We start from the raw sequence: 57,398 nt of genomic DNA on the forward strand, positions 1-57,398 counted from the left end.
GATTCGCCATCGATCCGGCGCTCGATTCGTCGCCCGCGTCGCACCCGGCGCTCGTCCGGCCGGCGCCGCGCGCGCCGCATCGCGCCCGCGCCCGCGTTGCCGCAGCGCGGTGAATTGCCGCAGGCGCGTCACCCCGCCGCGCCCGCCGTTATCACACAAAAGTGCTTCAAATTTGATACCAATCAACGATTTAAGTCGACAAACCGCTTGCAGACGCTGGACATCTGCGACGAGTTGGCGCATTTCGCACCGCAACACCGAGCGCGATACTCCGTTCCGACTCTAGGGCCGCGGCCTTGCACGCGCGGCACAGGGGCCGCCGGCAGCCCCGCCGGCGGGTGTCGTCAGCTTCGGTCTACTCGCATGGAAACCGCTTTTTCGGCCCTCGATCTGGCCCGCGTGCAGTTCGCATTCACAGTCTCCTTCCACATCGTCTTCCCCGCGCTGAGCATCGGGCTCGCAAGCTTCATCGCCGTGCTCGAATACCGATGGCTCAAGACCGGCAAGGCGTACTACAAGAACCTTTGCCTGTTCTGGTCGAAGATCTTCGCGGTCGCGTTCGGCATGGGCGTCGTGTCCGGCGTCGTGATGGCGTATCAGTTCGGCACGAACTGGTCTGGCTTCTCGAGCTTCGCCGGCTCCGTCACCGGCCCGCTGCTGATGTACGAGGTGATGACCGCGTTCTTCCTCGAAGCGGGCTTCCTCGGCATCATGCTGTTCGGCTGGAACCGCGTGAGCCCGCGCGCGCACTTCGGCGCGACGTTGATGGTCGCGATCGGCACGCTGATCTCGACATTCTGGATTCTCGCGTCGAACAGCTGGATGCAGACGCCGCAGGGCTTCGAGATCGTCGACGGCCAGGTCGTGCCGACCGACTGGTTCGCGATCATCTTCAACCCTTCGTTCCCGTATCGGCTCGCGCACATGGCGATCGCCGCGTTCGTCGTCGCCGCGCTCGTGGTGGCCGCGACGGCCGCGTGGCACCTGCTGAAAGGCCGCCGCGACAAGGCCGTGAAGAAGATGTTCTCGATGTCGCTGTGGCTGCTGCTCGTGCTCGCGCCGCTGCAGGCGGTGATCGGCGACCAGCACGGCATCAACACGCTGCGCCACCAGCCCGCGAAGCTCGCGGCGATCGAGGGCTTGTGGGAAACCGAGCAAGGCGGCACCGCGCTGAACCTGTTCGGCATCCCCGACATGAAGGCGGAGACCACGCACTACGCGGTGTCGATTCCGCATCTCGGCAGCCTGATCCTCACGCACAGCTGGGACGGCGAAATTCGCGGCCTGAAGTCGTTCCCGCCGGAAGACCGTCCGAATTCGACCGTCGTGTTCTGGAGCTTCCGGATCATGGTCGGCCTCGGCTTCGCGATGATCGGCCTCGCCGCGCTCGCGTGGCTGCTGCGCCGGCGCGGGCGCCTCTATGAAGCGAAGTGGTTCCACAAGTTCGCGCTCGCGATGGGCCCGACCGGCTTCATCTCGCTGCTCGCAGGCTGGGTGACGACCGAGGTGGGCCGCCAGCCGTGGGTCGTCTACGGCGTGATGCGCACGTCGCACGCCGTGTCGCCGCTGTCGACGCAGCAGGTGAGCGTATCGCTGATGACGTTCGTGGTCGTCTACTTCCTCGTGTTCGGCACGGGCGTCTATTACATGCTGAAGCTGATGAGAAAGGGCCCCGCGCTACCGGGCGACACGCACGACGACGCGCACGACGCACGGCCCGATCGCACCGCCCGCCGCCCGCTGTCGGCCGCGAACCAGTTGATCGACGCCGCGTGAAGCCGGCGCGCCACCAAGCCAAGCGAGGTTAGCAAATGGATGTCACCGTAATCTGGGCCGCGATCATCGCACTCGGCCTGTTCATGTACGTCGTGCTCGACGGCTTCGACCTGGGCATCGGCATCGTGTTTCCGTTCTTTCCCGCCGAACGCGAGCGGGACCTGATGATGAACACCGTCGCGCCCGTGTGGGACGGCAACGAGACGTGGCTCGTGCTCGGCGGCGCGGGGCTCTTCGCGGTGTTCCCGATCGTCTATTCGACCGTGCTCTCGGCGCTGTATCTGCCGCTCGTGTTCATGCTCGTGTGCCTGATCTTCCGTGGCGTGTCGTTCGAGATCCGCGCGAAGGCGCGCCGCACGAAGCACCTGTGGGATCTCGCGTTCATCGGCGGATCGACGGGCGCGACGTTCTTCCAGGGCGTGGCGCTCGGCGCGTTCCTGCAAGGCATCCCCGTCGACGGCGGCCGCTTCGCGGGCGACGCGTTCGGCTGGCTCACGCCGTTCAGTCTGCTCACCGGCCTCGGCCTCGTCGCGACTTACGCGCTGCTCGGCTGCTGCTGGCTCGTCGCGAAGACGGAAGGCGATCTGCAACGGCGACTGCATCGCGTCGTGTGGCCGCTCACCATCGTGCTGCTCGGCTTCATCGCGGTGGTGAGCCTGTGGACGCCGCTGCAGGACACGAACATCGCGCAGCGCTGGTTCGCGTCGGGGCTGTTCTGGCGGCTGCTGCCGGTGCCGTTCCTCGTTGCCGCGTGCGCGGTGCTGATGCGCCGCGCGGTGCGCGAGCGCCACGACACGACGCCGTTCGCGCTCGCGCTCGCGCTCGTGTTCCTCGGCTACGTCGGGCTGCTCGTGAGCCTGTGGCCGTATGCGATTCCGCAAAGCGTGACGCTGTGGGAAGCCGCCGCGCCGCGTTCGAGCCAGACGTTCACGCTGATCGGCGCGGCCGTCATCATTCCGATCATCCTCGCGTACACGACGATGGGTTATTGGGTATTCCGTGGAAAGGTGCGTCATGAAGACCAGCATTACTACCACCACTGAGCCGCGCGCCGTCGCGCACGGCGCGCGGCTGCCGGGCTGGATGTGGTTCGGACTGCTGTGGATGGGCGGCGTCGCGGGCGCGGTGACGCTCGGTTACGCGTTCAAGCTGTTCATGTACGCGACGCTGTTCGCGGTGAAGTAGTCGCGGTGAGGTAGACGCGGGACGCCGCCGCGCGAAGCGGCGTCGGATGACGGGCGACATGTGACATCCAAGATGCGACGCCTGACGTACGGCCCGATCGCCGTGCGTCGACTGGCGGCGCGGCGGCGCGGAATGCCGCAGGCGCAGCCGTCTCGCAGTCATCCGGCGCGAAGTGACGTCGCAGTGAAATCGCCGCCGCAGGCTGCTGGCCGCGCCCTCAGGAACGCCGGCCGAGCGCCTCTTCGATCTTCCGGTCGGTCTTGTACTGGCTGAGCGCGTACACGGACCAGATCGCCGCAGGCAGCCAGCCGATCAGCGTGATTTGGAGGATCAGGCAGATGATGCCCGCGAACGGGCGGCCGATCGTGAAGAACTGCAGCCAGGGCAGCAGCAAGGCGAGCAGAAGACGCATCGTGTTTTCCTCTTGGTCGGATTGCCGACGATTGAAATGGATCGGCGCGTAGATGGCGGTGCGGCGCCGACATTCAAGTCCTGCGCCGCCGGCCCGCGCGCCCGGCCTTCGGTCGCTTTCGCGGCCGGCCGGCGCTCGGAGCCGTCACGCGATCGTTATAGCAGATCGGGAATTAAACGGGGCTTAAAGCAACGCGATGCGGACCGGCGCAAGGATGTGGGGGACGAGCGTGCGCGGCCGGCCACGAACGCGCCGATCACGAGCGCCGCAGGCGCGCGCTTCGGCCATCGGTTCCGGGCAGCCGCAAGCCGATCATTCGACATGCGATAAAGATGCGCGCGTCGTCTTCATCACGCGCTCGCCGTGAACGTTCACGCCGCGTCTTGCGCGAGGGTCGGATAATCGGTAAGGCCGTGCGCGCCGCCGCCGAACAGCGTGCTGCGATCGTGCGGCGCGAGCGGCGCGCCGGCGCGCAGGCGTTCGGGCAAGTCCGGGTTCGCGACGAACGGGCGGCCGAACGCGATCAGATCCGCCCAGCCGGCCGCGATCGCCTCGCGCGCGCGTTGCGCCGTGTACTTGCCCGCATAGATCAGCACGCCCGGGAACGCCTCGCGCAGCTTCCGCTTGAACTCGACCGGCATCAGCGGCGCATCGTCCCAGTCGGCTTCCGCGATGTGCAGGTAGCCGACGCCGAGCTCGCCGAGCAGCTTCGCGGCCGCGAGGTACGTCGTTTGCGGATCGTCGTCGACGCAGCCGTTCAGCGTCGTCAGCGGCGCGAGGCGAACGCCAACCCGCGACGCATCGCCCGCGCCTTCGATCAACGCCTGCGCGACTTCGCGCAGGAAGCGCAGCCGGTTGCCGAGCGAGCCGCCGTATTCGTCGGTGCGCGTGTTCGCCTGCGAATCGATGAACTGGTTCACGAGGTAGCCGTTCGCGCCGTGCAGCTCGACGCCGTCGAAGCCCGCGTCGATCGCATGGCGCGCGGCGGCGCGATACTGGCCGACGATCTCGCGGATCTCGTCGACGCCGAGCGCGCGCGGCTCGGACGCCTGCACGAAGCCCGGCGTGCTGCCGTCGTCGCCCGCGATGAACACGTTCACGCCCTTCGCCTGGATCGGCGACGACGACACCGGCTGCCGGCCGCCCAGCAGGCTCACGTGGCTCAGCCGGCCGACGTGCCAGAGCTGCGCGAACATCCGCCCGCCGGCGGCGTGCACGGCGCGCGTGACCTTGCGCCAGCCGGCGACCTGCGCGGGCGTGTGAATGCCGGGGGTCCACGCATAGCCCTTGCCGAGCGGCGCGATGTACGTGCCTTCGCTGACGATGAGGCCCGCGCTCGCGCGCTGCGCGTAATACGCGGCCATCAGGTCGTTGGCTTCGTCGCCGGGCCGGCTCGCGCGCGAGCGCGTCATCGGCGGCATCACGATGCGGTTCGGCAGCATCAGCACGCCGAGCCGCAGCGGTTCGAACAGAGGGTCCTGAGTCATGGCGAATGTCCTGTCGGTGGGTGCCGCGGCCGGCGGGCCGCGGTCGGAAAGAGAAAGGGCGCCGCGCGTTCAGTCCCATTGCGGCGCGAGGCCGTCCGGGCTGACTTCGCGGCCGTTGCGCTCGAGCGCGGCGACACGCGCGACGTCGTCGTCGGTCAGGCGCAGCGTCTGCGCGAGCAGGTTGCTCGCGAGGTTCTCGCGCTTCGTCGACGACGGAATCACCGAGTAGCCGAGCCGCAGCGCCCACGCGAGCGCGACCTGCGCGGGCGTCGCGCGATGGCGCTGCGCGATCGCGCCGATCACCGGATCGCCGAGCACCTTGCCGTACGCGAGCGTCATGTACGACGTCACGTGAATGCCTTCGCCTTGCAGGAACGCGGCGAGCTTGCGGTTCTGCAGATACGGGCTCAGCTCGATCTGGTTCGTCGCGATCGCGTCCTTGCCGAGCGCCGCGATCGCCCGCTTCGTCAGTTCGATGTTGAAGTTCGACACGCCGATCCGGCGTGTGAGGCCCGACGCCTTCGCGTCGGCGAGCGCGCCCAGGCATTCCTCGAGCGGCACGCCGTTGCCGGGCGCGGGCCAGTGGATCAGCGTCAGGTCGACATAATCGGTGCGCAGCTTCGCGAGGCTTTCCTCGAGGCTCGGCACGAGCCGGTCCCGCGCGTAGTGATCGACCCAGATCTTCGTCGTCACGAACAGCTCGTCGCGGCGCACGCCGGATGCGGCGAGCGCCTCGCCGACTTGCGCTTCGTTGCCGTAGATCTGCGCGGTGTCGATCGCGCGGTAGCCGAGTTCGAGGCCGTGGCGAACCGAATCGACGACAACCTGGCCTTGCAGGCGGAACGTGCCGAGGCCGAAGGGGGGAATCCCGCTCATGGTGTGCTCCTTGAATCGAATGACATTCAGTGCGCGAGCCCGACCGGCTCGGCGGTGCGCGCGGGCAGGCCGTCGCGCCGGTCGAGCGCGCCGCTCAGCGCGGTCAGCGCGAACGCGCCGAGCGTCACGACCGCAGCGATCCACGGCGTATGGCCGAGGCCGGCGTGCGCGACGATCAGCCCGCCGAGCGACGAGCCGCCCGCGACGCCGAGATTGAACGCGGCAATGTTCAAGCCCGACGCGACGTCGGCCGCGTGCGGCGCGAAATGCCGCGCCTGCTTGACGACATAGACCTGCAGGCCCGGCACGTTGCCGAACGCGACCGCGCCCCATGCAAGCATCGTCAGCACCGCGAGCGCGGTGTGACGGATGGTGAACGTCAGCGCGAGCAGCACGAGCGCGAGCAACAGGAAGATCCGCTTGAGCGCGCCGACGGGGCCGACGCGGTCCGCGAGCTTGCCGCCCCACACGTTGCCGAACGCGACCGACACGCCGTAGCCGACGAGCACGAGACTCACCTGCGGCGGCGTGAAGCCGGCGAGCCGCTCGAGCAGCGGCGCCATGTACGTGAACGCGATCAGCGAGCCGCCGTAGCCGATCGCCGTCATCGCGAAAACGAGCAGCAGGCGCGGCTGAGCGAGCACGCGCAGTTGCCGGGCGAGCGGTGCGGGCGGCGTTTGCGCGAGGCCGCGCGGCACGAACGCGACGGCGCCCACGAACGCGACGAGCCCGAACAGCGCCACGATCAGGAACGTCGCGCGCCAGCCGAAGTGCTGGCCGACGAAGGTGCCGAGCGGAATGCCGGCGACGAACGCGACGGTCATTCCGCTGAACATCGTCGCGATCGCGCTCGCGGCCTTGTCCTTCGGCACGAGCGTCGTCGCGATGATCGAGCCGACCGAGAAGAACACGCCGTGCGCGAGGCCCGTGAGCATGCGCGCGACGATCAGCGATTCGTAGCCGGGCGCCCGCCATGCGACGAGGTTGCCGGCCGTGAAGAGCGCCATCAGCGCGGCGAGCAGCGTCTTGCGCGGCATGCGGCCCGTGAGCGCGGTGATGAGCGGCGCGCCGATCGCGACGCTCAGCGCATACAGGCTCACGAGCAGGCCCGCCGACGGCAGGCTCACGCCGAGATCGGACGCGATCGTCGGGATCAGCCCGACGATCACGAATTCGGTCGTGCCGATGGCGAAGGCGCTGATCGTCAGCGCGAGTAGAGCGAGTGGCATGATGGGCATCCATGAATCCGGTAACGATGCCGCGCAGTGTGCCCGCTTTACTTTTGCGTAAAAAGTAGCCTATAAACGAAATTATTTTGATTTCAAATCAACAATGAAGGTCACGCTGGACGAACTTCAGGCCTTTGCCGCCGTGGTCGACACGGGCTCGATCACCGCGGCCGCGCAACAGCTCGGCCTCACCGTGTCGGCGACGAGCCGCACGCTCGCGCGGCTCGAGGAAAAGCTCAAGACCACGCTGCTGCGCCGGACCACGCGCCGTCTCGAGCTGACCGAGGAAGGCCGGGCGTTCCTCGCCAGCGCGCGGGCGATCATCGATTCGGTCGAAAGCGCGGAAGAGCAGATGCTCGCGCGGCGCGAAAAGCCGTCCGGGCGGCTGCGGGTCGACGCCGCATCACCGTTCATGCTGCACGTGATCGTGCCGCTCGTGCGCGGCTATCGCGAGCGCTTCCCGCGCGTGGAGCTGGAGCTGAACAGCAACGAGGGCGTCATCGATCTGCTCGAGCGGCGCACCGACGTCGCGATCCGGATCGGCCGCCTGAAGGATTCGACGCTGCACAGCCGGCTCATCGGCAACAGCCGGCTGCGCATCCTCGCGAGCCCCGCGTATCTCGACGCGCACGGCCAGCCGCGCAAAGCCGGCGACCTCGGCAAGCACGCGCTGCTCGGCTTCAATCAGCCGGAATCGCTGAACGTGTGGCCGATCCTCGGCGCGGACGGCGAGCCTTGCCGGATCGAGCCGGCCGTGTGGTCGTCGAGCGGCGAGACGCTCAGACAGCTCGCGCTCGACGGCGCGGGCATCGTCTGCCTGTCGGATTTCATGACCGCGCAGGATCGCGAATCGGGCCGCCTCGTGCAGATCCTCGCGCGCCACACGCAGGACGTGCGGCAGCCGATTCATGCGGTCTATTACCGGAACACGGCGATTTCGTCGCGAATCGCGTCGTTCGTCGATTATCTGGTCGACGCGCTCGGCAGCGGGAATCCCGCGCAAAAGGCGGCGGCATGGGCGCGCCCGTGACGCCCGCGCGCCGCCCAACGGCGTGCGCGGCCGGGCGCGCCGCGCATCACGCCGCGAGCCGAGCCTCGACGTCCGCGATCAGGCGGTCGAGCCACGCGCGCAACGCGCGGTTCGACATCGCGAGCGGCAGCGAATACGCGATGATCCGGTAGACGTCGCCGCGCCGCACCTTCGACGCGCGCGCCGGATCGAGCCACGCGTCGTTCGACGCGAGCAGCGCGAGCGTCTGCAGGCCGATCGCGATCGGCCAGAAGCAGGCAAGCCGCAGGCGCGGCGCGCGGCGCGGAATCGCGAACGTGTAGTCGATGCCCGCGCGGAAATGCTCGAGCGTCGTGCGCACGAGCGCATGCATCAGCGGCCGCGCGCGCGGCGAAGCGTCCGGCCGCAACAGGTCTTCCGCGCACAGCCCGTATTCGCTCAGCATCGCCTGCGGCAGATAGCAGCGGCCGATCCGCAGATCCTTGCCGCAGTCGCGCAGCACGTTGGTCATCTGCAGCGCCTTGCCGAAACGGATGCCGCGCTCGGCCATCGTGTCCTCGCGCTCGCTCAGCAGGCCGGGCAGATGCGCGCACGTCATCCTCGTCCAGAACTCGCCGACGCAGCCGGCGACGAGGTACGTGTAGCGATCGAGCTGCGGCCATTCGCGCAGCGCGACGATGCGGCCCGACGATTCGTCCGGGAACGTGCGCAAATCGAATTCCATCCCTTCGGTGAGCGTCGTGACGACGCCGCGCACCGCGGCGCGATCGAACGCGCTCAATTGCGACAGCACCGCGAGCGCGGGGCCGAGCGATTCGAGCAGCGTTTTCTCGTCCGACTGCGTCTGCTGCCCCGCGACCTCGCCCGCGATCCGCGCGAGCGCTTGCGGATCGGGCACGCCGTTGATCTGCGCGCGCAGCGACAGCAGCAGTTCGAGCCGCTGCGCGGGCGGAATCAGCGACGTGTCGGCGATCGTGTCGGCCGCGCGAGCGAGCAGGTACGCGAGGCCGATCGGATCGCGCATGCCTTCCGGCAGCACGCGCAGCGTCAGATAGAAGGAGCGCGAGACCCCCTTCAGCAAAGGGCCCAGCAGAAAGGCCCGGGTGGAGTTGCCCATGGATCGGATCAGGTCGGTCATACGAATGGCTGCCGCATTGTATCGGCAAATGCGCGCGGGCCGCCGGCGCTTCGCGCACGGCCGGCCGCGGGGGCCGCGGTCGCGCGCGCGACACGGCGAGCGGCGGCCGATATCCGCGCCGCGCGGCAATGCGTACAATCGCATCCTTTCCTGCAAGAGGTGACCGCGATGGCGATGAAGAAAACCGATCTCGAGAAGAACAAGGCGTTGAAGCTGACGCACGCGATGAAGCAGACGACGTCCGCGCGCTTCGGCAAGGGCGCCGAAGACGTCGCGACCGATCGCCGCGAGCGGCGCAAGCTCGAGCAGGCGCAGGGCCTCGTGCCGTTCGCGTGCAAGCTCAACATCGAGCTCGTCGCGCGCCTGAACGAACGGGCGGCCGCGCATCCGGACGGAATGACCGGCTTGTTGACCGAACTGTTGCAGCGCGGCCTCGACGAAACCGCGAAGTAAGCGGCGCGCGCGTCTCACGGCGCGCACGGCGACCTCGCGCAGGGCCGCCGCCGCATTGTTCGGCCGATGCATGAAGATGCGGTTTCGCGCCCCCTCTTGCCGCACCTTCGAATACGCGAGCGCCGTGATGAATCCTCTCGTCCCGCGCGTCGCCCGGCCGACCAACGACATCGATACGCTCGTGCGCTTCTATACGCGCAGGCGCTCGGCTTCGACGTCGTCGCACGCTTCGAGCATCACGAAGGTTCCGACGGCACGATCGTCGGCCGCGTCGGCTATCCGCGGCCAATCGAATTCACGCATCGGCACGGCGTGACGGTCGCGCGCGCGGCGCGGCCCGCCATGGTCCCTCCCGCGTTCAAAGCCCGCGCCGCAATCGGCCCGCGTAGTCGCGCACGGCCACGTCCGGCGATTCGCCGGCATTGACCGTCGCGATCAGCTCATCGACGAACCACGGCAGCACCAGCTTCGTCCCGTCATCGGACAAACCGACTCGAACGCGCGGCACGCCGGCGTCGGGCCGCGCCGCTTCGATCGCGCCGCGAGGCGCGTTCCGCCCATCGGCCGCGCCGGCGGCCTGCGCGTGCGAGAACTGCGTGATGACGAAAAGCGCCAGTCCGGCGCTCGCGAGGCGAAGCGGTGTCATGGTGATTTCCGTGTCGGTCGATGGCGGGCAAACATCGGGATGGGCGCGAGGGCCGGAAAGAAGGGGAAGGCCCGAACGCCGGAACGATTCTAGGAAGAACGCGGAGACGGAAGTGTGCAGAGTTGTCGGCAATTGCATGAAAGAGTGCATGCGGAGGGACACCGCCCCCTCGGTCCGGCGACGCGACATGCCCTTCCCCCGCCTCATCGGCCATTGCATCGTGACAGCCACGCCTCCCGCATCGAAAAACACGCCCGGCGCGTCTCGATTAGCGGATCGCACAGACATGCTCAAGCCATGCAACCTGCGATTGGCAAAACTCGAGATAGGCGCGAACGATCGCCGAAGGATGCCGATGCGATGGATACAGCAAGTTGACGTGCTGCTCGGGCAGCGGGTAAGCGCAAAGCAAAGCGGTCAACCTCCCCTGCCGAATCGGCTCTGCGGCCAGAAACGGCGGAAGCTCGGTGACGACCTCGCCGGCGATCGCGCGGCTGCGCAAGTGCATGTAATCGTTGGTGGAAAGGGCTGCGTCAGGTTCGAACGTTCGATCGCCAAGGCGCCATCCTCGGCTGAAATTGGCCGCCGAACTCCATATCGCGCAGGGGAAGCGGTGCAAATCGTCAGGCACCTCGGGAATGCCCAGCGCATCGACCAGACTCGGACTGGCGACCAGGACATGGCGATACGCAAGCAACGCGCGTGCGACCATCGCCTCATGCGCGATCGCGCCCACGCGCAGCGCGACGTCGATCCCGTCTTCGATCAGATCCACTCGACGCTCGGTGGCATATGCGTGCACGCGAATGTCCGGATAGCGCTTCTGGAACGCGGACAATAGCTCCCACCACGCCTCGAACGCGGGCGGCAACGACAGGCGCAGCCGCCCCTTCAGCCGAGCTTGATCGCTCACCACCGCCTGCTCGCCCTCCGCGAGTATCTCGACGCCTCGGCTCGCGTGCTCGTAGAGCCGGGTCCCCGCCTCGGTCAGCCGGGTGCCGCGCGCCGTGCGCTCCAGCAACTGAACCCGCAGTTGCTTCTCGAGCGCGCGAATGCGACGGCTGACCGTCGGCAACGGCATCTCCAGTCGCGCCGCGGCACCAGAAAGGCTGCCCGTCTGCACGACGCCGACAAAAATCCGGACATCATTGAGATCCAATTTACCCTACCAATAATGAAATCCTTGTTTCAATTTTAACCGGTTCCATTTCATCTTTCGACAACCCAGAATGAATCCCGCACGATGGTTACGGGTCGTGAGGGCAAGCCTTCATCTCGCCTTTTCCGCACGTCGGCTCATGCATGCAAACGCGGTTTCCAACGGGCTCCGTGACGAGGTGCCTGGCATGGTCATCGAATGGCACTCGCATCCAGCACGAATGTCGTCGCGAACGCCGCCATGGCCGGAGGGGGCGTTCTTCTTGCGGCTGCCCGCGCCGGCCGTTTCATCGTGATCGCAACGCGAGAGGTTCGCTTGACGGCCGCCTGGCGCCGGCATCCGTCTCATCGCCGCCCCTCTAAAGAGAAAGGAGTCTGCAAGTGTCGAACATTTCCGAAGTCATCACCTCGCGCGTCTCGGCGAATCGCTACGACGCCGGCCGCCGGTTGTCGGACGAACAGATCCGCGATCTGATCGGCCTCGCCACGCGCGCGCCGTCCGCATTCAATCTGCAGAACTGGAAGTTCGTGGCCGTTCGCAGCGAGCAAGGCAAAGCGCGCCTGCTGCCGCTGGCATTCGGGCAACAGAAGGTCGCGGACGCCGCAGTCACGTTTATCGTATGCGGCACGCTCGATCCGCACCTGACGCTGGCCGATGCGCTCAGACCGACGCTGAACGCCGGGATCATCGACGAAGGCACATACAACGGCTGGGTCGGCGCCGCGCAGAACATGTACAGGGACAACCAGACGTTTCAGCGTGACGAAGCGATTCGCTCGGGTTCACTGGCGGCGATGACGCTCATGCTGGCCGCGCAGGGCTACGGACTGGCCTCCGGTCCGATGATCGGCTTCAACCCGCAGGGCGTCGCAGAGGCATTCGACCTCGCGCCGACCGACGTGCCCGTCATGCTCGTCGCAGTCGGCCATCCCGCGCCCGGCAATTGGCCGCAGAAGCCGCGCAAGCCGGTGTCCGATGTCCTCACGTTCGCCTGAACGGTGCTCCCGGACGGCGAGCGGCATACGCGGTTCGCGCGACGGCGACGTGCCGCGACACGCGTGCTCGAACGAGCCGCTCCCCCGCTCCCGGCCGGAATCCCATTGATGCGCGCCTCCCCAGCGACGAGTCGGGCAGGTTCGCCGGCGCGCGACGAATATCGCGAGATTCGTCGGCGCCAGGCGGCTTGCTCAGAATCCGATTGGCCCGCGCAATTCGCCCATTGCTGCGCACGCGCTGTCGATGCCGCACGACCGAGATTGAATCTATGTTTGCATGGAATTTTCTGGGTAAGCGCTGTTTCGCCGTATCCGCCGTCCATTCGATCGTCGAGCCGAGCCCTGCAACACCCGATCGGATCACCGACTCCACGGCGGCATTCGCGAGGGACATGCGAACGTCCTATCGCGCGATGATTCCGTCGGCCGGGGCTCCGGATGCGGTCAAGCAGGTGCTCGCGATCAGCGTGGGCGCCCGGCATCCGGACCGGGACATTCCGGTACGGGTGTACAAGCCCGAAGGCTCGCGAGACGAGGAAAGGCTGCCGACCGTTCTGTTCGTGCATGGGGGCGGTTTCGTGTCCGGCGACCTCGACACGCACGACGTGCTCGCGCGTGCGATCGCCAACCGCGCCCAGGCGCTCGTGCTTTCGATCGACTATCGACTCGCGCCCGAATTCCCGTTCCCGGCCGGCCTCGACGACATTTACGCCGTCCTGCAATGGGCCGCCGGCCACCTCGACACCTTGGGCGGGGACGCAACGCGTATCGCGATCAGCGGCGACAGCGCCGGCGCCACGCTCTCGGCGGCAACCGCCATGCTTGCCCGCGATAGGGGCGGCCCTCCGCTGATAGCGCAATGGCTGATGTATCCATCGGTGAGCAACGACATGGACACGCCCTCATGGGACGAACTGGGCGATACCCACTTTCCCACGCGGGAAGTGATGCGCAACGTGCGGCACAGCTATGTGCCGATGGAAACGAGCCCCCATGCACCGCTGCTCGCCCCGATCCACGGAAATCACGCCGACTTGCCGCCCGCCCTGATTCAGGTTGGCCAGCTCGATCCGCTGCGCGACGAGAACATCTCCTACGCAAGCATCCTGAACAAGGCCGGCGTGGAGGCGTCCGTCACCGTTTACGAAGGGCAGTCGCACGGCTTCATCCAGTTCTTCAAGGACAAGTCGAATCACCCCCGCGGCGAAACCGCCCTGGACGACGGGGTGCGGTTTCTCCGGGAGCGCTTTGCCTCCGGAGCGACGCAACCGCCGCGCCGGTGACACGCCCGTGCCGGAAAGGGCGGCGCGGTCGGCGAATGTCCGTTGCATGGGGAGCCGGCTCCATCGGCCGAGCACCTGCGCGCCGTTGCCGGCCGAAGCGGCCCGGCGGGCGCGCGCGGGCAAGGCGGCCGTCGGCATCGGGCCTCCGTCCGGGAAATACGCCTCGGCGAAGCCCGTCATGCATTGCCTGACGCAGGCAGATTGTCCGTCTCGCTCCCGCCTTCGAAGATGAACAAATTCTCCGACATGAGCACGTTGGTGGCCGTCGTCGAATCGGGCAGCTTCTCCGAGGCTGCCCGCCGCCTCGGCACGACCAAATCGATCGTCAGCCACCGTGTCCAACAGCTCGAGAAACGGCTCGGCTGCGCGTTGCTGACACGCGGACGCCCGCTGCAATTGACCGAGCCCGGACGCAACTTCTTCGAGCGATCCCGAATCCTGCTTCAGGAACTCGAGCGCATGGAGGATGAGGTGCAGGAAGCTGGCGCGAGCCTGCACGGCACGTTGAGGCTGACGGTGCCGGCAACGTTCGTCACGCACCGGCTTGCGCCGCTGCTGGCGCGTTTCGCCGCAAAATATCAGGCGCTTTGCGTGGAAGTCGAGGCGGAGGACCGGCTGTCCAATCTGCAGGACGGCCATTTCGACATTGCGATCCGCATCGGCAGGCTGGCCGATTCGAATCTCGTCGCGCGCCCCCTCTGCGCCAATCACCATCTGATTTGCGCGAGCCCCGCGTATCTCGCGCGGCGCGGCGTGCCGGCGCATCCCGCAGAGCTGTTGCATCACGACGGACTGATCTATCTGAACCGTGAGCCCAATGGAATGTGGAATCTGCCGCTCGACGGCGCCCAGCAGTCGTTCCGGGTGCGCACCCAGATGCGATCCGATTCGGGGCATCAATTGCTCGCGGGCGCGCTGGCCGGCTTGGGCCTCGCGATTCTCCCCACTTTCCTCGCCGCGGATGCACTTCTCGCCGGCGATCTCGTGCCGGTGCTGACCGATCACATCCCGCCGGGCGGCCAGATTTCCGCGTTATACAGAAAGACGATCCGCACATCGCCAAGAATTCAGGCGCTCATCGAGTTTCTCGTCGACGAAATCGGCCAGCCGGCCAGTTGGGACGCACCGCTCATCGAGCGCGGCATCCTGCCCCGCGGCCCACACGCATAGCGACGATCCGCGCCCCGCGCGCGCTCCGCACCGTACCTATCGCCGACCATGCACGGCGCCCGCCATGGCCAAGCACGGCGTTCGAAAAAACCGAACGCCGGTTTCGCCTGCCGCCGGCTATGCCGGCGCGCATCGCGTTCGTAATCTGGTCACCACTTCATTTCCAAGGCCTACATCCATGCACGACCGCACCTTGCAAGACCCCGCGCGCCGCACGATGCTCACACGATCGGCTGCGCTCGCCGCCGGCTCGTTGCTCGGCGCAGAAACGTCGGCAGCGCCAATCCGCGCCGATACCTCGCCCGGCGCGTCGCCTCGTCGGCAAATCGAACATGGCAAACGCACGATCGACGTTCTGATCGTCGGCGGCGGATCGGCCGGCGCGGTGATGGCGGCACGCCTGACCGAAAAGGCGAGCCGCAACGTGCTGCTGCTCGAAGCCGGCCACAACTACGCCGCATGGGACTATCCGCACGTGATCGCGAGCAGCGACATCGTGGGCGGCGATGCCCGCCACGAGTGGGGCTATCGGACGAAACCCGGCTACATCGATCACCCGATCGGCGCGCTGCGCGGCAAAGTGCTGGGCGGCAGCTCCGCGATCAACGGCGCGGTCGCGATCCGCGCCCGCGCTCAGGATCTCAAGAACTGGAATCTGCCCGGCTGGTCGTTCGCCGAAATGCTGCCCGCGTTCAAGCGCCTCGAGAGCCGCGACAGCGGCAGCGCCGCGCTGCACGGCCACGCGGGCCCGCTGCCGGTGCGCCAATTGACCCGCGAGGACATCACGCCGATGCAACGCGCATTCGTCGACGCGACTGTCGCGAACGGCTATCGCATCATCGACGATTTCGACGGCCCGGACGCGAACGGCGTCGGCCCGTATTCGATGAACGTCGTCAATGGCGTGCGTGTCAACACAGGCATCGCCTATCTGACCAACGACGTGCGTGCGCGGGAGAACCTGCAGATCCGTGGAGGTTCGCTCGTCGATCGCGTCCTCTTCGACAACGATCGCGCAATCGGCGTCCGGCTCGCCAGCGGCGAGGAAATTCACGCGGGCGAAGTGATCCTGAGCGCGGGCAGCTACGGCAGCGCCGCGATCCTGCTGCGATCGGGCATCGGGCCGGGCGCGGATCTGCGCGCGCTTTCGATCCCCGAAGTCGCGAACCTGCCCGTCGGGAAACGCCTGAAAGACCACCCTTTCTACTACAACGCCTACGCCGCCCGCCCGGACAAGATCGGCGATCAATCACCCGTGATCGGCGCATTCCTCTGGACACACAGCGCGACCGCGCAAAACGGGGATCTCGACCTGCATGTCACGGCCACGCATCTGTTCCCGCACGATCAAAGCCCGACCGGCGTCGGATTCGTGCTTGCGGTCGCGCTGACGCGACCGCTGTCGGTCGGCAGCCTGAAACTCGCGAGCCGCAAACCCGACGACGCCCCGATCATCGATCTGAATTTCCTCGCCGAAGCGCAGGACCGCGCGCGCCTGCTCGACGGCATCAAGCTGGCGCGGCGTATCGGCCGCACCACGCCGCTGTCGGAGCTCATTCACGCCGAGCTGAATCCCGGTCCGGGCGCCGAGACCGACGAGCAGATCCTCGCGTCCGTCAGATCGACCGTCGACACGTATCACCACCCTACGTCGACCGCGCCGATGGGAACGCCGGGCAACCCGGACGCGGTCGTCGACCTCGACGGGCGCGTGCACGGCGTGCGCAACCTGCGCGTCGTCGATGCATCGATCTTCCCGGATGCGGTTTCCGTCGCCACCAACATCACGACCATCGCGACGGCCGAGCACATCGCGCATCGATTCGTTTGATTCCGATCCGGAGATACTCATGACTTCCGCCTCTCACGCTTTACACTGGATCGACGGCGAATGGGTCGATTCGCCCGCTCGTCGCGATTCGTTCGATCCGGCGACCGGCGCCGTGATCGGCCGCTATGCCGACGGCGGCGAAACCGAAGCGCGCGCGGCCGTCGCGGCGGCGTCCCGCGCGTTCGCACGCACGCGCTGGAAGCACGACGCCGCATTGCGCGCCAAGGCTCTCGACGAACTCGCACTCGCATTCGAACGGCACACCGAAGCGCTCATCGACCAGCTCTCGCTCGAAAACGGCAAGATCAAGCCGGAAGCCCGGTTCGAGGTCGAGATGGCGCCCTCGAAGCTGCGCTATTACGCGGCCCTCGCGCGCGCCGAGCGCGCCCACGGCGGAACGCCGCGGCCGGACGTCGTATCGCTCGTGCTGCGGGAGCCGATGGGCGTGGCCGGCATCATCGTGCCGTGGAATTCCCCCGTCGTCCTGATGGTGCGCGCGCTCGCGCCGGCGCTTGCGGCCGGCGCGAGCGCGGTCGTCAAGATGCCGGGCCAGACCGCGCAAACGAACGCCCTCGTCGCCAAGGTGCTGTCGGAAGCGCCGTCGCTGCCGCGCGGCAGCGTCAACGTGTTCAGCGAATCCGGCGCCGACGGCGCGAAATACCTCGTCGCTTCTCCGGACGTGCCCGTCATCAGCTTCACCGGCTCGACGGCGACCGGCCGCGCGATCTCGGCGGCCGGCGCACAGCGCCTGAAGCGCTTCGGCCTCGAGCTCGGCGGCAAGACACCCCATGTCGTATTCGACGACGCCGATCTCGACGCCGCGCTGCCGGTTCTCGCGAAGTCGCTGACCGTATTCGCCGGCCAGTTCTGCATGACGGGCTCGCGGCTGCTCGTGCAGCGAAACGTGGCGGAAGCGGTGCGCACGCGTCTCGCGGCGACACTCGGCGCGGTGCGCGTCGGCCCCGCCGCCGATCCGCGCAGCGAAATGGGGCCCCTCATCGACCGGGCGAACGTCGCGCGCGTCGATCGCAGCGTCGATCAGGCGATCGCCGCGGGCGCGAAGGTCCTGCTGCGCGGCGGCCCGGCCACCGACGGCGCACTCGCGGCAGGCGCGTTCTACCGCCCGACGCTCCTCGAAGTCGACGATCCGAAGCTCGACATCGTGCAGACCGAAACGTTCGGCCCGGTAATGACGCTGCAGGTGTTCGACACGGAAGACGAAGCAGTCGCGCTCGCCAACGACAGCGAATATGGCCTCGCCGCCGCGGTATGGACGCGCGACGTGCAACGCTCGATGCGGGTCGCGCGCGCACTGCAAGCCGGGACGGTATGGATCAACGATTGGGCGAAGGTCTACGACGAATTCGAGGAAGGCGGCTACCGCCAGTCCGGCCTCGGCCGCCTCAACGGCGCCGCCGCCATCGACGATTTCATCGAGTACAAGCACATCACGCTGAGCACTGGGGCATCGCAATGAAAGACAAAATCGTTCTCGAGGAACACCTGACGACCGAACTGAACAATGCGCGATGGGACGCCTCCGGCGAGGCGGCCCGCAACGGCAAGTCCTACATGGACGATGTCGACGCACGCCTGCTCGACGTCGACAGGCGCATCGACGAGATGGACCGCTGCGGCATCGATGCCGCGATTCTGTCGCTCACGTCGCCCGGCGCGCAGTCGATCCTCGACCGTCACCAAGCTGTCGACTTCGCGAAGCGCACCAACGACGAGATCGCCGAGCGCTTCACGTCGCCCCATCCGGGCCGCCTGCACGCATTCGCGACCGTCGCGCTACAGTCGCCCCGCGATGCGGCCGACGAACTGGAGCGCGCGGTCGCGACGCTTGGGATGAAAGGCGCGCTCATCAACGGCTACACGAACATCGGCGACGCCGAAACGGCACAGTATCTCGACGAAGAGCCGGTCTGGGAATTCTGGGATCGCGTCGCCGGCCTCGACGTCCCGGTTTACCTGCATCCGCGCGAGCCGCTGCCGGGCCAGCGGCGCATCTACGAAGGCTACGCGTCGCTCGTCGGATCGGCGTGGGGCTTCGCGCACGAAACCGCGACTCACGCGATCCGACTCATGCTGAGCGGACTGTTCGACCGATATCCGAACCTGATCGTGATCCTCGGCCATCTCGGCGAAGGCTTGCCGTTGATGCTGCCGCGCCTCGAACATCGCCTGTACATGCAGCGCGACGGCGCCGGCCTCGGTCGCGCGCAACGTCCGGTGAGCGAGTACTTCAACAGGAATTTCTACGTCACGACGAGCGGTCACTTTCACACGAAGGGCCTGTTGAACACGATCAGCGAAATCGGCGTCGATCGCGTCCTGTTCTCCGCAGACTACCCGTACGAAAGTATGGCGACCGCCAGCGCCTGGTTCGATCACGCGTTGATCAGCGATAACGACCGAGTCAAGATCGGCCGCACGAACGCCGCGCAATTGTTCGGCCTGTAGCGCGCAGTTGCCGCTTCGCGGGCGCGTCGCGGGCCGATGACACTCGCGGCCCGGCAAGCGGCAGCGGCGAAGGGTTTGAGGACGATTGCGTACGTCACCCGACGCCCGGCTTCAACGAGATCAACGCAAGGACTCGCGCGATTGCAACGCACTTCGGGCGCAGGGCCGCAGCAGCGGTTAGCGATTGGAACGAGCGGCCTCGCCGGGAGCAAGAACGCCGCTCGCTGCCGCCGCCTCCGAAGCCGGTCGCCGAGGTCATGCCCCGCGGGCAACACGGGACGCACGACCAGCGGATGCACAAGACGACGGCTCGCCGAATGCGCGATCCGCCACTGTCCGAGTATCGGGTGGTATCGCATGGCCCGCGCCGCCGGATCTGGCGCGGCCATCGCGGAGAACCGCGCCTGGAGGATCCCGCGCGGCTGGGGCGTTACCACGGGTAGCGGCTGCACACCGCATTGCGCGGCATTCCCCTGCGGCGAACCATTTTTTTCCGGGTTGGCGCGTGACTATTGTCATGCGATAACGAAATCGTCCTTACCCGGAGCATCACGATGGCCACGCTGGAAGCCTTCCGATGCGTGCTCGACGACGCGCGCACGCCCGAGATCATCCGTCATCACATCATCGATGCGCTGCAATACGCGCTGCGCAATTACGGTCAGGTGTTCACCGCGAAGGAAGTCGAGTGGCTGACCGCGTGGGACGACCCGCGCATTCCGCTCGCCGCGCGCAAGGAGCGCGACAAGCGCGATCCGGTTGCCGCCGCGCGCTGACGCCGCGCGCCGTCACTTCAGGCCGAAGTCGACGCGCGTCGTCGCCCCCTTGTCCTCGATGCCCTTCGCATCCAGCTTCGGCGCGACGATGAACATCCGGCTCGGATCGACCTTGCCCTCCAGATACTGACGCACCGCCTGCGCGCGCGCCTGCGCGAGCGCGCGCAGGCTCGAGTCGTCCACGCTCGCGTGATCGGCGAGCGCCTTCCTCATGTCGTCGTCGGGCAGCGTCTTCGTCAGGCCGATCATGTTGCGCGGCTTCTTGAAGTCGGCGGCCTTGTACGCCTTCGTCAGGTACTTCGTGTACTCGGCGGGATCGACCTTCACCGTCCTCGGATCGATGCTCTCGCCCTGGCCGACCACGTCCTTCAGCTTCTGCTGCCGCACGAGCCTGTCGACGTACGCGTCGCGCAGCCCGGGCAGGTCCTTCTCCGGATCGACGCGGCCGATCAGGTCGAGGCGGATCGACGGCTTGTCCGCGAGCATCGTCGAGATCGTGTCGAGCTTCTTCTTCGACGCGTCGGACAACGTCGAGCGGCCCGGTTCGAACTCGACGTAGCCGAGCTCCTCGCCGCTGCCGCCGAACGCGTGCGCGAGCAGCGTGAACGGCGAAGTGACCGCCTTCGCGATCAGGTTCAGCACCGCGCGCCAGATCAGCCCGCCGATGCTGAACTCCGGATTCGACAGCGATCCGGACACCGGAATGTTCACGTCGATCTCGCCGCGCGAGTTTTTCAGCAGCGCGATCGCGAGCCGCACCGGCAGCTTCGTCGCGGTGTCGTTCTCGACGTGCTCGCCGAACGTCAGCTGATCGATGAAGATGTGGTTGTTCGCGGTCAGCAGATCGTTGTCGAGCTTGTAGTTCAGATCGACGTTCAGCTTGCCCTTCGTGATCGGATAGCCCGCGTATTTCGCCGAATACGGCGTGAGGTTCGTGAGCTCGATGTCGTGCGCGGTCGCGGTCAGGTCGAGCGACGGCTTCTCGATCAGCGGATTCACCGTCCCCTTGATCGTGATCGGGCCGTTCGCCGCGAGCTTCGCGGCGACGTCGACGGGCGCGGGCGTCGTCGAATCGGTGCCGAACGCGCCGACCGTGCCGTTGATCGCGACGAGGTTCGCCGTGTAGTTCGGCTTGATGAAGTTGTCGGTGTACGTGACGCGGCCGCTTTGCAGCAGCAACTGGCCGAAGTGCAGCCGCACCGGATGCTGCGGCGGCGCGGCCGCGCGCACGAGCGCGGCGCCCGACGCGGGCGACGCCGCGGCGGCCGACGCGAGCGCGGACGCCGACGCCGCAGTCGCCGCCTTCGCCTGCGACGCGGCCTGCGGCGTGAGCGGTATCGGCTCCTTGCCGCTCGCGTCGCGCGTGAGCGACTGCGCGGGGCCGCTTTCCTTCGCGACGACTTCGCGCAGGTTCAGCTTGCCTTGCGCATCGAGCAGCACGCGGCCGTAGAAGTTCGAGAACGTCACGCGCGACGCGTCGACGTCGGTGCCGCGCACGTCGTCGTAGCTCGCCTTCAGGTTCGCGAGCGCGAGCGAGCGCCAGCCGGCGAACGGGTCGGACGTCGCCTTGTCGAGCATCCGCACGTCGACGAGCGCCGCGTCGCCGCGATACGACGCCTTCATCGCGTGCTTCGCCTGCTCGACGCTCAGGTCGCCCTTCGCGTTCAGGAGCGCGCTCGCGATCGTCGCGTTGAGCATGCTGCCGAAGTACGGCTCGAACGCGGCCGCGTCGAGCCGGTTGCCGTTCAGCTTCAGGCCGACCTTCAGCGGCGACGTGGTCACGTTGCCCGACAGGTCGAGCGAGCCCTTGCGGTTCAGCGTCGCCGTCAGCTTGACGGGCAACGGCTTCGACAGGTCTTCGCTGATCTGCCTGACATTCAGCGCGAGCGGCGCGATCGCGAGCTTCACGGGGCGCGGCGTCGTGCGGTCGGTGAAATTCGCCTTCGCGTCCTTCACGTTCAGCTCGTCGATCCTGTAACGCCACGCGGGCGCGGCGGGCTGCGCGCCGCGCGCGGACGGCTTCGTCGACGCGGCCGGCTTCCCGCCCGCCGCCTTGCCGCCTTCGCCCGCGAGCGACGCGAGGTCGATCCGGCCGTTCTGCAGCCGCGCGACGTCGAGCGCGAGGCCCGTCGCGTCGACGCTCGCGATTTCGGCGGTGCGCGCGGCGAGATCGATCTTCGTCACCTTCACGCGCGCGTCGGGCAGCACGACAGCCGGCGTCTTCGCATTCGGCAGCGCGATCTTCAGCGATTTCAGGCCGAGCTCGCTGTCGCTCACCTGCGCGTCGAGCGGCGTCTTCGACCAGTCCGCCTTCGCGTTGACCGACGTGCTGAGCGCGCCGTCGAGCACGCGCGCGGACGTCGCGCCCGCGAGATACGGCTGCACGACGGGCAGCGCGAGCGCATCGACGACGAGCTTCGTATCCGCCTGCCGCGCGGCGAGACTGAACGCGCCTTCGGCTTTCAGCGAGCCGCCGCTCGCGACGTCGGTCGCGAGCGTGTAGCGCGCGGGCGTCTTGCCCGCGAGCGTGAAGTCCGCGAGCGTCGTCGCGACGTGCGTGAGCGAAATCGCGGCGGGCGTCGCGAGCGACGCATCGTTCAGGTTCAGCGTGCCGTCGTTGATCGCGAAGCGCTTGATCGTCAGGTCGAGCGGCTGCGCCTTCTCCTTGTCGGCGTTCGCGGCGGCGCTCGATGCGGCCGCGGCGGGCGCCGCTACGGACGATGCGCCCGCGGCCGACGACGGCGAAGTCGCGCCGGACGCGGACGACGGAGCCGATGCGGATGACGCGGGCGAAGCCCCCGACGCCGCACCAGCCGGGCCGGCCGACGGTGCTCCCGCAGCCTTCGTCGCAGCGGCTTTCGCCGCAGCGGGCGCGCCGTTCGCGCCGCCCGCGAGCTTCGTCACGTTCAGCACGCCCGCCTTGTCGCGCGCGAGCGAGACGACGGGCTGGTCGATCCGGATGTCGTCGAAATGCAGCACGTTGCGCAGCGGCTCGAGCTGCGCGGCCGCCACGTGCACCGCGTGCGCGGCGAAGAGCGGCTCGTTCGCGCGGCTCGTCACCTGCGCGTCGTTCAGGTCGACGGTGCCCGACACGCGCAGCGAAGGCGTGTCGCCCGCCATCGCGAAATTCACGTCGAGGTTGCTCGACAGCTTGCCCGAACGCACGTCGACAGGCAGCCTCGTCGGCGCGTACGACAGCAGGCGCGGCACGTCGAGGCCGCCGAGCTTCAGGTTGATCGACGATTCGCGCGACTGCGCGAACGGCTTCGTCTTGCCGTCGATCGCGATCGGGCTGCCGTCGAGGCGGGCGCGCAGCTTCGGCTCGACGAAGATGTCGGTCTTCGACGGCAGCGTCGCGATGAACGGAATGCCGAGCGTCCATTGATCGACGACGTGCTTCGCGTTCAGCAGCCGGTCGTCGAAATCGATGCGGCCGTCGTTGACCTGGATGTTCGACACCGAGAAGCGCACCGGCTTGGCCGACGGCTGCGGCGACGGCTTCGAGAACTTGTCGACCAGATCGGTGAAGTTCAAGCGCTGCGCATCGTAGCGGACGATCCGAAAACGCGGCTGATCGAGCCGCACCTCGTCGACGATCGGCGCGAAGCGCGCGAGCGACGTCCACGACGCGCGCACGACGAGCTTGCCGATGTCGACGAAATCGCCCTGCCCGCCGCGCTCGCCGACGTGCACGCCGTCGGCCTCGAGCCGCAACGTGTAGGGATTGAACGCGATGCGCGCGATCGTCGCGGGACGCTCGAGCTGCCGGCTCAATTGCTGCTCGGCGACGTGCCGGATCAGCGGCGGCGCCGCGAAAAAGCCGAGCAGCCCGAACACCACGAGGAAAATCAGCACGCCGATGCCGGCGCGCTTCGCGCGGCGCGAGCGGGCGGCGACGCCAAGCTTTTGCAAGGTCGATTGGACGGTTTCTTTATTGAATGCCATTACTGAATCGCCGTCGGAACGGCAGCGAGGAAATCGGGACGGGAGCGTCCGGCTTTCGCCAGTATAGGCGCTGCGGCTTTCGCGACGCAGCGTGGAAGGCGGGCGTCGGCGCGCGCAGCGCCCGGGCGTATGACCGGGCGGCGCGCGCGAACGTTCACTTGCGGACGACGGCGGGAGGTTGCCAGTTGCCGTCGGCGGCTTGCCGCTTCGGCGCATAGAGCCGCAGCGCGAGCTCGAAATCGGCGCGCGGCGCGGGCAGCCAGTTCGACGCGTAGCCCTTGCCGGGCGGCGTCGCGGACACGACGATCTCGAGCGAGCCATCGCGGTTGCGGTGCAGCCGGTCGCGCTCGCCGATCGAGCGGCGCGCGCGGCCGAGCTCGGGCACCGCGCCGTCCGGCGTGTACGGCGCGAGCGACCAGAATGCGCGGGCGGGCGGCAGCGCGTTCGGCGCGAAGCGGATCACGTAGCGGTGCGCGCCGTTCAGCGGCCGGCCCGCGCTGTCGGTCTTCACGACGGCGACGATTTCGTCGTCGCGGGTTCCCGCGCCGAATTGCGTCGACGCCGCGTATGCGCGCAACGCGTAGTCCTGCCCGTAGTTACCGACGCCGTCGCCAAGCCAGCTCCAGCCGTTCGCGGCGAGCGCGTTCGGCGGCAGCGCGGCGAGCCGCTCGCGCGCCTCGGCCGCGCCGTTCTCGGCGCCGATCAGCTTGTCGCCCTTCCATTGCACCGGCGCGCCCGCCGTCACGCCGATGTCGGCGAGGATTTCCTGCGCGTGCGCGTCGGCGGCGGGCGGCGGGTTGTCCTGCAGCGCGCGCGCGACGCGCGAGAAGAACCCCGGCGGATCGAGCGCCGCGACCTGCGCGACGGGCGAGGCGACGGGCGAAGCGACGCCCGATGCGGGCTCGGCCGACGCCGCCCCCGCGTCCGCACGCGCGGCGCGCGGTGCGCGGCGGGCGTCGCCGGTGTAGACGGACAGCGGCTCGACGCGAATCGCGCGCTGCAGCCGCTTCGCGGCGGCGAGGTCGCGCCCGCCGCTCGTCTGGACCCGCACGTCGAGCCATACGTTGCGCGCGGGCGCGTCGACGCGCGTGACGCCCTCCGGCAGCGAGCCTTCCCAGCCCGCGCCGACGAACGCGAGCGTGCGCGCCCGGCTCGCGCCCGAGCGCGGATTCGCCGACGGGCCGCTCGACCACAGCACGTTGGTCCACATGTCGAGCGCGCGGGCGTCGACATAGCGGCCGCGCCCGTCGGGCAGCACGACGACGACCGGCTCCTCGGCCACGTCGAGCCACGCGGTCGAATCGAGCATGTCGACGCTCGCGAGCGGCGGGTTCGCGGCGCCCGGCGCGGGCAGCGCCTGCGCGTGGCGCAGCGTGTTGACGGGCATGGCGCCCGGCGCGCCGTCGGCCGTCGCGGCTTCCTTCGCGACGTCCATCAGCACGAGCGGATAAGCGTAGATATAGGAATCGGCGACCTCGCTACGCATCCAGCCCGTCTTGCGCTGGATTGCCTCGGGCGTCGACGTGCAGGCCGCAAGCAGCGCCAGCGCGGCTAGCGACGCGCAAGCGCGCCGCAGAGAAACAGTGGATTCTTGTCGGTTTGTTGTCATTCGGTGGCACGGCGAACGCGCGGCCAGGCCGCGCGTGTTGATCGGCGGCCGGCGCGTAGGGCGCGGGGTCTTCCTCGTAGCGTGCGTGCCGGCCGGCTGTCACTTGATCAGCTCTTTATTTTTTGATCGGCAGTATCGTACTCTCGTCCCCCCGGCCAAAACAATGCCCGATCGCGAGATCGGGCGATTCGGGCAACGCGGAACACGGGCGCGCGGCGGCGGGCGGCCACTATTTGGGATCGGGCGACAGTAGCGGGGGGGCGGCGCGTGCGAGGCGTCCGTCACTGCTGGCGACCGCGAATTCGCGGGCAAACGCGAGCGCGCGAAAAATCGTCGCGCCCATCCCGCGCCACGCCGTTCCGCATTGGCCGAGCCGGCCGGCGGGCCGATCGCGCATGTCCGGCGCGCGCGGCGGGCCGGCGCGCGATCGGCCCGCCGGCCCGCTATCCGCGCTGCTCGACAAGCCGGCCTTGCTCGAGCGCGAAGCGCCGCACGACCTTGACCGTCGGCGCCTGCGCAAACGGCGCGCCTTCCGGGCGGTCCAGATATTCGACGACGACGATCGCGCCGCCCGTCGCCGCGCGCTCGATCGACACCGAGACGGGCTTCACCCGATCGCCGAGCAGCACGGCCGGCGCGCCGCCGCCCGGCTGCACGGTCGCGACGTACAGGAACCGGCCGCTGCCGCCCGGATCGTCGCTCAGCAGGACGGCCTCGAGCGGACCGCCGGCGATCGTCGCCGGGGCGCTCCGCGCGACGAGCGTCGTCACGCGCTTCGCCGCCGAGCCCGGCGCGGCCGGGCGCACCGATTCGCCGTTGGTCAGCTTGATCGACTCGCCTTCGATCGCATAGGTCGCGCCGGCGGCGTCGGGCGAAGGCGCACTCCCGCCCGTCATCCGCAGCGCGAGCCGCTCGGCGGCGACGCCGCGCAGCGCGGCGATCCGCGCCGTATACGCGTTCGTCAGGCAATCGATCCGCGCGCCGCACGCGTCGCGCACGCGCTGCCGCCAACTCTGCTGCCCGTCGCGCAGCGCGTCGCGGAACTCGCGGTACGCGATGCCTTCGTCGGCCGGCCGCGCGTTCTGCAGCAACTCGTAGTACGCGGCCATTCGGACGTCCAGCTCGCCGAGCGCGGGCGTGCCGCAGATCGCGCGCTCGGCGGCGCTCGCGGCACGCGCGCAGTCGAAGCTCGCAGCGCGCGCGAACGGCGCGCCGAACGCCAGCGCGGCGCCGAGCGCGGCGGCCATCAGTCGTTTCGTGTTCGTCGCCATGCTTCCTCCTTGCGGTGCTTCGAGTACGCAATTCCGCGAACGTTCATGTGGCGCGCAGCGGAAGTGGGGGCGGTGGCGGTGGCGGTTGCGGTTGCGGTGGCGGTGGCGGTGGCCGTGGCCGTGGCCGTGGCCGTGGCCGTGGCCGTGGCGATGGCGATGGCGATGGCGATGGCGATGGCGATGGTAAAGGCTACGGCAGCCGCAAGCGAACACGCCGGGAGCGTCCGGGCGCATCGGCCACGGCCACGGGCGCGGAACCCAAGCCGAAGCGCGCCGAACGGTGACGTTGCCCGCCGCCGATACGTGGCCAAACGCCGCGCCCTCACGCAAGCCCGAAAAGCCGCACCGGCCACCCCGCCGCCCCGCCGACGCGCTGCGGCGGCCCCCCGCTGCGACCGCCCCGCTCCGCCCGCCTCCGGCACCCGGCATCGGCCCCTCATCTCGCACTTGACCTTCCCATCATGGGAAAGTTGATACTTCGAATCATCGGCGGCATCGCCCGCCTCATCGAATCGGATTACAGATGACCAAGCTGTTCGCTCCGGCCGCCCCAGTCACGACGACGCTGCTCGTCGAAGGCATGCATTGCGGCGGCTGTACGTCGCGCGTCGAGCAGGCGCTCGCCCGGGTGCCGGGCGTCACCGGCGCGGCGGCGGATCTCGCCGCCGGCACCGCAACCGTCGACGCGGCGTCCGCGATCGACGCGGCCCGCCTCATCGACGCGCTGGGCGCGGCCGGATACCGCGCGACGGTCGCGACGACGCGCGCCGCGTGCTGGGATGCGCAGGCGCGGCACGAAGGCCCGCGAGACGAAGACGGCGATGACACCGCCGTCGCACCGCGCGCGGCAACGATCACGCTGACCATCGGCGGAATGACCTGCGGCGGCTGCGCGCGGCGCGTCGAGCAGGCGCTCGCGAACGCGCCCGGCGTGACGGCTGCGAAGGTGGATTTCGCCACGACGAGCGCGGAGGCGGATGTCGCGCACGACGTCGATCCGCGGACGCTCGTCGCGGCCGTCGAGCGCGCCGGGTATCGAGCGCAGGTCGTGCGAGGCGCGCACGCCGACGCCGCGCCAGCGCCTGCCGCGCGCCCGCTCGACGACGCGGGGCGCTCACACGCGCCGCCCGCTGTCCTCGCGGCCGACGAATCGGCCGCTGCCCCCCCGGCGCCTGCCGCGACGACGAAGACGTTCGAACTGGACATCGGCGGGATGACCTGCGCGTCGTGCGCCGGCCGTGTCGAAAAGGCGCTGTCGCAAGTTCCCGGCGTCGCCCGGGCAGCGGTCAACCTCGCCACCGAACAGGCAACCGTCGAGGCCGATGCGCATGTCGATGCCGCCCGGCTGATCGACGCGGTGCAACAAGCAGGCTACCGCGCGTCGCCGATCGGCACGGCGTCCACCCCCTCTTGCGCGACGGCCAGCGCCACCGCCCACCGCCCCGCATCGCCGGGCGCCGACGAGCGCAAGCTCGCCGAAGCGCGCCGCGAGCGCGCGCTCGTGATCGCGTCCGCCGTGCTGAGTGCGCCGCTCGCGCTGCCGATGTTCGCCGCGCCGTTCGGCGTCGACGCCGCACTGCCCGCATGGCTGCAGCTCGCGCTCGCGTCGATCGTGCAGTTCGGCTTCGGCGCGCGCTTCTACCGCGCGGCGTGGCACGCGCTGAAGGCCCGCGCCGGCAACATGGACCTGCTCGTCGCGCTCGGCACGTCGGCCGCGTACGGCCTGAGCATCTGGCTGATGCTGCGCGACCCCGGTCGCGCCGCGCACCTGTACTTCGAGGCGTCCGCCGTGATCGTCACGCTCGTGCGCTTCGGTAAATGGCTCGAGGCGCGCGCGAAGCGGCAGACCACCGACGCGATCCGCGCGCTCAACGCGCTGCGCCCCGACCGCGCGCGCATCGTCGAACACGGCGTCGAGCGCGACGTGCCGCTCGCGCAGGTGCGCGTCGGCACCATCGTGCGCGTGCTGCCGGGCGAGCGCGTGCCCGTGGACGGCCGGATCGAGGCGGGCGTCACGCACGTCGACGAATCGCTGATCACGGGCGAAAGCCTGCCGGTTGCGAAGGAGCCGGGCGAGCGCGTGACCGCCGGCTCGATCAACGGCGAAGGCGCGCTCACCGTCGCGACCACCGCGATCGGCGCCGAGACGACGCTCGCGCGCATCATCCGCCTCGTCGAATCCGCGCAGGCCGGGAAAGCGCCGATCCAGCGCCTCGTCGATCGCGTGAGCGCCGTGTTCGTGCCCGCGATCGTCGCGATTGCGTTCGCCACGTTCGCCGGCTGGCTCGCCGCGGGCGCGGGCGCCGAAACGGCGATCCTCAACGCGGTCGCGGTGCTCGTGATCGCGTGCCCGTGCGCGCTCGGCCTCGCGACGCCCGCCGCGATCATGGCGGGCACGGGCGTCGCGGCGCGCCGCGGCGTGCTGATCAAGGACGCGCAGGCGCTCGAGCTCGCGCAGCGCGCGCGCATCGTCGCGTTCGACAAGACCGGTACGCTGACGGAAGGCAAGCCGACCGTCACCGCGTTCGACGCGATCGGCATCCCGCGCGGCGACGCGCTCGCGCTCGCCGCCGCCGTCCAGCGCGACAGCGCGCATCCGCTCGCGCGCGCGGCCGTCGCCGCTTTCGACGACGACGACGACGCGCGCCGCTCGCCGCTTGCCGCCGCGCGCGCCGACACGCCGCGCGCGGTCGCCGGGCGCGGCGTTCAAGCGCGCGTCGACGGCCGCCTCCTCGCGCTCGGCAGCACGCGCTGGCGCGACGAACTCGGCATCGCCGTGCCCGACGACGTCGCGCGCCGCGCGGCGGCGCTCGAGGCGGCGGGCAACACGGTGTCGTGGCTGATGCGCGCCGACGCGCCGCGCGCGGCGCTCGCACTCGTCGCGTTCGGCGACACGGTGAAGCCGCACGCGCGGCGCGCGATCGAGCGGCTCGCGGCGCGCGGCGTCAAGAGCGCGCTCGTCACGGGCGACAACCGCGGCAGCGCGGCGGCCGTCGCCGCGTCGCTCGGCATTGACGAAGTGCACGCGCAGGTGCTGCCGGACGACAAGGCGCGGGTCGTCGCGCAGATGAAGGCGACGGCAGGCGACGGCGTGGTCGCGATGGTCGGCGACGGCATCAACGACGCGCCCGCGCTCGCCGCCGCCGACGTCGGCATCGCGATGGCGACGGGCACCGACGTCGCGATGCACACGGCCGGCATCACGCTGATGCGCGGCGATCCGGCGCTCGTCGCGGACGCGATCGACATCTCGCGCCGCACATACCGGAAAATCCAGCAAAACCTGTTCTGGGCGTTCGTCTACAACCTGGTCGGCATTCCGCTCGCGGCGCTCGGCTGGCTGAATCCGATGATCGCGGGCGCGGCGATGGCGTTCTCGAGCGTGAGCGTCGTGACGAACGCGCTGTTGCTGCGGCGCTGGAAAGGCGACGCGCGCTAAAGCGCGCACGCGCACGGACTGCGCGCCGCGCTTGGGGTGCGTGGCGCACGCGCGCGGCTCACGGCGCGCGTCGACAACCGCTGATAACCGGTGATAACCGCCGACAACCGGCGACAAATTGCGACACGGCCGCGAGCGCGGCTGCGCTAGACTCCACGCATCGACAAGCACGACGGCGACGACACGCGCCGCCTCTGAAACCGCATGACCGCATCCACCGCCCGGCGCTCGCCGACGCCCGCGACGCCTCCGCGCCGCACCGGCCGCCACCTGCTCGCCGCGCTCGCCGTCGCGCTGATCGGCCTTCCACACGCGCACGCCGAAATCCGCTGCGGCTGGCTGCAGAATCCGACGCCCGGCAACTGGTGGCTCGACGACCGCACCGGCTCGTGGACGCTCAGCACGATGGGCGGCCCCGAAGCCGAAGGAATGGACCTGATTCCCGACATGGCGGGCAATCAATACGTCGAAACCAACGGCCCGCACGGCTATGCCTGCGCGTGTCTCACGGTGGTCACCACCAAGCCGGAACGGCGGATCGTGAAGGTGCTGAAGGCGAAGCAGTTGCCGCTTTCGCGGTGCCGGCGCGACAAGCGGCTCAAGGAGCCGGAGTAATCGGGCGAACGGAACGCGAACGAACCGCGAACGGAACGCGCATCGGGAACGTGACGGAACGCGCGCGGCGTCGCGCCGTCGTCGCGAACGCCGGGCCGGATGCCGGATCGACCGCGTCGCATCGAAGCCCCTGACGCGCCCCGATCGATGCCCGGCGCCGCACGACGCGCGCGGACGCGTCCCGCGACGCGCCGCACACGTGCCGGCCGCGCAAGCGCCCGATCAGGGCGATTCGATCGACTTGACGAACGTCGTCGTCGCGGCGGCGAAGCCCAGCTCGCGATACAGCGCGAGCGCGGCCGTGTTGTGATTGAACACCGACAAGCCGATCTCGCTCACGTGCAACTGCCGTGCATCGTCTTCGAGCGCCTGCAGCACGCGCGTCGCCCACCCCTGGCGGCGAAAGGCGGGCTCGATTTCGAGATCGTAGATGAACAGCGACCGATGCGGCCCTTCGGTAACGACGCCATACCACAGGTGGCCGAGCACGGCGCCGCCGGCGGATTCGCTCAGCGTCAGCAGCACCTGATCGTCGGTGAGAAGCCCATCCGGCAGCAGCGTATCGATGCACGCGAGCGCGCGTTCGTCGGCTTCGTCGGGCGCGCTCTGGCCGGATTCGATCAGATCGCGCGCGTAGCCTCGCGCGGCATGCTGGCGGTATTCGCGGAATTCCGTCTGGGTCATCGGACGCATCTGCAACATGCCGCACCTGTTCGAAGAAGCGGGTCTATCAGTCAGTGTAGCGGGCGACGCGGGATTGCGCGAATCGGAATTCGCTTGCCGGTGACGGGCGGGTTCGGAGCCGGCTATTCGCTTGTCGCGTTCGGCGCCGGCGTCGCGAGCGCGCGTCTGCCGCTCGCGTCGAACGCGGGAGAAAGTCCCGCGCAGGCGGGCGGCGGCGGTCTCGCCGATCGGAGCGTTTCGATAGTCGGCGCGCCGGCAACCGGCAAGCGATGCGGTGTCGTTCGATGGCGATGCCCGGCGCCGCATTCGGCGGCTTCGGCATGCCGACGGGGGATTGGTCCGCGGCTCGCGATCGTCACGATTCGAGAGGTTGCCCGGCGCGCTTTCGGGCTCGCGGCTCGTCGCGGCTCGCCGCCGCGATGGCCTTCGCGATCGGCCTGCCGGCGCCGCTCGGCGGCGCGGTCGCGCAATTCAACGAGAAGTCGGCGACGTTCGCCGCCGGCGCTGTGCGCGGCGCCGCCGCGATTGCCGCCGTGATCGGCCTCCATCGCGACGGGGCAGTTGCGCCGTCAATGCCGCGCCGGCGAAGCCGCACGCGACGGTTCGCGTCGCCGGCACGATAGCGGCCGCCGCACGGTCGCCCACAGCCGGACGCTCGGCCGGCAAGGGCGCGGCAGCGGTTTGCGGCGGCACGGCGAGGCGCGCCCGTCGATTCGTGCCGGCGCAGGCGCTCCGCGCACGGCCTCGACGCCGTCGGCCTGGCGGCAGACTAATTCGCCGCCGCAACGCCAATCGGGGCCGCTGCGGCGGCCGTCATCGAATCCGATATCGCACGCCATTCGCCGACGCGCGCCCGAACCGCGACGTCCGGGGCGCGTATGCGCCGTCGGCAAGAATCAGCGGCGGATCAGGCCGACTTGCGAGACGTGCGACTTGCGCACGCGCTCCGCCTCGGCGTGGCGGGCCTTGTACGAATAGTCGGCGTCGAGCGGCAGATGCGGCGACGTGAAAAGGTCTTCGATCTTTTGAAGCAGCGCGAAGATGAGGCTCATTTGCGACTCCTGTCAGCTAACGTCTAGGGTTTTCCCTTAGATGTAATTCTAGGGGTTTTCCCTAGGAACATCTAGTGCGTCGCAGCAAAAATCTCGCAAATCGCCCTTTTCCGCCGTGAATGGAGCCGGCTCGTTGCGACGTCGCAACAGACGTGCGTCATCGCGCCGCAGAAGTCCGGTGCGTCCCTTTTTTTCATTCAGCGCCGGCGGCGCGGGGCGTGCATCCGCTTGACCGGCGTCGCGGTGCTCGACAGACGGCTCGTCAGGCGATCGACCTGCGCACCGAGTTCATCCTGGCGCTGCGACAGCGTCGCGATCGTCGCGTCGCGGGTCGCCTGCGCGGCAACCAGCCTGTCGATTCGTTGCTGCGTTGCAGCATACTGATCGCGCTGCCGCGACATTTGCACCGCCTGAGCGATCAACACGGCGAGCGTGACGAGCAGAACCACCGCGAGCGCGAGCAGTAGGCGGTTCACCCGGCGCATCTGCGCATCGGCCGCCCGGCGCAGGTCGAGCGTTTCCGATTGAAGCGCGCGGACCCGGTCGGCAAGCGGCCGCAGGTGCGCGTCGAGATCGGCTGGGGCGGCGGGCGAAGCCGACGGTGAGGGAGCCGTATGCGGCGCGCTCCGGCGATCGCGGGCACCAGCCGATATGGACGCGCCGGACGACGCGGAAGGTGCAACCGGCGTGGGCAACGTGGGCGATGCGGACGGCGACGACGGCGCGTGCGGCATCGACGCCGCAGTAGCCGCAGATGACGCCGACGACATGGGCGACGCGGTAGACGCGGCCGAGACGGCGGACTGGAGCGACGCGTCGGCGCCGTCGGCGGCGCCACCGGAACGATCGGCACGGCCGGCCACATAGCCGTTCGACGCGGCCGGTTTTGCGGTGCCGCCCGCGTCAGGCGCCCTTCGGGATTTCGACGCCGCCGCAGGCGCGTCGATTGCCGCATCGGCCGCCGCGCGGCCCGCGAGCGGCAATGCCGGCTGCGGGCTTTCCGAACTCGAATCGGCTCGAGCCGGGTTTGCCGGCTCGCGATCCGTCGCCGCCACGGCTTCGGCCGCCGGGTCAGGCGCCGCCGCGTCCCGACTCGCCACGGGCCCAGCCGGCGCACCGCGAGCCGCGCTAGCCGGGACACCTCGACTTCCCGCCGCTTCGCCTCCGACCGCCCGGCCTCCAGCCGCCCCGCCGTCCGAAACCTCGCCTTCGCCCGCGCGGCCTTCACGCGCACCGCGTTCGGCCGCCGGCCTGTCGCTGTCCGAGCGGCGCGCGGACGGGCGGCGCGAACGCGGCGGCCGGGCAGCCGTCGCGTCGTCGGTGCCGGACGTCGTCACCATCGGCTCGGATGCGCCGGCCGCGGGCCCGTTGCGTCGCCGCGCCTGCGTGTCCGCCAACGCGGGCTCGCTGGAACCCGCCTCGGCGCCCGCGCCTTCGTCCGCCGCAGCCGCGGCCCGCGGGCGCTCGTGCGCCGCTTCGGCGGCGGCGCGCCCGTCGGCGTCACGTTGCGCGTCCCGCGTATCCGCCGCCTGCGCTTCTGCGAATCCGCTCAGCAGATCCGCCTGTTCGCCGGCCGGCTGCGCCCCGCGCACCGTCGCACGCGCGGCGCGCGCGCTGGCGTCGCGCCGCGACTGTTCGAAGCCATCGAGCCGGCGCGGTTGCGCGCCCGCCGCGTCTCGTTCGGCGTCTCGTTCGGCGTCTCGTTCGGCGTCTCGTTCGGCGTCTCGTTCGGCGCCGTCGACGGCCGCGCCGGCGGCCGCCTCGCCCGTCACCTCGTCGTTTCCTGCGGCGGCGCCGAACAGATCGAGCGTGCGCTCGTCGCGAAACGCGTCGCGCGCGGCGGCGTCGCCGCCGGGGCGGGCCGCCGCGCGCGACTGCACGCGGCCGCTCGCCGCTGCGGCGCGCGGCCGCCGCTTGGTCGTGGGCGAACGGGAAGAACGGGGACGTGAGGATGCTGCGGAATCGGTCATGGATCGTTCAGCGGCGCGCCGCACGCGCGCCTGACTCGGCTTCGAGCAATTTCGGGAAGGCGGCATTGTCTCACGCCCGCCGCGCGAGCCCGCGCGTCAATCGTCCGGCAAGCCGCTCTTCTGCTCGGCAAAACCTTTCACGCCCGGCAACTGCCGCAGCCGCGCGCAAATGCTGCCGTATTCGGCGTCCGACACGCGGCCGAGCGCGATCGTCACTTCGTCGCTGTCCGCCGCATCCTCGCTCTGCTGGACGATGAAGCGCTTGACGCGCGCGCTGTCGACGCCGAGCGCCGCGTGCAGCGAATCGAACGTCAGCGTGCCGCGCTCGACGAGCAGCACGAGATGGCGGCGCTGGCGCACGGTCAGGTAGCGGCGCTCGAGCGGCTTGATGCCGGCAAGGATCACGAGAATGATGACCGTCGCCGCGATCGCCGCCGCGTACAGCCCGCCGCCCACCGCGAGCCCGACGGCCGCGACCGACCACAGGCTCGCGGCCGTCGTCAGCCCGCGGACGATCTCGCCGCGCAGCAGGATCGACCCCGCGCCGAGAAAGCCGATTCCCGACACGACCTGCGCGGCCATCCGCGACGGATCGAGGTCGACGTGCGCCTGGCCGAGCACGTCGGCGAAGCCGAACGCCGACACGATCATGATGAGCGCCGAGCCCACGCACACGAGCATGTGCGTGCGCAGCCCGGCCGCCCAAGACAGGCGCTCGCGCTCGATGCCGATCACGCTGCCGAGCGCCGCCGCGAGAATCAGCCGCATGATGAGTTCGACGTTGTTCAACATCCATGCTCTCCCATGTTCGACGGCGGCGGGCCGCATGCTTTATCCTTGCCGCTCGGCCCGCGCGTGCGGTGCCGCGTTCCTCCACTGCCAACCGCGCCGTCATCCGTCATGTCCGCCCCCGTCACCGTTTCCGGCCAGGCCGCCCGATTGCGCCGCCACTTCGCGCAAATCGTCTTGCCGCTCTGGCGCGGCCCCGGCTTCAACCCGGCGCTGCAACTGCCGTTCGAGGCCGTTGCGCCGGACACGCACGCACCGCTGCCCGTCACCCGCTATCGCGCGATGGCGTGCGCGCGCCAGTTGTTCGTATTCTCGCAGGCGGGCGATGCCGAGCACGCGCACGCGCTCTTTGCCGCATTGTGCCGCCACTTTCGCGATCCGCGCCACGACGGCTGGTTTTACAGCGTCGACGCACAGGGCGCACCGCTCGACCGCACGAAGGATCTGTATACGCACGCGTTCGTCGTGTTCGCGTGCGCCGAGTATTTCGCGGCGTTCGGCAACCGCGACGCGCGCGAGCTCGCGCAACGCACGGCGGCGCTGATCGTCGATCGCTTCGCGCCGCAGCCGGGCAACGCACTCCTCGATTCCGCGCGCGGCGAGGACTTCGCCGCGGCTGCGGGCGGCCCGCTGCAGAATCCGCTGATGCACCTGACCGAAGGCTGGCTCGCCGCGAGCCGCGCGTTCGGCGAGACCGCGTTCGACGACGCGCTGCTGCGCACCGCGCAGGCGGTCGAGCGCACGTTCGTCGATCCGCATACCGGCTGCGTCGCGGAGCTGCCGCTTGGCCGCGAGGGCAATCGCTTCGAGCCCGGCCATCAGTTCGAATGGTTCTATCTCGTCGGCGCGGCGGGCGCGCGGCTCGCGGCGACCGGCCTGCCCGGCGCGCTCGCGCGCGCGTACGCGTTCGCGCAGCGGCACGGCGTCGATCCGGACACGGGCGGCGTGTGCGCGGCGACCGACGCGCGCGGCGCATGCATCGACGGCACGCAGCGGATCTGGGCGCAAACCGAGTATCTGCGCGCGCTCGCGACGCACGGCGGCGAGCCGGACGCGCTCGCCCGCCAGATCGCGCGCTTCGCCGAGCGATTCCTGCATCCGCGCGGCTGGTACGAGTGCAAGACCGCGCGGGGCGACGTGTCGCGCGCGGACATGCCGTCGACGACGCCCTATCACCTCGCGACCGCGTACGCGTCGTTGCCCGCGGAGGCGTGACGCGTCGCGCGCCGCGCTGATGCGCGGGGCGCGCCGCACGATCGGCCGACGACGCCGCCGCGACCACAAGCGGCCGCGCGCCGGCGCGAAAGCCGCCCCGATTTCGGACAGGCCGGCTCATTTGCGGCCTCGCATCTCGCGATTCGCGCATCGAGCCTCGAGCGCCGCCGCGCACGCGAATCGCCGCTGCGCTAAATCACCGCCTGTCGCACGTACCGCACGAACGCGCGCACCGCGGGCGCTTTCTCATGCTTGCGATACGCGATCGCCACCGCCGACGGAATCGGCTTGCCTTCGATCGGCCGATACACGACGCCCGGCAGCGACACGCAGCCGACGAGCGCCTGCGGCACGACCGCGACGCCTCCGCTGACGGACACGTGCGCGAGCACCGCGACGAGCGCGCCCGGCCGCGCGTCGACGATCGGCTCGAAACGCCCGCGGCGCGCAACCTCCAGCGTGCCGAGCGCCTGCTCGGGCACGACGAAGCGCTCGCCCGCCAGCGCGGCCGGGCGAATCGACGCGCGCGCCGCGAGCGGCGAATGCCCGGGCACCGCGGCGACGAACACGTCGCGATGCACGGTGTGCGTCGACACGCCTTCGGGCAACGGCAGCGGCGGGCGCACGTACGCGACGTCGAGCGTGCCCGCGTCGAGCTGCGCGGCGACGTCGCCCATCGGCACTTCGCGCACGTCGACGCCGATGCGCGGATGCGCGTCGCGAAACGCGCCGACCGTGCGTTGCAGCACGCCCGCATACGCAGCCGACGACACGTACCCCACCTCGATCCGCCCGATCTCGCCGCGCTCGGCGAGCGCCGCCAACTCGCGGCCGCGCGCGAGATGCGCGAGCGCCGTCTGCGCCTCGCTCAGGTAGACCTCGCCCGCCGCGCTCAGCGCGACCGAGCGCCGCGTGCGATGGAACAGCCGCACGCCGAGAAGCCGCTCCGCATCCTGAACGAGCCGCGTCAGCGCGGGCGGCGCGATGTCGAGCTCGTCCGCCGCGCGAGCGAAGTGCAGATGCCGCGCGACGCAGAGAAATGCACGGACGTGGCGCAGTTCGAGGCGATCCATTGATTGCTCCTTTATTGCTCTCTTATGCAATAAAGATGAATTTCTGTAGCAATGACACGCAACAGCCGCCCAGCCTAACATGCCGCTCTCCCGTTCGCATCATGGTGTCCGGCATGCACGACGCGCCTTCTCGATCCGCTCCGATGGAGCCCGTCCTTCCTGCGTCGGGGCCGCCCGCCGCGTCCACGTCCGTCCGCTCGCCCGTGCCGGCGCCCCTTGCCGCGCCGTGCGCCGACGCGCCGCCCGCGCACCGCAGCGCCGCGCGGCACGCGCTCGCCACCGCGTCCGCGGTCTGCTCGCTGATCGTGCTCGACACGAACGTCGTCGCGGTATCGCTGCCGTCGATCGCCCGCACGTTTCATGCGAGCTTCGCGGACATCGAATGGGTGGTGAGCGCGTACATGACCGCGTTCGCCGCTTGCCTGCTGCCGGCGGGCGGCCTCGCCGACCGCGCGGGCCGCAAGCGCGTGCTGCTCGCCGGGCTCGCCGTGTTCTTCGTCGCGTCGCTCGGCTGCGGGCTCGCGCCGTCGGCCGCATCGCTCAACGTCGCGCGCGCGGTCAAGGGCGTCGGCGCCGCGATGCTGCTGACGTCGGCGCTCGCCGTGATCGCGAACCGCTTCCCCGACGGCCGAGACCGTGCGCGTGCGTGGGCGGTCTGGGGCATGTGCATGGGCATCGCGACGACGATCGCCCCGCTCGCCGGCGGCGCGATCGCGCAATGGATCGGATGGCGCTGGATCTTCCTGCTGAACCTGCCGGTGTGCATCGCGCTCGCCGCGGCCGTCTGCGCGACGATCGACGATTCGCGCGATCCGCACGCAAAGCGCATCGACGCGCCGGGCAGCGTGCTGTTCGGCTCGGCGCTCGCGCTCGGCATCTGGGCGCTGATCGACGCGCCGCCGCACGGCTGGGCGGCGCCCGGCACGCTCGCGCGCTTCGCGGCGAGCGCGGCGCTCTTCGTCGCGTTCGCGGCCGCCGAGCGCTGGCAGCGGCGTCCAATGATCGATCTCGCGCTGTTTCGAGAGCCACGCTTCGTCGGCGCGCTGCTCGCGATGTTCGGCTACGCGGCGTGCGCGCAGGTGATGATGACGTTCTTGCCGCTCTACCTGCAGATCGGCTTCGGGATGTCGGCGATCGCCGCGGGGCTCGGCATGCTGCCGTTCGCGCTCGCGATGATCGTCGGGCCCTCGCTCGGCGCGGCGCTGTCGGCGCGCGCGCCGGCCGCGACCGTGCTCGGCTGCGGGCTCGCGCTGATCGGCATCGGCGATTTCGTGACCGCCGCGCTCGCGGGCGCGTCGCATGACGGTCTCGTCGCGCTCGGGATGCTGGTCACCGGATGCGGCGCGGGCATCCTGAACGGCGACACGCAGAAGGCGATCATGGCGTGCGTGCCGCCGGAGCGGACCGGAATGGCGTCCGGGATCAGCACGACGACGCGTTTTTCCGCAATCGTGACCTCGGTCGGCGTGCTCGGCGCGGTGCTCGCCGCGCGAACCCACGCGGCGCTCGCCGAGCGCGTCGCGCACGCGCCGGAGCTGCTCGGCGCGCTCGATCCGCGCTTCATGTCGAGCCTGCTCGCGGGCGATCTCGCGCAGGCGATACGCGGCCTGCCGCCGCAAACGGGCGCGGCGCTCGCGCAAATCGCGCCCGCCGGCTTCGCGAGCGGCTTCGCGCTCGCGCTGTGCGTGAGCGGCGCGTTCGCGCTCGCGGCGGCCGTCGCGGTGCGGCTGCTCGTCGGCGCGAAGCCGGGGCGGGCCGCAGGAGCGCGCTCGATGCGCGGCAAGCGGAGCGGCCGATGACGCGCGATCCGCGCCGCCCGCGCCGCGCGCCCGATACCTGCGCGGCTACGCGCCCGCGCGTTGCGGCGCGGCCGCGCCGGCACGCGCCGCGCCGGCGGCGGGCCGGCGTTCGCGCGCATCGCCGAGCTCGAACACCGAGACCGACTGCTGCAACTGCTCGGTCTGCTCGTTGAGCGAACCGGCCGCCGCCGCGACTTCCTCGACGAGCGCCGCGTTCTGCTGCGTCAACTGCTCCATCTGCGTGACCGCCTGGTTGACCTGCTCGATTCCCGCGCTCTGCTCGACCGACGCGGCCGTGATCTCGGTCATCGTCTGCGCGACCCGCTCGATCGACGCGGACACCGAGCGCATCGCCTCGCCCGCGCGCTCGACGAGCTCGGAGCCGCCGTCGATCTGCGCGACCGATTCCTCGATCAGCAGCTTGATCTCCTTGGCCGACTGCGCGCTGCGCTGCGCGAGCGCGCGCACCTCGCCCGCGACCACCGCGAAGCCACGCCCCTCCTCGCCCGCGCGCGCCGCCTCGACGGCCGCGTTCAGCGCGAGGATGTTGGTCTGGAACGCGATGCCGTCGATCACCGCGATGATCTCCGCGATGCGGCCCGAGCTGCGCGCGATGCCGTGCATCTTGTCGACCACGTCGTCGACGATCGCTGCGCCGTTCTTCGTCGTTCGCAGCGCGTCGTCGGCAAGCGAGCTCGCCGCGCGCGCGCTATCGCTGTTCTGCCGCACGGTCGCGGTCAGCTCCTCCATGCTCGCCGCCGTTTGCTCGAGCGATGCGGCCTGGCTCGACGTGCGCGCGGACAGGTCCGCGTTGCCGCTCGCGATCTCGGCCGCGCCCAGGTGGATCGCGTTCGACGCGTTGCGCACGACGCGCACGGTGCCCGCGACGCTCGCCTGCATGTCGGCGAGCCCGCGCAGCAGCCGCTCGATTTCATGCACGCCGTGCGGCGCCACCGTCTCGTCGAGGCGGCCTTGCGCGATCCGGTCGAAATGCACGCCCGCCTGCGCGAGCGGCGCGACCACCGCACGCCGCGCGACGGCGTAGATCCCCGCGATGCACGCGAGCATCAGCGCGAGCAGCACCGCGCCGACCGTCTCGAACCAGTGCATCCCGGTGTCGATCATGCCGAGCGCGTGCTCGCTCGTGCGGCTGCTGAATTCGGAGAACGTGCGCAGTTCGCCGAGATACGCGTCCTGGATCTGCTGCGTCGGCTGATCGAGAAACGCCTGCATGTTGTTGGATTCGAGGAACTGCACGAGATCGACGAGCGCGGCGTGGTACTTGCGGTAGCGGTCGGTGAGCGCCGCCGCGCGCTCGGTGTTCTCGGCGCTGATCGTCGGCGCGGCCGTGAAGGCGGCGAACGCGCGGTCGGCGAGCGCGAGCTGGTCGCGCACGTGCTGGAGCGTCTCGGCGGGCATCGGATCGCCCTTCACCATCCGCGTGCTGGCGCGGGACAGATTGGTGCGGGCGTCGAGCATGTGCTGGGTCGCGACGGTCGCCGCGTCGGCCTGCTTGATCGCGACGTTGGACAGATCGTCGACGTTGCTGCGCGACGCGGACAGCGACCAGAAGCCGAGCCCCTCGACCGCGATCAGAAACAGGCAGAACACGACGAGCACGCCGAGCAGGCCGGATGCGAGCTTGATTTTGCTGAACATGAAATTCCGTTAGAGCCAAGAAGAGATACTGCCTTGGCGTTAGCGGCATTTCGGCGGCGGACTTGAGCGATCACGCACGCGGCGTAGGGGCTCTACGATCGTTCGACGCCCGCCGAAAATGCGCGGCCTGGAGCCCGCGCCCGCCGAGAACGGGCCCGAGCCGGGCGCGGCCGCGCGGGCGTCACGCGCCGTCGAACGTCGACGCCGGCAGTCCGAGCAGACGCTCCAGATCGTTCATCAGCGCGTGCCGGCGCTGCGTTTGCTGTTCGTGGGCGCGCGCCGCCGCGTCGATGTCGCTGCCGCAATGCGGGCAGGTATGCTCGGTCGCGTGAACGTAGCCGTCGCAATTGCGGCACAGCTTCATTCTCGACGGCACGCGCCCGACGTCCGGCGAGCGCTTGCCCTTGTTCTTCCACGCGAGTTCGATCACCTGCCCCGAGCGGACGATGCTCGACACCGGCTCGCCGTCGGCGATGCGCTCGGTCACGAGATCGAAGCGGCCCACCGCGAACGATGCCGGGCCCGCGTCCTGCACCTTCGCGATCCGCTCGCGCAGGCCCTGCTTCTGCAGCTCGAGCACGCGATAGTGGCAGTACGGGTTGTTGCCCGGCTTGCCGAGCAGCGAATGCGACGTCCACGTGCAGCCGCCGCGGCAAACATCCGCGTAGTAGCAGGTGCGGCAGAAGCCCCACAGATCGTCGACCGAGCGCAGCCGCCCGAAATGGATGCCCTCGCTCGTGCGCCAGATGTCTTCGAGCGACATGTCGCGCACGTTGCCGCCGGAAAAGCCGACCGTCGCGAGCGACGGGCAGCCTTTCACGGTGCCGTCCGCTTCGAGCGCGATCACGGTCTGGCCGGCCGCGCAGCCGGTCCAGTGCACGCGCTCGTCGCCGAAGCCGCGCCAGAGGTGCTCGTACGGCCCGTAATAGCCGATGTTGTTGCCGACCGTCATCAACAGCCCGCGGTTCATGCCGTCCGTATACAGTTTCGCGAGGAGCGGCATCAGCTCGGCGAGCCGGTACGGCTGCAGCAGCACCTCGTCGTTGTCCACCGCGTTGCCCATCGCGACCGTCAACTGGATCTGCCAGTGCGTCGCGCCAAGCTCGATGATCGTGTCCATCAGCGCGGGCAGATCCTCCATCGTCTCGGCACCGATCTGCGTGTTGACGCTCACCGCAAGGCCCGCGTCGCGCGCGCGGCGCAACGTGTCGACGGCGCGCTCGAACGCGCCCGGCACGTTGCGCACCTTGTCGTGCAGCGGCGCGAGCCCGTCGAGCGACACGCCGACGCCGTTCAGGCCCGCGTCGACCGCCTCCGCGAGGCGCTTCGGCGTCAGATTGCGGCCGCCCGTCTGGATCGCGCAATACATGTCGTGCGAGCGGATCGCGCGGATCAGTTGCGTCCAGTCCTTGCGCAGATACGCCTCGCCGCCGATCATCGACACCTCGCGCGTGCCGAGCCGCGCAAGCGCCTCGATTACTTCGAGGCATTCGTCCGTGCTCAGCTCGTTGGTCCGCCGGCGGCCGGCCCGCGAACCGCAGTGCAGGCACTTGAGATCGCAGGCGAGCGTGATTTCCCAAACGGCATGAACCGGGACGAAGCGTTGATAGTCGCTGTCGATCAGGTAGCGGGCCGGGCGCGCGTCCGTTGTGCTCATGTCGATGTCTCCTCGTTGGGGGGGCCGCCTGCCGCGCGTGCGGCAGGCGGCGCGGGAGCGCTCAGCGGCGCGCTTCGAGCCGCGCGATTTCCGCTTCGAGCTTCTTGAGCTCGGCGGCGATGGCGTCCTGATCGGCGAGCTGCTGGTCCGCCTGCTGCGCGAGCGCCTTCATCCGGCTCAGGTCGCCGGACGCGCGCGCTTCCTGCAGGCCGACCCCATACAGCGTGCCCGCGTGCTCGTGCGGCGCATCGATCGGGATCAGCGAGTTGTCCTTCGTGACGATCGCATGTTCGATCGAATGCCAGCGGCTCTCGTAGAAGTAGCGGTAGTTCGCCGTGCCCGATTGCCAGTCGTCGTTCAGCAGGCCGTTGAGCTCCAGAATCACGACCTGCGGCGCGACGGGGCCCGTCGGGCTGCCCGTGAGGGTGAGCGCGATCGACGGCGACGATTGAGGATCGAGCCTCACTTGATGGAACTGGCCGACGACGCGCGCACGGAAATGCGGCGGCGGATAGACCGACTGGGTGATGCGAGCGAAGCCCGAGACGGTCTTCTCGACCGCATTGACGAGCAGGTACAGCCAGAGCACGGGCGCGCCGAGATTGGGCGTCGCGACGCGAAGTTGAACGGGAAAGAGACCGGTAGTAGCCATGACGATAGCTCCTCGAAAAGGAACGAACGATGTCGATGCAAAGCCGCGCCGCTCACTGCCGGCTTTCGAGCTTGGCGATTTCCGCTTTCAGCGCGCTCAGCGCGGCCGCGATGTCGTCGCGGCTTTCCAGTTGCTGCCGCGCATAGGTGGCGAGCGTCTTCATGTGCGCGAGATCGCCGGATACCGCCGCATACTGGATCGTCACCCCGTACAGCGGCACCGGTCCGTACGCGGTCCGCGACGAAGCGCCGATGACCGGCCCCGGTTCGAGCGGCACGAGTTCCGGATCGGCCTTGACCGGCACGTTCTCGACTTCGTGCCAGGTGCCGTTCGAGTAGTAGCGGTACGACGCGACGCCCGTCTTGCCGTCGCCCTTGAGCAGCAGATCGGCGTAGAACGTGATCATCGAATTCGAGTGCGGGCCGCCCTGATTGCCCTGCAGCGCGATCTGCACGATCGCGCCGCGGCCGTCGCGGCGCGGCGGCGGGCCGAGCCGGAACACGTAGGTGCCCCAGACGTCGGCGTGGAAGTTGAGCGGCGGACTCACGGCCTGCGAAATCGCCGCGGCGCCGACGACGCTGTGTTCCACCGTGTCGACCACCAGATTGAGCACGAGTTGCGGCGCGCCGGGCAGCCCGGTGCCGACGATGTAGCGAACCGGGAAAAGGCCGACGCGAAGATCTTCGGACATGTGAGTCTCCTTGATGCGAGTGGTTGAACAACGACACGCTGAAATGCCGCCACGGCGACACGGCGGGCCGGAGCGGCGGACGCGCGGCTACTTCCTCCGTTCGAGCTTGGCGATCTCGACTTCGAGAAGCTCGAGCGCGGTAGCGAGATTGCCCTGCTGGCCGAGCAGCGCCTGCGCCTGCGTGCGCAGCGATTTCATCTGCGCGAGATCGCCGTCCGCGATCGCCTGATGGATCGCGACGCCATAAGGCGTGATCGGATGACCGTGTGCTTGATTCATGTTTTCCTCGCTGAAAATGAACGATGGCCGACAGCCCCGCGATCTCTCCTGCAGCAGCGAAGTGCATCCGGCTGTCGTATCTGTGCAGGATCGGAAATTGCGTCGATGAATGATGCGGTCGCCGCCGCGCGGCAAAACGGTGTCACGTGCCGTGCTGTTCGCCGCGCGCGATTTTCCATTCGTTATCCTCTTGAACCGGTGCATCGTCGGTCCACGGCGGTAACGCGGTTGTCCCCGTGCGCCCGCCAGTGCGGCGGAGCGCTTCCATGTTGTCGATTGGTCCGCGTACTAAGGGTAGTTCGCCTGCGCGCTTTCGCTATCTACCAGAATTGGTAGTGGCGCGCCGGACGTGCGGCCGGCGCGATGCGCGTTGCGGCGCGCCACTCGCGCGATGCCCGGCCGCGCCGTCGCGTCGCGGGCCGTTGCGTCGCGGGGTGCCGCGAAACGCCCGGCGGACGGCCAGCGCAAGCCCGTTATTGGCGTGAACGGACCCTAGTGCGACGGCACGACGAATTTCCTTGCGTATCGCCCGCCCCCTTCCTAGAGTGGAGCGCAAAGAGCCGGATTGCATCGGCGGCGCGTGCGGCGCGCCGAATTGTTCAACGTATCAATTCAATCGATAGCGAAGGAACGTCGATGACCGACATCGTGGACCACGCGCGCGGCGCCCTGCGCGCGCAACCCTTCAGCATGCTGCTCGGCACCGAGCTCGTGCACATCGGCGGCGATGAGGCGTCGCTGCGCTTGCCGATCCGCGACGAGCTCAGGCAGCAGTACGGCTTCGTCCACGGCGGCGTCATCAGCTACCTGGCGGACAACGCGCTGACGTTCGCGGGCGCGCTCGCGCTCGGGCCGCGCGTCGTCACGGGGGAATACAAGATCAATTACCTGCGCCCGGCCGTCGTCGGCACGCTGATCGCACGCGCGAAGCTGATTTATGCGGGACGGAATCAGGCGACCTGCCAGTGCCACGTGTTCGTGATCGACGGCGACCACGAGCGGCTCGTCGCGGTCGCGCAAGGGACGATCAACCGGGTCGGCGACGGGCGCGAGCCGGACGCGGTTGAAGAAAAGGCGTAGGGCCCGTTCGGGGAAGGCGCGCGGCGGCGTGGCCGCCGAACGCCCGAGCGCCGCACGCCCCGCGCCCCGCCGCGTCAGAACGCGTCGCCCGGCACGCGCACCCAGCCTTCCATCAGCACGCGCGCGCTGCGGCTCATGATCGCCTTCGTGACGACCCACTCGCCGCCATCCTGCTTCGCTTCGGCGCCGACCCGCAGCGTGCCCGACGGATGGCCGAAGCGCACCTCGCGGCGCGCGCCGCCGCCCGCGGCGAGGTTCACCAGCGTGCCGGGAATCGCGGCCGCAGTGCCGATCGCGACGGCCGCCGTGCCCATCATCGCGTGGTGCAGCTTGCCCATCGACATCGCGCGCACGAGCAGGTCGACGTCGGCGGCCGCGACGCGCTTGCCGCTCGAGGCGACGTAGTCGGCCGGCTTCGCGACGAACGCCACCTTCGGCGTGTGCTGGCGCGTCGCGATCTCGTCGAGCGAGCCGATCAGGCCCATGCGCAGCGCGCCGTGCGCGCGGATCGTCTCGAACATCGCGAGCGCCTTCGCATCCGAATTGATCGCGTCCTGCAATTCGGTGCCGGTATAGCCGATCGCCTCGGCGTCGACGAAGATCGTCGGAATGCCCGCGTTGATCATCGTCGCCTTCAGCGTGCCGACGCCGGGCACGTCGAGATCGTCGACGACGTTGCCGGTCGGGAACATCGCGCCGCCCGCGCCTTCCTCGTCGGCTGCCGGGTCCATGAATTCGAGCTGCACCTCGGCGGCCGGGAACGTCACGCCGTCGAGCTCGAAATCGCCCGTCTCCTGCACCGCGCCGTCCGTGATCGGCACATGCGCGACGATCGTCTTGCCGATGTTCGCCTGCCAGATCCGCACGGTCGCGACGCCGTTGTGCGGCACGCGCGCCGGGTCGATCAGGCCGCCCGCGATCGCGAACGGGCCGACCGCCGCCGACAGGTTGCCGCAGTTGCCGCTCCAGTCGACGAACGGCTTGTCGATCGACACCTGGCCGAACAGGTAGTCGACGTCGTGATCGGGCCGTGCGCTCTTCGCGACGATCACCGTCTTGCTCGTGCTCGAGCTCGCGCCGCCCATCCCGTCGATCTGCTTGCCGTACGGGTCCGGGCTGCCGATCACGCGCGAGAGCAGCGCGTCGCGCGCGGCACCCAGCTGCCGCGCGGCCTCGGGCAGGTCCTGCAGCCGGAAGAACACGCCCTTGCTGGTGCCGCCGCGCAGGTAGGTCGCGGGAATCTTGATTTGAGGTACGTGAGCCATGGTTCGTGATGTCCTGTGTCGATCGGAGCGCGCGCTTGGGCACCGACTCCGATCCCTTGCAAAGCCAGTGATTCGGGTCCGCTCACCGCTCGGGCGAACGGACCCGCGGCGACGCGTCACCGCATCGCCCGGTGAAGGCGCGTCACCGCGCCGTCACGCCGCCTTCGACGATTCGAGAAAGTCCTGCGCGAAGCGCTGCAGCACGCCGCCCGCGTCGTAAATCGACACTTCCTCGGCCGTATCGAGCCGGCACGTGACCGGCACCTCGACGCGCTCGCCGTTCCTGCGGCGGATCACGAGCGTCAGGTCGGCGCGCGGCGTGCGCTCGCCGATCACGTCGAACGTCTCGGTGCCGTCGATCGCGAGCGTCGTGCGGTTCACGCCCGGCTTGAACTCGAGCGGCAGCACGCCCATGCCGATCAGGTTCGTGCGATGAATCCGCTCGAAGCCCTCCGCGACGATCGCCTCGACGCCCGCGAGCCGCACGCCCTTCGCCGCCCAGTCGCGCGACGAGCCCTGGCCGTAATCCGCGCCCGCGATCACGACGAGCGGCTGCTTGCGGTTCATGTAGGTCTCGATCGCCTCCCACATCCGCATGACCTTGCCTTCCGGCTCCACGCGCGCGAGCGAGCCCTTCTTTACTTCGCCGTCGACGACCGCCATCTCGTTGACGAGCGTCGGGTTCGCGAACGTCGCGCGCTGCGCGGTCAGGTGATCGCCGCGGTGCGTCGCGTACGAGTTGAAGTCCTCCTCGGGCAGGCCCATCTTCGCGAGGTATTCGCCCGCCGCGCTCGTCGGCAGGATCGCGTTCGACGGCGACAGGTGATCGGTCGTGATGTTGTCGCCGAGCACGGCGAGCGCGCGCATGCCCGCGAGCGTGCGCTCGCCCGCGAGCGCGCCTTCCCAGTAGGGCGGACGGCGAATGTACGTGCTCTGCGGCCGCCAGTCGTACAGCGGCGCCGCGCGCTCGCCGGCATCGGCGCGACGCGCGAACATCGGCTCGTAGACGGTGCGGAACTGCTCGGGCTTCACGCTCGACGCGACGATCGCGTCGATCTCCTCGTCGGTCGGCCAGATGTCCTTCAGTGTGACGGGCTTGCCGTCCTTGTCGTGGCCGAGCGCGTCCTTCTCGATGTCGAAGCGGATCGTGCCCGCGATCGCGTACGCGACGACGAGCGGCGGCGACGCGAGGAACGCCTGCTTCGCGTACGGGTGGATGCGGCCGTCGAAGTTGCGGTTGCCGGACAGCACGGCCGTCGCGTACAGGTCGCGATCGACGATCTCCTGCTGGATCTTCGGGTCGAGCGCGCCGGACATTCCGTTGCAGGTCGTGCACGCGAACGCGACGATGCCGAAGCCGAGCTTCTCCAGCTCCGGCAGCAGGTTCGCTTCCTTCAGGTACAGCTCGACCGCCTTCGAGCCGGGCGCGAGCGAGCTCTTCACCCACGGCTTGCGCGCGAGGCCGCGCGCGTTCGCGTTGCGCGCGAGCAGCGCCGCGGCGATCACGTTGCGCGGGTTGCTCGTGTTCGTGCAGCTCGTGATCGCGGCGATGATCACCGCGCCGTCGGGCATCTCGCCCGGCTTCTCTTCCCACTTGCCGGCGATCCCGCGCGCGGCGAGGTCCGACGTCGGCAGCCGCCGGTGCGGATTCGACGGGCCGGCCATGTTGCGCACGACGCTCGACAGATCGAACGTCAGCGTGCGCTCGTATTGCGCGTTCGCGAGGCTGTCGGCCCACAGGCCCGCCGCCTTCGCGTACGTCTCGACGAGCTTCACCTGCTCGTCGCTGCGGCCCGTCAAGCGCAGGTAGTCGATCGTCTGCTCGTCGATGAAGAACATCGCGGCCGTCGCGCCGTATTCGGGGGCCATGTTCGAGATCGTCGCGCGATCGCCGAGCGTGAGGCTCTTCGCGCCCTCGCCGCGAAATTCCAGATACGCGCCGACCACCTTCTCCTTGCGCAGGAATTCGGTGAGCGCGAGCACGACGTCGGTCGCGGTGATGCCGGGCTGGCGCTTGCCGGTCAGCTCGACGCCGACGATGTCCGGCAGCCGCATCCACGACGCGCGGCCGAGCATCACGTTCTCCGCCTCCAGCCCGCCCACGCCGATCGCGATCACGCCGAGCGCGTCGACGTGCGGCGTGTGGCTGTCGGTGCCGACGCAGGTGTCCGGGTACGCGACGCCGTCCTGCGCCTGGATCACGGGCGACATCTTCTCCAGATTGATCTGGTGCATGATGCCGTTGCCGGGCGGGATCACGTCGACGTTCTCGAACGCCTTCTTCGTCCACTCGATGAAGTGGAAGCGATCCTCGTTGCGGCGATCCTCGATCGCGCGGTTCTTCGCGAACGCGTCCGGATCGAAGCCGCCGCATTCGACGGCGAGCGAATGGTCGACGATCAGTTGCACCGGCACGACCGGATTCACCTTCGCCGGATCGCCGCCGCGTTCGGCGATCGCGTCGCGCAGGCCCGCGAGATCGACGAGCGCGGTCTGGCCGAGGATGTCGTGGCAGACGACGCGCGCCGGGAACCACGGGAAATCGCGCTCGCGCTTGCGCTCGATGAGCTGCGTCAGCGAATCGGCGAGGATCGCCGGGTCGCACCGGCGCACGAGGTTCTCGGCGAGCACGCGCGACGTGTACGGCAGGGTGTCGTACGCGCCCGGGCGGATCGCGTCGACGGCGGCGCGCGCGTCGAAGTAATCGAGCGGCGTGCCGGGCAGGGGTTTGCGGTTGGCAGTGTTCATTGCGTGGGGACAGACTGGGTAACGATCGTCGCGAAACGGCCGGGCGCGACGCCCGGCCGCCGGATGCCGCCGATCAGCGCTTCTCGATCGGCACGAACTTCAGGTCTTCCGGCCCGGTGTAGTTCGCGCTCGGGCGGATGATCTTGTTGTCCACCCGCTGCTCGATGATGTGCGCGCTCCAGCCGGACGTGCGCGCGATCACGAACAGCGGCGTGAACATCGCGGTCGGCACGCCCATCATGTGGTACGACACCGCGCTGAACCAGTCGAGGTTCGGGAACATCTTCTTGATCTCCCACATCACCGATTCGAGCCGCTCGGCGATGTTGAAGAGCTTCAGGTCGCCCGCTTCCTTCGACAGCTTGCGCGCGACTTCCTTGATCACCTTGTTGCGCGGATCGGAGATCGTGTAGACCGGGTGGCCGAAGCCGATCACGACTTCCTTGTTCTCGACGCGGCGGCGGATGTCGGCTTCCGCCTCGTCGGGCGTGCGGTAGCGGTTCTGGATCTCGTAGGCGACCTCGTTCGCGCCGCCGTGCTTCGGCCCGCGCAACGCGCCGATCGCGCCCGTGATCGACGAATACATGTCCGAGCCCGTGCCGGCGATCACGCGGCCCGTGAACGTCGATGCGTTGAACTCGTGCTCCGCGTACAGGATCAGCGACGTATGCATCGCGTCGACCCACGATTTCGACGGCGCCTTGCCGTGCAGCAGGTGCAGGAAGTGGCCGCCGATCGAGTCGTCGTCGGTTTCGGTTTCGATGCGCCGGCCGTTGTGCGAGTAGTGATACCAGTACAGCAGCATCGAGCCGAGCGAGGCCATCAGCCGGTCCGCGATGTCGCGCGCGCCCGGCAGGTTGTGGTCGTCCTTCTCGGGCAGCACGGTGCCGAGCACCGACACGCCGGTGCGCATCACGTCCATCGGATGCGCGGACGCCGGAATCCATTCGAGCGCCGCCTTCACGTTCGCGGGCAGCCCGCGCATCGCGCGCAGCTTCGCCTTGTACGCGGCCAGCTCGGTCACGTTCGGCAGCGTCTCGTGCACGAGCAGGTGCGCGATCTCCTCGAATTCGCTCGAGCCGGCGATATCGAGAATGTCATAGCCGCGGTAATGCAGATCGTTGCCGGTCTTGCCGACCGTGCAGAGCGCGGTGTTGCCCGCCGCGACGCCCGACAGCGCGACCGACTTCTTCGGCTTGAAACCGCCCGCGGCGCCCGTTGCTGCTGCTTCCTTCGTCTCGCTCATCCTTATACTCTCCTGGGGTTCGAATCCTTGAATCCGTGCTTCGGTGCTTCAGTTCCGGCCTTGGCTGAAGAGCTGGTCCAGCTTCTCTTCGTAAGCGTAATAGCCGAGATACTCGTACAGCTCCGCGCGCGTCTGCATCGTCGGCACCGCGGCCTTTTGCGTGCCGTCGCGGCGCACCGTCTCGTAGAAATTCAGCGCGGCCTTGTTCATCGCGCGGTACGCGCCGCAGCAGTAGAGCGCGATGTCGACGTTCGCGCCCTTCAACTCGTCGAGCGTGAAGAGCGGCGTCGAGCCGAACTCCGTCAGGTTCGCGAGGATCGGCACCTTCACCGCTTCCTTGAAGCGGCGATAGTCGTCGAGCGTCTTCATCGCCTCGGGGAAAATCATGTCGGCGCCCGCCTCGACGTACGCGATCGCGCGCTCGATCGCCGAATCAATGCCCTCGGCCGCCGCGGCGTCGGTGCGCGCCATGATCACGAAGGTTTCGTCGGTGCGCGCGTCGACGGCCGCCTTGATCCGGTCGACCATCTCGCCCGTCGGCACGCATTCCTTGCCCGGACGGTGGCCGCAGCGCTTCTGGCCGACCTGGTCCTCGAGGTGCACGGCGCCCACGCCCGCCTTGATGAACGAGCGGATCGTGCGCGCGATGTTGAACGCGCCGCCCCAGCCGGTGTCGATGTCGACGAGCAGCGGCAGGTTCGTCGCGTTCGTGATCCGGTTCGCGTCGACAAGCACGTCGTCCATCGTGCTGATGCCGAGATCGGGAATGCCGAGCGAGTTCGCGGCGACGCCGCCGCCCGACAGATAGACCGCCTTGAAGCCGACCGCCTCGGCCATTTTCGCGGCGTACGCGGTGATCGCGCCGACCACCTGCAGCGGCTGCTCGGCCGCGACCGCCGCGCGGAATTTCGCGCCGGCGCTGATCAGTTGTGGGTTGCCCATCGACTCCTCCTGAAAGATGCCGGTAAATAGCAAGGTCCGGGCCAGATGCGCCGGCGGCCGCTAACCCGCTGATTCTGCGCGCTTTCCGGACTCGGTGCGCTGGTCAGATGATTTCAATATGGAAATTGAAATTCCAAAATTGAAATCCACGCGCGATAATGCAATTCATCTTCTGTCATCGCCCCGACGCGGCGCGCGCCGCGTTCCTTCACTCAGCATGAGCACCCTACCCGAAACCGGCGTGCGGCCGCGCGTCTGGGCGGTCGGCATCAGCCGGCTGCGCGCGCTCTTTCGCGACATCGCCGACGAATACGAGGAGCGCGCCGACCTGCGGATCATCGCGCGCGGCTACGAGGAGGCGATCACCGCGCTCGCGACGGCGGGCGCCGAGCGCCCCGACGCGATCGTCGCCGCCGGCTCGAACGGCACCTATCTGAAGGCGCGCGTGCGCGTGCCCGTCGTGCTCGTCAACCCGACCGGCTTCGACGTGATGCACGCACTCGCCCGCGCGCGGCGCGACGCGCGCCGGATCGCGCTCGTCAGCTACGGCGAGACGCCGCCCGAGGTGCGCAGCTTCGCGGCCGCGTATGGGCTCGACGTCGTGTTCGCGTCGTACCAGAGCGCGCAGGAGGCCGAGACGCGCGTGCTCGAAATGCGCGAGCGAGGCATCGAGACCGTCGTCGGGCCGGGGCTCGTCACCGATCTCGCGGCGAATGCCGGGATGGGCGCGGTGTTCGTCTATTCGCACGCGTCGGTGCGCGCGGCCGTCAACACGGCGCTCGAGGTCGCGCATGCGACGCACGCGGAAGCGCTGCGCCGCGAGCGCCTCGACAACCTGCTGCAGCATCTGCGCGACGGCGTCGTCGCGCTCGACCGCGAGGGCCGCGTCGAGGCGATCAACGAGCGGCTCGCGCTCGCGCTCGGCGTGTCGCCGTCGGCCGCGGTGGGCCGCGCGCTGGACGACCTGACGCCCGAGCTGCGCACGCTGCGCGCGGCCGACGGCGACACGCTCGCGACCGTGCGCGGCGTGCGCTACGTCGTCCATCGCGGGCCGCTCGCCGCGAGCAGCGGCGCGCCCGGCAGCGTGTTGACGTTCCAGGAATCGCGCGCGGTCGAGCGGCTCGACCGCACGCTGCGCTCGCATCAGCACGCGCAGCAGTTCACCGCGCGCTACCGGCTCGACGACATCGTCGGCGCGACGCCCGCGATCGCGCACGCGCGCGATCTCGCGCGACGCTACGCGAAATCGGACGCGACCGTGCTGATCCTCGGCGAGAGCGGCACCGGCAAGGAGATGATCGCGCAGAGCCTGCACGCGCTGTCCGCGCGCCGCAAGTATCCGTTCGTCGCGGTCAACTGCGGCGCGTTTCCCGAATCGCTGCTCGAGAGCGAGCTGTTCGGCTACGAGGAAGGCGCGTTCACCGGCGCGCGGCGCGGCGGCAAGGCGGGGCTCTTCGAAGCCGCGCATCGCGGCACGCTGTTTCTCGACGAAATCGGCGAGATGCCGCCGTCGCTGCAAAGCCGGCTGCTGCGCGTGCTGCAGGAGCGCGAGGTCGTGCGCGTCGGCTCGACCGAGCCGGTTCCGATCGACATCCGCGTCGTCGCGGCGACGCACCGGCCGCTCTTCGCGGCCGTCGAGGCCGGCGCGTTCCGCGCGGATCTGTATTACCGGCTGAACATCCTGAACATTGGGCTGCCGCCGCTGCGCGAGCGCGCGGCCGACATTCCCGCGCTCGCCGCGACGCTGCTCGCGCAGGCCGCACGGCGCGAGCCGCGGCTCGCCGAGCGGCTGCGCGACGCGCACGACGCGGCGCGCGCGCTCGACGCCGCGAACGCCGCGCTGATCCGCTATCGATGGCCCGGCAACGTGCGCGAGCTGCAGAATGTGATCGAGCGGATTGCGGTGGAGCTCGCCGACGCAGCCGAGCGCGGCGACGCGGCCGTGAGCGTCGACACGCTGCGCGCGATCGCGCCCGAGGTGCTCGCGCTCGATGCGTTCGCGGCAGGCCGCGGCGGCGACCTGAATGGCGGCGATGTGGGCGGCGATGTCGGCCGCGACGCCGATGCGCGGCGCCCGACGCTCGTGCAGCGCCGCCGGCGCGCGGAAGCCGACGAGATCCGCGCCGCGCTCGACGCATGCGGCGGCGATCGCGATCGCGCATGCGCGATGCTCGGCATCAGCAAGACGACGCTGTGGCGCAAGCTCGCGGCGAGCGAAGGGAAAGCGCGCGGCGGTGGTGGCGGTGGTGGCGGCGGCAACGACCACGGCGACGATGCCCAGAGCCCCGCCTCCCGTTCCTGATTTCCGATTTCCGGCGCCGTGCGCTCGACCACTTGAAAGTCGCGAATGCGTCGCGCCGCTCACCCGCCGCGACGCGTCCCGCTCCGCTCGTCGCTCGCCGCTCGCGCCGCGCCGCGCCGTGCCTCGCCGTCCGCCATGCGCCGCTCGCCGCGTGCGAAACACGCGCGACATCGCGCATCCGGACGCGGGCGACGAAGCGCACGCTCACGCCCTTCTCCGCATTCCTGACTCACGTCGGCACCGCGGCCATTCCTCTGATTTAAGGAACCGGCAATCACGCCGACAACCAGCTATCGCCGAGATGGCGACGCCGCGTCCCCCCTCCCGCAACTCCAGAAATCAGATGAAGCTTCGCCGCCAAATCCCCCTTGCCTTCGCGGCAGCGCTCGTCCTCACGTCCTCCGGCGCGTTCTACGGCATCCATGCGCTCAACCGCTCGCTCGACATATACGGCACGACAGTCCGGCAGAACGTCGCGAACGAGCGCATGGTGTCCGCGACGCTCGTCGCGTTCAAGCTGCAGGTGCAGGAATGGAAAGACACACTGCTGCGCGGCAAGGACCCGGCGAAACTCGACAAGTACTGGAGCGCGTTCCAGCAACGCGAGCAAACCGTCGACACGCTCGCCGCCGGGCTGGAATCGAAGCTGCCCGACGGCGAGAGCCGCAGGCTGATCGAGCAGTTCGCGTCGGCGCACGCGGAAATGGGGCAAGGCTATCGTAAGGGATTCGAAGCATTCAAGGCATCGGGGTTCGAACCGTACGCGGGCGACCAGGCAGTCGCGGGCGTCGATCGCGCGCCCGCCGAGCTGCTCGAGAAGGCCGCGCAGGACATCGCCGCCGACAGCGCGCGCGTGTCGGCCGACGCCGCGCGCGACGCCGCGCGCGCGACGACATTCAGCGTCGTCGCGACGCTCGTCGTGTTCGCGCTCGCGCTCGCCGGCGGCGTCTGGTTCAGCGGCACCGTCACGCGTCCGCTCGCGCGCGCGCTCGCGTGCGTGCGCCGGGTCGCGACGGGCGATCTGTCGACGCCGATCGACGCGCGCGGCGACGACGAAATCGCCGAGCTGCTCGCCGCGCTGAAGGACATGCAGGCGAGCCTGTCGCACGTCGTGCGCGACGTGCGGCACAACGCCGACGGCGTCGCAACCGCGAGCGCGCAGATCGCGTCGGGCAATCTCGATCTGTCGTCGCGCACCGAGGAACAGGCGGCGTCGCTCGAGCAAACGGCGGCGAGCATGGACGAGCTCACGTCGACCGTGCGCCGCAACGCCGAGCATGCGCAGCATGCGTGCGCGGTTGCCGCAAACGCGTCGACGACGGCCACGCGCGGCGGCGACGTGATGCGTGAGGTCGTCGGCACGATGCGCGGCATCGCGGACAGCTCGGGCAAGGTCGCCGAGATCATCGCGGTGATCGACGGCATCGCGTTCCAGACCAACATCCTCGCGCTGAACGCGGCCGTCGAGGCGGCGCGCGCGGGCGAGCAGGGCCGCGGCTTCGCGGTCGTCGCGGGCGAGGTGCGCACGCTCGCGCAACGCAGCGCGACGGCGGCGCGCGAAATCAAGACGCTGATCGAGCAATCGACCGAGCGCGTCGGCGCGGGCTCCGCGCTTGTCGACGACGCGGGGCGAATCATCGGCGAGATCGTCGAATCGGTGCGGCAGGTGACGGGCATCGTCAGCGAGATCGCGTCGGCGTCGAACGAGCAGAGCGTCGGCATCGAGCAGGTCAATCACGCGGTCGCGCAAATGGACAACGTGACGCAGCAGAACGCGGCGCTCGTCGAAGAGGCGTCCGCCGCGGCGCACGCGCTCGCCGAACAGGCGCGCGCGCTGCACGGCGCGGTGGCGGCGTTCACGCTGCAAGGCGAACGTGCGGACGAACGCGGCAACGCGCGCGACACGCAGCCGGCCATCGGCGCGGTTCTCGCGTCGCAACGCGCGCCGCTGCCTGCCGCGACGCCCGCTTGAGCGGCGCGCCGCATCCCCCGAATCGACGGCGACAGCCGCGACAACCGCCTACACGCACGGCTTGCCCGCGACGAAGTGAAACCACGCTTCGCCGCAAAGATCCCGATCGCGCCGCACCGGCCTGCCCGTCGATCCGCCGAACGCCGCGCGCAGCGTCGGGCCGACGTCGGCGAGCTGCCGCCGCCGGGTCGCGAAATCGATGGGCATGGTGCGTATCCCGAACTTGTGCGCGGCGCACACGCGCATCGCATAAGCGTCGAACACCCGCGTTCACGCGCTCCTCTTCGCCGACGGCCCCGGCGAGTCGCCGCACTTCGTCGACCTCGCTTCGAGCATCGTCACGCGCGCTCGCGCGCCTCTGTTCCGCCGCTTCATTCGGCAGGATTTCGAACGATCATTCGAAGCGGCGCACGCGCACCGCCTCGCGGCCCGGCGGCGATGCGCGCCGCCGTTCGCGCGGAACGGCGGCATCAGCGTTCGCGCGCGAAGCGGTCGGTCGCCGCGATCAGCGCGCGCAGGATGCCCGGCTCGTCGTACGCGTGGCCCGCGTCCGGCACGATCTCGAGCGACGCGCGCGGCCACGCCTTCGCGAGCTCCCACGCGGTGCGCGCGGGCGTCGCGACGTCGTAGCGCCCCTGAACGATCACGCCTGGAATGTCCGCCAGACGATGCGCGTCGCGCAGCAACTGCCCGTCTTCCATGAAACCTTGATGAACGAAGTAGTGGTTTTCGATGCGGGCGAACGCGAGCGCGTAATGCGCGTCGCCGAAATGCGCTTCGTGCGCGGCATTCGGCAGCAGCGTGATCGTCCGGCCTTCCCAGATGCTCCACGCGCGCGCCGCTTCGCGCTTCGCCGCTTCGTCGCCGCCCGTCAGCCGGCGGCGATACGCGGCGATCAGGTCCGAGCGCTCGGCGGGCGCAATGGGCGCGACGAAGTCTTCCCACAGGTCCGGAAACAGCCACGACGCGCCTTCCTGGTAATACCAGAGGAGCTCTGAGCGGCGCACCGTGAAGACGCCGCGCACGACGAGCTCGGTCACGCGCGCCGGATGCGTCTCGCCATACGCGAGCGCGAGCGCGCTGCCCCACGAGCCGCCGAACACGAGCCAGCGCTCGACGCCGAGCATCTCGCGCAATCGCTCGATGTCGTCGACGAGATGCCATGTCGTGTTGTTCTCGAGGCTCGCGTGCGGCGCGGAGCGCCCGCAGCCGCGCTGGTCGAACAGCAGCACGTTGTAGCGCGCGGGGTCGAAGAGGCGGCGGTGCTCGGCGCTGCAGCCACTGCCCGGGCCGCCGTGCAGGAAGACGGCCGGCTTGCCGTCGGGGTTGCCGCACAGCTCCCAATACACGCGATGGCCGTCGCCGGTATCGAGCAAGCCGTGTGCGTAAGGTTCGATTGGTGGGTACAAGAGAGGCACTCCGGTTGAATGGAGGAAAACGGCTGGGGCGATCGCGCGCGGACAACGCGCGCATGCGGCACGTGCGATGCGCCGCACGCGCCCGGCCGCGCCGATCCGGCACGGCGTCGAAAGCAACGACTGCCTCATCATTAT

The 57,398-nt window shown here is 69.5% G+C and carries 46 protein-coding genes and 2 pseudogenes; 21 read left to right on the forward strand and 27 right to left on the reverse strand.

The features are described 5' to 3' along the window. The first annotated feature begins 363 nt into the window (after positions 1 to 363). From BTH_RS10990 to BTH_RS30575, 3 genes are read left to right on the forward strand one after another with little or no spacing between them, the layout of a single operon-like run. A complete protein-coding gene (locus tag BTH_RS10990) occupies positions 364 to 1,776 on the forward strand; it encodes a cytochrome ubiquinol oxidase subunit I (protein ID WP_009894127.1) in 1,413 nt (470 codons plus the stop codon). Between the two features lie 35 nt (positions 1,777 to 1,811). Beyond that, entirely contained in the window at positions 1,812 to 2,819 is a 1,008-nt protein-coding gene (gene cydB, locus BTH_RS10995) for a cytochrome d ubiquinol oxidase subunit II (RefSeq protein WP_009894129.1), read from the forward strand. Then, entirely contained in the window at positions 2,791 to 2,961 is a 171-nt protein-coding gene (locus BTH_RS30575; RefSeq protein ID WP_011401528.1) for a hypothetical protein, read from the forward strand. The genes cydB and BTH_RS30575 overlap by 29 nt, the downstream gene beginning before the upstream one ends. A 217-nt stretch (positions 2,962 to 3,178) precedes the next feature. Here BTH_RS30575 and BTH_RS11000 read toward each other — a convergent pair whose 3' ends face one another. The 4 genes from BTH_RS11000 to BTH_RS11015 all read right to left on the reverse strand — a co-directional run bounded on the left by BTH_RS11000 (position 3,179) and on the right by BTH_RS11015 (position 6,965). Further along, a complete protein-coding gene (locus tag BTH_RS11000) occupies positions 3,179 to 3,373 on the reverse strand; it encodes a YqaE/Pmp3 family membrane protein (protein WP_004523495.1) in 195 nt (64 codons plus the stop codon). A 371-nt stretch (positions 3,374 to 3,744) separates the two neighbouring features. After that, positions 3,745 to 4,860 carry an alkene reductase gene (locus BTH_RS11005; protein ID WP_009894130.1) on the reverse strand — a complete coding sequence of 372 codons (1,116 nt, stop codon included), beginning with the start codon at positions 4,858 to 4,860 and terminating at the stop codon, positions 3,745 to 3,747. Between the two features lie 69 nt (positions 4,861 to 4,929). Next, positions 4,930 to 5,736, reverse strand: a complete 807-nt coding sequence (dkgB, locus tag BTH_RS11010) for a 2,5-didehydrogluconate reductase DkgB (protein WP_009894131.1) — start codon at positions 5,734 to 5,736, stop codon at positions 4,930 to 4,932. Between the two features lie 26 nt (positions 5,737 to 5,762). Next, complete coding sequence (locus BTH_RS11015) at positions 5,763 to 6,965, reverse strand: MFS transporter (protein ID WP_009894132.1); 1,203 nt, start codon at positions 6,963 to 6,965, stop codon at positions 5,763 to 5,765. Positions 6,966 to 7,068: 103 nt separating this feature from the next. Between BTH_RS11015 and BTH_RS11020 the strand changes: the two genes are divergently transcribed. Next, positions 7,069 to 7,995: a LysR family transcriptional regulator gene (locus tag BTH_RS11020; protein WP_009894133.1), complete on the forward strand. Its 927-nt coding sequence runs from the start codon at positions 7,069 to 7,071 to the stop codon at positions 7,993 to 7,995. Between the two features lie 46 nt (positions 7,996 to 8,041). Here BTH_RS11020 and BTH_RS11025 read toward each other — a convergent pair whose 3' ends face one another. Then, positions 8,042 to 9,112: a phytoene/squalene synthase family protein gene (locus BTH_RS11025; RefSeq protein ID WP_080511322.1), complete on the reverse strand. Its 1,071-nt coding sequence runs from the start codon at positions 9,110 to 9,112 to the stop codon at positions 8,042 to 8,044. Positions 9,113 to 9,271: 159 nt separating this feature from the next. Between BTH_RS11025 and BTH_RS11030 the strand changes: the two genes are divergently transcribed. After that, positions 9,272 to 9,565, forward strand: coding sequence for a hypothetical protein (locus BTH_RS11030; protein ID WP_009894136.1), 294 nt, complete (start codon positions 9,272 to 9,274; stop codon positions 9,563 to 9,565). Positions 9,566 to 9,692: 127 nt separating this feature from the next. Then, positions 9,693 to 9,895, forward strand: a pseudogene (locus BTH_RS11035) (VOC family protein); the annotation flags it as partial. 28 nt (positions 9,896 to 9,923) lie between these two features. On the opposite strand, the gene BTH_RS11040 reads toward BTH_RS11035, so the two are convergent. Both BTH_RS11040 and BTH_RS11045 read right to left on the reverse strand, forming a co-directional pair. Beyond that, a complete protein-coding gene (locus BTH_RS11040; RefSeq protein ID WP_223297131.1) occupies positions 9,924 to 10,349 on the reverse strand; it encodes a hypothetical protein in 426 nt (141 codons plus the stop codon). Positions 10,350 to 10,479: 130 nt separating this feature from the next. After that, positions 10,480 to 11,370, reverse strand: coding sequence for a LysR family transcriptional regulator (locus BTH_RS11045; protein WP_009894139.1), 891 nt, complete (start codon positions 11,368 to 11,370; stop codon positions 10,480 to 10,482). A 380-nt stretch (positions 11,371 to 11,750) separates the two neighbouring features. Here BTH_RS11045 and BTH_RS11050 point away from each other — a divergent pair, with 380 nt between their 5' ends. From BTH_RS11050 to BTH_RS11080, 7 genes are all read left to right on the forward strand, one after another. After that, positions 11,751 to 12,365, forward strand: coding sequence for a nitroreductase family protein (locus tag BTH_RS11050; protein WP_009894140.1), 615 nt, complete (start codon positions 11,751 to 11,753; stop codon positions 12,363 to 12,365). Between the two features lie 269 nt (positions 12,366 to 12,634). After that, the gene (locus BTH_RS11055; RefSeq protein ID WP_223297132.1) at positions 12,635 to 13,648 is read left to right on the forward strand and encodes an alpha/beta hydrolase; all 1,014 of its coding nucleotides are present in this window, start codon (positions 12,635 to 12,637) and stop codon (positions 13,646 to 13,648) included. Between the two features lie 228 nt (positions 13,649 to 13,876). Beyond that, the gene (locus BTH_RS11060) at positions 13,877 to 14,818 is read left to right on the forward strand and encodes a LysR family transcriptional regulator (protein ID WP_009908122.1); all 942 of its coding nucleotides are present in this window, start codon (positions 13,877 to 13,879) and stop codon (positions 14,816 to 14,818) included. Between the two features lie 178 nt (positions 14,819 to 14,996). Then, positions 14,997 to 16,649: a GMC family oxidoreductase gene (locus BTH_RS11065; protein ID WP_009894143.1), complete on the forward strand. Its 1,653-nt coding sequence runs from the start codon at positions 14,997 to 14,999 to the stop codon at positions 16,647 to 16,649. Positions 16,650 to 16,668: 19 nt separating this feature from the next. Then, entirely contained in the window at positions 16,669 to 18,126 is a 1,458-nt protein-coding gene (locus tag BTH_RS11070) for an aldehyde dehydrogenase family protein (protein ID WP_009894144.1), read from the forward strand. Then, positions 18,123 to 19,115, forward strand: coding sequence for an amidohydrolase family protein (locus BTH_RS11075; protein WP_009894145.1), 993 nt, complete (start codon positions 18,123 to 18,125; stop codon positions 19,113 to 19,115). Before BTH_RS11070 ends, BTH_RS11075 begins: the two co-directional genes overlap by 4 nt. Positions 19,116 to 19,669: 554 nt before the next feature. After that, positions 19,670 to 19,891 carry a hypothetical protein gene (locus BTH_RS11080; protein WP_009894146.1) on the forward strand — a complete coding sequence of 74 codons (222 nt, stop codon included), beginning with the start codon at positions 19,670 to 19,672 and terminating at the stop codon, positions 19,889 to 19,891. Positions 19,892 to 19,903: 12 nt separating this feature from the next. Here BTH_RS11080 and BTH_RS11085 read toward each other — a convergent pair whose 3' ends face one another. The 4 genes from BTH_RS11085 to BTH_RS11100 all read right to left on the reverse strand — a co-directional run bounded on the left by BTH_RS11085 (position 19,904) and on the right by BTH_RS11100 (position 26,950). Next, positions 19,904 to 23,836, reverse strand: coding sequence for a DUF748 domain-containing protein (locus tag BTH_RS11085; protein WP_025404208.1), 3,933 nt, complete (start codon positions 23,834 to 23,836; stop codon positions 19,904 to 19,906). Next, positions 23,836 to 23,994: a transcriptional regulator gene (locus tag BTH_RS34430; RefSeq protein ID WP_161654567.1), complete on the reverse strand. Its 159-nt coding sequence runs from the start codon at positions 23,992 to 23,994 to the stop codon at positions 23,836 to 23,838. Before BTH_RS34430 ends, BTH_RS11085 begins: the two co-directional genes overlap by 1 nt. Then, complete coding sequence (locus BTH_RS11090; protein WP_009894148.1) at positions 23,991 to 25,445, reverse strand: DUF1254 domain-containing protein; 1,455 nt, start codon at positions 25,443 to 25,445, stop codon at positions 23,991 to 23,993. Before BTH_RS11090 ends, BTH_RS34430 begins: the two co-directional genes overlap by 4 nt. Before the next feature lie 443 nt (positions 25,446 to 25,888). After that, a complete protein-coding gene (locus BTH_RS11100) occupies positions 25,889 to 26,950 on the reverse strand; it encodes a lysozyme inhibitor LprI family protein (RefSeq protein WP_373366136.1) in 1,062 nt (353 codons plus the stop codon). Positions 26,951 to 27,239: 289 nt separating this feature from the next. Here BTH_RS11100 and BTH_RS11105 point away from each other — a divergent pair, with 289 nt between their 5' ends. After that, positions 27,240 to 30,155, forward strand: coding sequence for a heavy metal translocating P-type ATPase (locus BTH_RS11105; RefSeq protein WP_009894150.1), 2,916 nt, complete (start codon positions 27,240 to 27,242; stop codon positions 30,153 to 30,155). Between the two features lie 204 nt (positions 30,156 to 30,359). Then, on the forward strand, positions 30,360 to 30,770 hold the full coding sequence (locus tag BTH_RS11110; protein WP_009894151.1) for a DUF4087 domain-containing protein: 411 nt from the start codon (positions 30,360 to 30,362) through the stop codon (positions 30,768 to 30,770). Positions 30,771 to 30,992: 222 nt separating this feature from the next. Here the strand turns inward: BTH_RS11110 and BTH_RS11120 are convergent, their stop codons facing one another. Next, positions 30,993 to 31,472 (reverse strand): GNAT family N-acetyltransferase, encoded by a 480-nt coding sequence (locus BTH_RS11120; protein WP_009894154.1) that lies wholly within the window; start codon positions 31,470 to 31,472, stop codon positions 30,993 to 30,995. Between the two features lie 401 nt (positions 31,473 to 31,873). Between BTH_RS11120 and BTH_RS35105 the strand changes: the two genes are divergently transcribed. Beyond that, complete coding sequence (locus BTH_RS35105; RefSeq protein WP_223297133.1) at positions 31,874 to 32,077, forward strand: hypothetical protein; 204 nt, start codon at positions 31,874 to 31,876, stop codon at positions 32,075 to 32,077. Positions 32,078 to 32,350: 273 nt separating this feature from the next. On the opposite strand, the gene BTH_RS34435 is transcribed toward BTH_RS35105, so the two are convergent. The 3 genes from BTH_RS34435 to BTH_RS11145 form a co-directional block, all read right to left on the reverse strand. Further along, complete coding sequence (locus BTH_RS34435) at positions 32,351 to 32,506, reverse strand: hypothetical protein (RefSeq protein WP_009894156.1); 156 nt, start codon at positions 32,504 to 32,506, stop codon at positions 32,351 to 32,353. Positions 32,507 to 32,703: 197 nt separating this feature from the next. After that, positions 32,704 to 34,542 carry a hypothetical protein gene (locus BTH_RS34440; RefSeq protein ID WP_011401538.1) on the reverse strand — a complete coding sequence of 613 codons (1,839 nt, stop codon included), beginning with the start codon at positions 34,540 to 34,542 and terminating at the stop codon, positions 32,704 to 32,706. A gap of 30 nt (positions 34,543 to 34,572) precedes the next feature. Further along, the gene (locus BTH_RS11145) at positions 34,573 to 35,268 is read right to left on the reverse strand and encodes an MgtC/SapB family protein (RefSeq protein WP_009894160.1); all 696 of its coding nucleotides are present in this window, start codon (positions 35,266 to 35,268) and stop codon (positions 34,573 to 34,575) included. A 108-nt stretch (positions 35,269 to 35,376) separates the two neighbouring features. Between BTH_RS11145 and BTH_RS11150 the strand changes: the two genes are divergently transcribed. Continuing rightward, a complete protein-coding gene (locus BTH_RS11150; RefSeq protein ID WP_009894161.1) occupies positions 35,377 to 36,480 on the forward strand; it encodes an AGE family epimerase/isomerase in 1,104 nt (367 codons plus the stop codon). A gap of 191 nt (positions 36,481 to 36,671) precedes the next feature. On the opposite strand, the gene BTH_RS11155 is transcribed toward BTH_RS11150, so the two are convergent. After that, complete coding sequence (locus BTH_RS11155) at positions 36,672 to 37,553, reverse strand: LysR family transcriptional regulator (protein ID WP_009894162.1); 882 nt, start codon at positions 37,551 to 37,553, stop codon at positions 36,672 to 36,674. 35 nt (positions 37,554 to 37,588) lie between these two features. On the opposite strand from BTH_RS11155, the gene BTH_RS11160 reads away from it, so the two are divergent. Continuing rightward, positions 37,589 to 39,352: an MFS transporter gene (locus BTH_RS11160; RefSeq protein ID WP_011401540.1), complete on the forward strand. Its 1,764-nt coding sequence runs from the start codon at positions 37,589 to 37,591 to the stop codon at positions 39,350 to 39,352. Positions 39,353 to 39,397: 45 nt separating this feature from the next. On the opposite strand, the gene BTH_RS11165 is transcribed toward BTH_RS11160, so the two are convergent. From BTH_RS11165 to BTH_RS11185, 5 genes are all read right to left on the reverse strand, one after another. Then, positions 39,398 to 41,011 (reverse strand): methyl-accepting chemotaxis protein, encoded by a 1,614-nt coding sequence (locus tag BTH_RS11165; protein ID WP_009894164.1) that lies wholly within the window; start codon positions 41,009 to 41,011, stop codon positions 39,398 to 39,400. A gap of 181 nt (positions 41,012 to 41,192) precedes the next feature. After that, entirely contained in the window at positions 41,193 to 42,668 is a 1,476-nt protein-coding gene (locus BTH_RS11170; protein WP_009894165.1) for a GDL motif peptide-associated radical SAM/SPASM maturase, read from the reverse strand. 61 nt (positions 42,669 to 42,729) lie between these two features. After that, the gene (locus BTH_RS11175; protein ID WP_009894166.1) at positions 42,730 to 43,320 is read right to left on the reverse strand and encodes a DUF1842 domain-containing protein; all 591 of its coding nucleotides are present in this window, start codon (positions 43,318 to 43,320) and stop codon (positions 42,730 to 42,732) included. A gap of 52 nt (positions 43,321 to 43,372) precedes the next feature. Continuing rightward, positions 43,373 to 44,011, reverse strand: coding sequence for a DUF1842 domain-containing protein (locus BTH_RS11180; RefSeq protein ID WP_009894167.1), 639 nt, complete (start codon positions 44,009 to 44,011; stop codon positions 43,373 to 43,375). 87 nt (positions 44,012 to 44,098) lie between these two features. Continuing rightward, positions 44,099 to 44,290 carry a DUF1843 domain-containing protein gene (locus BTH_RS11185; RefSeq protein ID WP_009894168.1) on the reverse strand — a complete coding sequence of 64 codons (192 nt, stop codon included), beginning with the start codon at positions 44,288 to 44,290 and terminating at the stop codon, positions 44,099 to 44,101. Positions 44,291 to 44,926: 636 nt separating this feature from the next. Between BTH_RS11185 and BTH_RS11190 the strand changes: the two genes are divergently transcribed. After that, positions 44,927 to 45,370: a PaaI family thioesterase gene (locus BTH_RS11190; protein ID WP_009894169.1), complete on the forward strand. Its 444-nt coding sequence runs from the start codon at positions 44,927 to 44,929 to the stop codon at positions 45,368 to 45,370. A 74-nt stretch (positions 45,371 to 45,444) separates the two neighbouring features. Here the strand turns inward: BTH_RS11190 and prpF are convergent, their stop codons facing one another. The 4 genes from prpF to prpB form a co-directional block, all read right to left on the reverse strand. Continuing rightward, the gene (prpF, locus tag BTH_RS11195) at positions 45,445 to 46,635 is read right to left on the reverse strand and encodes a 2-methylaconitate cis-trans isomerase PrpF (RefSeq protein WP_009894170.1); all 1,191 of its coding nucleotides are present in this window, start codon (positions 46,633 to 46,635) and stop codon (positions 45,445 to 45,447) included. A gap of 153 nt (positions 46,636 to 46,788) precedes the next feature. Beyond that, positions 46,789 to 49,383, reverse strand: a complete 2,595-nt coding sequence (gene acnD / locus BTH_RS11200; protein WP_009894171.1) for a Fe/S-dependent 2-methylisocitrate dehydratase AcnD — start codon at positions 49,381 to 49,383, stop codon at positions 46,789 to 46,791. Between the two features lie 73 nt (positions 49,384 to 49,456). Beyond that, a complete protein-coding gene (prpC, locus tag BTH_RS11205; RefSeq protein ID WP_009894172.1) occupies positions 49,457 to 50,629 on the reverse strand; it encodes a bifunctional 2-methylcitrate synthase/citrate synthase in 1,173 nt (390 codons plus the stop codon). 48 nt (positions 50,630 to 50,677) lie between these two features. Beyond that, entirely contained in the window at positions 50,678 to 51,571 is an 894-nt protein-coding gene (gene prpB, locus BTH_RS11210) for a methylisocitrate lyase (RefSeq protein ID WP_009894173.1), read from the reverse strand. 217 nt (positions 51,572 to 51,788) lie between these two features. Between prpB and prpR the strand changes: the two genes are divergently transcribed. Together prpR and BTH_RS11225 are read left to right on the forward strand one after the other, a co-directional pair. Beyond that, positions 51,789 to 53,873 carry a propionate catabolism operon regulatory protein PrpR gene (prpR, locus tag BTH_RS11215; RefSeq protein ID WP_009894174.1) on the forward strand — a complete coding sequence of 695 codons (2,085 nt, stop codon included), beginning with the start codon at positions 51,789 to 51,791 and terminating at the stop codon, positions 53,871 to 53,873. 343 nt (positions 53,874 to 54,216) lie between these two features. Further along, positions 54,217 to 55,845 (forward strand): methyl-accepting chemotaxis protein, encoded by a 1,629-nt coding sequence (locus BTH_RS11225; protein WP_009894176.1) that lies wholly within the window; start codon positions 54,217 to 54,219, stop codon positions 55,843 to 55,845. Positions 55,846 to 55,893: 48 nt separating this feature from the next. On the opposite strand, the pseudogene BTH_RS11230 reads toward BTH_RS11225, so the two are convergent. After that, positions 55,894 to 56,112 (reverse strand): annotated as a pseudogene (locus BTH_RS11230) (SAM-dependent methyltransferase); the annotation flags it as partial. Between the two features lie 203 nt (positions 56,113 to 56,315). Next, complete coding sequence (gene pip / locus BTH_RS11240) at positions 56,316 to 57,254, reverse strand: prolyl aminopeptidase (protein ID WP_025369995.1); 939 nt, start codon at positions 57,252 to 57,254, stop codon at positions 56,316 to 56,318. Positions 57,255 to 57,398 lie beyond the last annotated feature (144 nt).

It is taken from the genome of Burkholderia thailandensis E264, assembly GCF_000012365.1.
GTDB classification, from domain to species: domain Bacteria; phylum Pseudomonadota; class Gammaproteobacteria; order Burkholderiales; family Burkholderiaceae; genus Burkholderia; species Burkholderia thailandensis.

What these genes read in the sequence shown, in the direction of transcription:
- BTH_RS11090 (WP_009894148.1), bottom strand. Translation starts at nt 25,445, where the DNA reads ATGACAACAAACCGACAAGAATCCACTGTTTCTCTGCGGCGCGCTTGC.
- prpB (WP_009894173.1), bottom strand. Translation starts at nt 51,571, where the DNA reads ATGGGCAACCCACAACTGATCAGCGCCGGCGCGAAATTCCGCGCGGCG.
- BTH_RS11100 (WP_373366136.1), bottom strand. Translation starts at nt 26,950, where the DNA reads ATGCGCCCGGACGCTCCCGGCGTGTTCGCTTGCGGCTGCCGTAGCCTT.
- BTH_RS11165 (WP_009894164.1), bottom strand. Translation starts at nt 41,011, where the DNA reads ATGTTCAGCAAAATCAAGCTCGCATCCGGCCTGCTCGGCGTGCTCGTC.
- BTH_RS11075 (WP_009894145.1), top strand. Translation starts at nt 18,123, where the DNA reads ATGAAAGACAAAATCGTTCTCGAGGAACACCTGACGACCGAACTGAAC.
- BTH_RS11225 (WP_009894176.1), top strand. Translation starts at nt 54,217, where the DNA reads ATGAAGCTTCGCCGCCAAATCCCCCTTGCCTTCGCGGCAGCGCTCGTC.
- BTH_RS34440 (WP_011401538.1), bottom strand. Translation starts at nt 34,542, where the DNA reads ATGCCGCCTTCCCGAAATTGCTCGAAGCCGAGTCAGGCGCGCGTGCGG.
- BTH_RS11160 (WP_011401540.1), top strand. Translation starts at nt 37,589, where the DNA reads ATGAATTTCTGTAGCAATGACACGCAACAGCCGCCCAGCCTAACATGC.
- BTH_RS11155 (WP_009894162.1), bottom strand. Translation starts at nt 37,553, where the DNA reads ATGGATCGCCTCGAACTGCGCCACGTCCGTGCATTTCTCTGCGTCGCG.
- BTH_RS11120 (WP_009894154.1), bottom strand. Translation starts at nt 31,472, where the DNA reads ATGTTGCAGATGCGTCCGATGACCCAGACGGAATTCCGCGAATACCGC.
- BTH_RS11150 (WP_009894161.1), top strand. Translation starts at nt 35,377, where the DNA reads ATGTCCGCCCCCGTCACCGTTTCCGGCCAGGCCGCCCGATTGCGCCGC.
- BTH_RS11020 (WP_009894133.1), top strand. Translation starts at nt 7,069, where the DNA reads ATGAAGGTCACGCTGGACGAACTTCAGGCCTTTGCCGCCGTGGTCGAC.
- prpR (WP_009894174.1), top strand. Translation starts at nt 51,789, where the DNA reads ATGAGCACCCTACCCGAAACCGGCGTGCGGCCGCGCGTCTGGGCGGTC.
- BTH_RS11180 (WP_009894167.1), bottom strand. Translation starts at nt 44,011, where the DNA reads ATGTCCGAAGATCTTCGCGTCGGCCTTTTCCCGGTTCGCTACATCGTC.
- BTH_RS11080 (WP_009894146.1), top strand. Translation starts at nt 19,670, where the DNA reads ATGGCCACGCTGGAAGCCTTCCGATGCGTGCTCGACGACGCGCGCACG.
- BTH_RS11105 (WP_009894150.1), top strand. Translation starts at nt 27,240, where the DNA reads ATGACCAAGCTGTTCGCTCCGGCCGCCCCAGTCACGACGACGCTGCTC.
- BTH_RS34435 (WP_009894156.1), bottom strand. Translation starts at nt 32,506, where the DNA reads ATGAGCCTCATCTTCGCGCTGCTTCAAAAGATCGAAGACCTTTTCACG.
- BTH_RS30575 (WP_011401528.1), top strand. Translation starts at nt 2,791, where the DNA reads ATGAAGACCAGCATTACTACCACCACTGAGCCGCGCGCCGTCGCGCAC.
- BTH_RS11065 (WP_009894143.1), top strand. Translation starts at nt 14,997, where the DNA reads ATGCACGACCGCACCTTGCAAGACCCCGCGCGCCGCACGATGCTCACA.
- BTH_RS11190 (WP_009894169.1), top strand. Translation starts at nt 44,927, where the DNA reads ATGACCGACATCGTGGACCACGCGCGCGGCGCCCTGCGCGCGCAACCC.
- BTH_RS11025 (WP_080511322.1), bottom strand. Translation starts at nt 9,112, where the DNA reads ATGACCGACCTGATCCGATCCATGGGCAACTCCACCCGGGCCTTTCTG.
- BTH_RS11040 (WP_223297131.1), bottom strand. Translation starts at nt 10,349, where the DNA reads ATGCAATTGCCGACAACTCTGCACACTTCCGTCTCCGCGTTCTTCCTA.
- prpF (WP_009894170.1), bottom strand. Translation starts at nt 46,635, where the DNA reads ATGGCTCACGTACCTCAAATCAAGATTCCCGCGACCTACCTGCGCGGC.
- BTH_RS11170 (WP_009894165.1), bottom strand. Translation starts at nt 42,668, where the DNA reads ATGAGCACAACGGACGCGCGCCCGGCCCGCTACCTGATCGACAGCGAC.
- BTH_RS11175 (WP_009894166.1), bottom strand. Translation starts at nt 43,320, where the DNA reads ATGGCTACTACCGGTCTCTTTCCCGTTCAACTTCGCGTCGCGACGCCC.
- BTH_RS11110 (WP_009894151.1), top strand. Translation starts at nt 30,360, where the DNA reads ATGACCGCATCCACCGCCCGGCGCTCGCCGACGCCCGCGACGCCTCCG.
- BTH_RS11145 (WP_009894160.1), bottom strand. Translation starts at nt 35,268, where the DNA reads ATGTTGAACAACGTCGAACTCATCATGCGGCTGATTCTCGCGGCGGCG.
- prpC (WP_009894172.1), bottom strand. Translation starts at nt 50,629, where the DNA reads ATGAGCGAGACGAAGGAAGCAGCAGCAACGGGCGCCGCGGGCGGTTTC.
- BTH_RS11085 (WP_025404208.1), bottom strand. Translation starts at nt 23,836, where the DNA reads ATGGCATTCAATAAAGAAACCGTCCAATCGACCTTGCAAAAGCTTGGC.
- BTH_RS11000 (WP_004523495.1), bottom strand. Translation starts at nt 3,373, where the DNA reads ATGCGTCTTCTGCTCGCCTTGCTGCTGCCCTGGCTGCAGTTCTTCACG.
- BTH_RS11060 (WP_009908122.1), top strand. Translation starts at nt 13,877, where the DNA reads ATGAACAAATTCTCCGACATGAGCACGTTGGTGGCCGTCGTCGAATCG.
- BTH_RS11015 (WP_009894132.1), bottom strand. Translation starts at nt 6,965, where the DNA reads ATGCCACTCGCTCTACTCGCGCTGACGATCAGCGCCTTCGCCATCGGC.
- BTH_RS10990 (WP_009894127.1), top strand. Translation starts at nt 364, where the DNA reads ATGGAAACCGCTTTTTCGGCCCTCGATCTGGCCCGCGTGCAGTTCGCA.
- acnD (WP_009894171.1), bottom strand. Translation starts at nt 49,383, where the DNA reads ATGAACACTGCCAACCGCAAACCCCTGCCCGGCACGCCGCTCGATTAC.
- BTH_RS11055 (WP_223297132.1), top strand. Translation starts at nt 12,635, where the DNA reads ATGTTTGCATGGAATTTTCTGGGTAAGCGCTGTTTCGCCGTATCCGCC.
- BTH_RS11070 (WP_009894144.1), top strand. Translation starts at nt 16,669, where the DNA reads ATGACTTCCGCCTCTCACGCTTTACACTGGATCGACGGCGAATGGGTC.
- BTH_RS11005 (WP_009894130.1), bottom strand. Translation starts at nt 4,860, where the DNA reads ATGACTCAGGACCCTCTGTTCGAACCGCTGCGGCTCGGCGTGCTGATG.
- dkgB (WP_009894131.1), bottom strand. Translation starts at nt 5,736, where the DNA reads ATGAGCGGGATTCCCCCCTTCGGCCTCGGCACGTTCCGCCTGCAAGGC.
- cydB (WP_009894129.1), top strand. Translation starts at nt 1,812, where the DNA reads ATGGATGTCACCGTAATCTGGGCCGCGATCATCGCACTCGGCCTGTTC.
- BTH_RS35105 (WP_223297133.1), top strand. Translation starts at nt 31,874, where the DNA reads ATGGCCTTCGCGATCGGCCTGCCGGCGCCGCTCGGCGGCGCGGTCGCG.
- BTH_RS11185 (WP_009894168.1), bottom strand. Translation starts at nt 44,290, where the DNA reads ATGAATCAAGCACACGGTCATCCGATCACGCCTTATGGCGTCGCGATC.